This is a genomic window from Pseudomonas sp. GW821-FHT01C01 (assembly GCF_059422645.1).
The window spans coordinates 1-56,845 of record NZ_JBWKXF010000027.1 but is presented as its reverse complement, the minus strand read 5'-3'; the positions used below and the strand labels follow the sequence as shown (position 1 = coordinate 56,845).

Here is a 56,845-nt window from a genome sequence, read left to right as displayed (position 1 = left end):
CGTTCGATGAGTTGACCCTGGTCTGTGAACGGATCAAACCCCAGGCGCTGGTGCTGTTTTCCAATCAAGTACCGACGGCCGCATTGCCCCGGCGTTTAAATCGCCTGGCCTTAAGCCTCAATTGTCAGTTGTTGCTGGCCGGTGATGCTTCTGATCTGGCACAGGAGAGCCTGGCCGGGTCATCGATCGGATGCCTGGGCAATGAAGGGGATGTCATGAGCCAGCGTCTGAAGCAGTTCCTGGCGGGCAGTCTGGATACTTGAGGTTCAGAGATGCAGTGCGGGATGCGTCAACCGATGCTGTTGCAGGATGAATTGGCGCAGGCGTTCGGTTTCGTCCATATCGCTCTGGCTCAGTTGATAGGCGTAGAAGCCCTGTTCGTTTTCTTTCTCGAAAGTGCCGCGCAAGGCAATCCGCTCATAGCCTGAAGGGCTGAACCACAAGGCGAAATGCTTCGGCGGCTTGGTCTTGTTGCGTACCTCCAGCAAGACCCCCTTGCACGAAACTTCGTGTACCCACAGGGTGCCGGGTTGACCCTTGGCGTTCTCCAGCGCCACCGGCTCGTCCAGAACCAGGCGCCAAGGCCGGACCATCGGCCCGTCTTCATAGATGCTGGGCACGCCGAGACGCAAATGCAGCGCATGGAACTCGTCTTCCACCAGGTGCAGCGGGAAGGTCAATTGCTGGTTTTCGAAACTGGCTTGAATGGTGACCTGCTCATGGGCCGCCAGGCGGGTGAGCAGGTCGCGGATTTGCGACCCGCCGTTGACGAGCAGGCTCGACGTTGCATCCCGCACATTGAGCTGCGGGTTGTGTTGCATGGTCTGGATGAAATCCAGCTCATCCTGGGTCAGGAGTGCGTCACGTTGCATGGCCAGCTCGAAAGATATAGTTACAAAGTCATTGGTGATTGTAGTTAATGACCATTAATTCAGGATTTGGTTTATGCCGTTCGTCGCCTTGAGCGCAGCAAGCTCGGACTGGAGTTCAGCCAACTGCACCTCAAGCTGTGCCACGCGTTGTTGCGTCTTGACCTGCACGGTGACGTCTTTCTGCACACCGACAAAATAAGTTTGCCCGTCCGCCGGATTTTTCACCGTTGAAAGGGACAGTTCGTTCCAGAACGGTGTGCCGTCCTTGCGGTAGTTTCGCAATATTTCCCGGCAGGATCCTTCACTGTTCAAGGCATCGCGAATCAACGGCAGGGCTTCCTGGTCGCGGTCCCCTGACTGCAGGAAGCGGCAATCCTGATAGAGTATTTCTTCGCTGGTGTAACCCGTCAGGCGTTCGAACGCGGGGTTGACGTAGATGAGGATTTTGTCTTGATCGCCTTCCTTTTCGGCAATCACGATGCCGTCGTTCGAGGCATTGATCACCATTTGCAGCAGTTGCGCATTAATCATCGGAGTATCCTTTCCTGATTGATTGTCGATTGCATTCTAAAAGAACAATCACGACCGTGCTGTTAATATCCGGGACTTTTACTCGGATTCAGGATCAGATTGATGAAAGTCGCCATCATTTCCGGCTCGGTGTACGGCACGGCCGAAGAAGTTGCCCGCCACGCCGCCAGCCTGTTGAAAGCCGCCGGTTTCGAAACCTGGCACAACCCGCGCGCGACCCTCGCCGATGTCCAGGCGTTTGGCCCCGAAGCCTTTCTGGCAGTGACCTCGACCACCGGCATGGGCGAGTTGCCGGACAACCTGCAACCGCTGTATTCGACCATTCGTGACCAATTGCCAGCGGCCTGGCGCGGTTTGCCGGGTGCGGTGATCGGATTGGGCGATGCGAGTTATGGCGATACTTTTTGTGGCGGCGGCGAGCAGATGCGCGAATTGTTTGGTGAACTGGGCATTCGCGAAGTCCTGCCAATGCTGCGCCTGGATGCCAGCGAAACCGTGACCCCCGAGACGGATGCCGAGCCTTGGCTGGCGGACCTGATCAACGCGCTGCGCGCCTGACCGTTACCCCGCCATCCATGCCAGCCAGGGTTCTGACAGTGCGGTAAAACCTGCCTGTCAGACCCTTGCTGGCGCCGGTCATTTGACATGGATCCAGGGTGGCAGGGCGACTGACTCGGTGGGCCATCAAGCTGGCTGCCAATGCAACTACACGAACCTCAAGGGGTGACTAGACTCGGTAAACATTGGAAACACTCCATCATAAAAACACCGAGGCTCCTTGCCGTGACTGTCGCTCCCGTCCAATCGCCACACAGTGTCAAAGACCAGGTCAGTGCTGCCGAGTGGCAGACTCGCGTCGACCTGGCGGCCTGTTATCGCCTGGTCGCTCAACAGGGTTGGGATGACCTGATCTTCACCCATATCTCTGCCAAGGTGCCCGGCACCGAAGATTTCCTGATCAACCCGTTCGGGTTGATGTTTCACGAAATGACCGCGTCGAGCCTGGTCAAGGTGGATCAGGCCGGCAACAAGCTGATGGACAGCCCTTACGAGATCAATCCGGCGGGTTACACCATCCACAGCGCCGTGCATGAAGTCCGTCACGATGTCGTCTGCGTGCTCCACACCCACACGGCCTCGGGGGTTGCGGTGTCGGCGCAGAAGCAGGGTGTTTTGCCGATCAGCCAACAGTCGTTGTTCGTGCTTTCCAGCCTGGCCTACCACGCCTATGAAGGCGTGGCGCTCAACCATGAAGAGAAAGTGCGGCTGCAAGCCGACCTCGGTGAAAACAACTTCCTGATGCTGCATAACCACGGTCTGCTGACTTGCGGCAGCACCATTGCCGATACGTTCCTGATGATGTTTACCTTTCAGCGTGCCTGCGACATTCAGGTCATGGCGCAGAACGGTGCCGCTGAACTGATCGCCATCGAACCGCAGATTCTGGCCGGCGCCAAAGCCATGATCGCGGGTGTTACCAGAAGTGCTCAAGGAATGGGCGGAGCGCTGGCCTGGCCGGCGCTGCTGCGTAAACTCGATAAACTGGACCCGGGTTATAAACTCTAATGGTACTCGCCGAGATTCCCCTGTGTGTCTGGCGCAAACGCAGCCAGACGTTCGAATTCCATGGCCAGAGCATCCGTTACTGGACAGCGGGGCAGGGTGAGCCGCTGTTGCTCATTCACGGCTTTCCGTCCGCCAGTTGGGACTGGCATTACCTGTGGCAGCCATTGACCCAGCGTTTTCGCGTGATCGCTTGCGACATGCTGGGCTTCGGCGATTCGGCCAAACCGGCGAATCATGAGTACAGCCTGCTGGAGCAAGCGGATCTGCAACAGGCATTGCTTGAACACCTGAATGTCGAGCAGCCGGTGCACCTGTTTGCCCACGATTACGGCGACAGCGTGGCACAGGAGCTGCTGGCCCGGCATTACGAATCGCGGGTTGCGCTGGCCAGTTGTGTGTTTCTCAACGGCGGGTTGTTTCCGGAAACCCACCGCCCGGTACTGATGCAAAAACTCTTGCTCAGCCCTTTGGGCTGGATGATTGGCCGCGCCTTCAGTCGTGATGGCCTGGTGAGAAGCTTTCGGCAGATTTTCGGTCCGCAAACCCGTCCCAGTGAAAGCCAGATGGATGATTTCTGGAGCTTGATCGAAAGCCATCGCGGGCCACGGATCATGCACAAATTGATCACATATATCCCGGAGCGACGAGTCTGGCGCAATCGCTGGGTGAGCGCGATGCAACGCGGTGAAGTGCCGCTGCGGGTGATCGATGGCGGGGTCGATCCGATCTCCGGCGTGCACATGGTCGAGCGTTACCGGGAGCTGATCCCGGAGGCGGACACGGTTGTGTTGCCTGACATCGGCCACTACCCGCAGATCGAGGCTCCCTGCGAGGTGCTCAAGCACTACCTGGCGTTTCGCGATCAGTTGCTTTCCCCGCCGCGCAAAGTCGCCTGCTCCTGAACCCTGTAGGAGCGAGCTTGCTCGCGATGGTCGTTAATGATACCGCGTGTTTACTGACTAAACGCAGCGCTCTTGAGTCCATCGCGAGCAAGCTCGCTCCTACAGAACCCTTAACTGAACCGTGTTCCCCCCCGCCACAGGGTTCGTGTCCATTTCTCTATCAATCATCCCCCTGCCTTATCGCGCACCATTCAGCCTCCCCCGTGTTCATTGTGACCCGCTGCGCCGTGCCTGAAACTCGGACTCATTGTCCCTTGGTCTGCTGGAGTCCCCCCATGAATGAGTCTGTGCGCTTCGAAGATAAAGTCGTGATCATCACCGGTGCCGGTGGCGGCCTGGGACGGGCGCATGCACTGCTGTTCGCCAAACAGGGCGCCAAGGTGCTGGTCAACGATCTGGGCGGCTCGACCCAGGGCGAAGGCGCCAACGCCTCGGCCGCCGACCGCGTGGTTGCGGAAATTCGCGAGGCCGGCGGTATCGCCGAGGCCAACCACGACTCGGTCACTGACGGTGACAAACTGGTCCAGCACGCCCTGGACGTCTTCGGTCGCGTCGATGTGGTGGTCAACAACGCCGGGATCCTGCGTGACAAGACCTTCCACAAAATGGATGACGCCGACTGGGACCTGGTTTACCGCGTCCATGTCGAAGGAGCCTACAAAGTCACCCGCGCTGCCTGGCCACATATGCGCGAACAGAACTACGGCCGGGTGATTTTCACTGCGTCGACCTCGGGCATCTATGGCAACTTCGGCCAGTCCAACTACGGCATGGCCAAGCTCGGCCTCTATGGCCTGACCCGCACCCTGGCCATCGAAGGTCGCAAGAACAACATCCTCGTCAACGCCATTGCCCCCACCGGCGGCACGCGCATGACCGAAGGCCTGATCCCGCCGCAAGTCTTCGAACAGCTCAAACCGGAACTGGTCAGCCCGCTGGTGGTGTACCTGGCCAGCGAGAACTGTCAGGAAACCTCCGGCCTGTTCGAGGTCGGCGGCGGTTGGATGGGCAAGGTCCGCTGGGAGCGTAGCCTCGGTGCCGGGTTCGATCCACGGGCGGGTTTCTCCCCGGAAGACGTGGCCGCCCACTGGCAGCAGATATGCGACTTCGAAGGCGCCGCGCATCCGAAGGACAACATCGAGGCGCTGAAGGAAATGATGGGCAATTTGCACAAGTATTCGCTTTGATTTCACTGGCAAGGTCACAGTACTTGACCTTGCCAACCCTGGAGCTTCAACTCGAAGAGGAATTACTCAATGGTCATCAAGGAAAGTACTTGGCGACCAGTGCAGCCAGGTTTGCCGCTGTTTGCACATCCATTACCCCGTCAAAATTGTCCGGGCGAAAGTGCATTTGAAATGCCCGGACAAGTTGTTTGAAGCCGTCTTCCGTTGAGGCTCCCGCAACGTCGTACCCGTAGGATTTGAATAGTCTTAACAATTCGCTCCGTGCAGGAATACCGCAGGTGCCGTATTGCCGCAGATAGTCGTCTCGGGTGGTCTCATCGAACCAGGCACCGATACCTTTCAAGTAAAGCGTGTGCCAGGGAAACATCGGCCCCGGATCGCTTTTACGGCCAATCGAGATATCGGAGTGGCCTAATACCTGAGTCGGGCTGATGTCCGGGTAGCGCTTCAGGATGTTCAGTGCCAGTTCTACAGTGGCATCAACCTGCTCGGTATGATACGGCGGGAAGGTAAACACTCCTTCGCTGAACGTCGCAAGGTTGACGATTTCAACGCCGATCGACATATCGTTCAGATTGCTGCGATTACCCCACTGACTGGTTCCAGCGTGCCATGCACGATGGGTTTCATCCACCAGGTTAAAAACCTCCTGCCTGATATAGCCTGCTTTCAAGTAACTGGGGTCAGTGATGTCCGGCACCAGATAATGTGCGCTGACATTCGGACCGGTGAGTGTAGTGATGGAACTCGCGAAGTTACCGGCCGTGTAGTGGAAAATCAGAAACCGTACTCGACTGTTGAAGCTTCGGCTTGAGCGATACGGGTTGTAATTGATGGGCTGCATGATGGCACTCTCAATGAATAAATATGAAGTCGGCCGTAGGTGGAAAGTAATTGGCTGACTGGTTGTTAATTTATTTCCCTGAGTGCGTGTGGTGTTTACCTATGCATGTAGTCGCCTTCTGAAATTGATGTAGGTGCGCAGTCACGGACTATCGACAGGTAGCATTTGCTCATCAAAAACCACCGCCCATAAAAAAGGCCGCTGCAAACGCAGCGGCCAAATAAGACGTTGGATCCAGGAGCTACAAATCAACGTCGGTGTACCCGGGGCGACGAACTGAAATGTTCAATTCATCTGAAGTCTGTCAGCAATGGCGCGGGCCATTTCTGAGGGGCTTTCAGGCTTTTGCGTGAAAGCCAGACAAGAATAAGCCCCTGGTGTCGTAGGAAAAATACCAATTCCGGACATGCACTGTTGCAGTCCGGACAACAGTCAGGATTCGTCTGCTTGTCGTCTGGATGATGCCCCGGTGCCAGTCATCCTTTAGAGGTACACCACGAATACCTCCTTGGTGCGCTTATCGACCCCGATGCCGGGCAGTAGGGTGAGGTCTTCTGTCACTCACCGGGGAAGACGCATGACAAAAACAACAATGCGCGCCATCTTCAAACCGCAGGCGCTGGCGGCTGCGGTCGCCTTGGGGTGCTGTGCCCAGGCGCAGGCCATTTCGTTCAACATCGGGGAAATCGAGGGGACGTTCGATTCCTCGTTGTCGGTCGGCGCGAGCTGGGGCATGCGTGATGCGGATAACGCCCTGGTGGGCATCGTCAATGGCGGTTCCGGCCAGTCTTCGACCGGTGACGACGGGCGACTGAACTTCAAGAAGGGCGAAACCTTTTCGAAGATCTTCAAGGGGATTCATGACCTCGAGCTGAAGTACGGCGACACCGGTGTGTTCGTACGTGGCAAGTACTGGTACGACTTCGAGTTGAAGGATGAAGACCGCGAGTTCAAGCCCATCAGCGATCACAACCGCAAAGAGGGCGCCAAGTCTTCAGGCGGGCAAATCCTCGACGCCTTTGTTTATCACAACTATTCCATCGCCGATCTGCCCGGTACGGTCCGTGCGGGCAAGCAGGTGGTCAGTTGGGGGGAGAGCACCTTCATCGGCAACTCGATCAACAGCATCAACCCGGTGGACGTGTCCGCGTTCCGTCGTCCTGGCGCCGAGATCAAGGAAGGCCTGATTCCGGTCAACATGCTGTTTGCCTCCCAGGGCCTGACAGACAAGCTGACCGTGGAAGGCTTCTATCAACTGGAATGGGACCAGACGGTCGTCGATAACTGCGGCACTTTCTTTGGTGTCGATGTGGTAGCGGACGGCTGCAACAAGGGTTACACCGTCGCCAGTCCGGCCATTGCACCGTTGCAGCCGATTGCTGCTGCATTTGGCCAGGGCTTCGAAGTCAGCAAGGAGGGCGTGATCGTTCCCCGTGGCGGTGACCGCGATGCCCGGGATTCCGGGCAGTGGGGTACGGCGTTGCGCTGGCTGGGGGACGACACCGAGTACGGCCTGTATTTCTTGAATTACCACAGCCGCACGCCGAACGTCGGGACCACCACCGCCGGCCTCAGTACACTGGCGAGCATTCCAGGGATTGTCGCCACCGCCAACCGCATCGCCCCCGGCAGCGGGTCAGGCCTCGCCCAAAGTGTAATGCTCGGTCGCGGCCAGTATTACCTCGAATACCCGGAGGACATCCGCCTCTACGGTGCAAGCTTCTCCACCACGTTATCCACCGGCACCGCGTGGACCGGCGAAATCAGCTACCGCCCCAACGCGCCGGTGCAGGTCAACACCAACGACCTGACCCTGGCCATGCTCAACCCGATCGCCGGAGGCGCGGCATCGCCGATTGCGACATCGCCTGGGGCCGACAACAAAGGCTACCGCCGCAAGGAAGTGACGCAGGTGCAGAGCACCCTGACGCACTTCATCGATCAGGTCGCGGGTGCGGATCGCCTGACCCTGGTGGGCGAGGCGGCAGTGGTCCGGGTCGGCGGTCTGGAGTCGCGTACCAAACTGCGCTACGGCCGTGACTCGGTGTATGGCCAGTATGGTTTCGGCGGTGATACCGATGGCTTCGTGACCTCGACTTCATGGGGTTATCGCGCCAGGGCCATCCTCGACTACAACAACCTGATCGCCGGGATCAATTTCAGACCCAACCTCTCGTGGTCCCACGATGTCTCCGGCTTTGGCCCCAACGGCCTGTTCAACGAAGGCGCCAAGGCCGTCAGCCTCGGTGTCGATGCGGACTATCGCAACACCTACACCGCGAGCCTCAGTTACACCGACTTTTTCGGTGGGGACTTCAACGTCCTCACCGACCGTGACTTCGTGGCGTTGAGTTTTGGTGTGAACTTCTGATCTGGCTGAAAAGGATGATTTCAATGCGCAAGATGATTCTGCAATTGGGCGCGCTGACCCTCGGGTTGCTGGCCGCCAACGTGATGGCGGCGGTGTCGCCGGAAGAAGCTGGCAAACTCGGCACCAGCCTTACTCCGCTCGGTGCGGAAAAGGCCGGCAATGCCGATGGCTCGATTCCGGCCTGGACCGGTGGCATCCCGAAAAACGCAGGGGCGGTGGACAGCAAAGGTTTCCTCGCCGACCCGTTCGCCAAGGAAAAGCCGCTGTTCGTAATCACCGCTGCGACCGTCGACCAGTACAAGGACAAGCTTTCCGACGGCCAGATCGCGATGTTCAAGCGCTATCCGCAGACTTACAAAATTCCGGTCTACCCGAGCCACCGCACCGTGGCTTTGCCCGCGGAAATCTATGAGTCGGCCAAACGCAGCGCACTGAACGTAACACCGATCAACGACGGTAACGGTCTGGCCAACTTCACCGGCAATCGTTACTACGCGTTCCCGATTCCAAAGAATGGCGTGGAAGTGATCTGGAACCATGTCACTCGTTACCACGGCGGCAATCTGCGCCGCACCATCACCCAGGCAACCCCGCAGTCCAATGGCGATTTCACCGTGATCCGCTTCAAGGACGAAGTCGCCGTGCCGTCGTTGCTCGGTGATCTGAAACCGGGCAGTGACGACAACGTCCTCAACTACTTCAAGCAGGAAGTGACTGCGCCGGCGCGGCTGGCGGGCAACGTGTTGCTGGTTCACGAGACGCTCGACCAGGTCAAGGAACCGCGCAAGGCCTGGATCTATAACGCTGGCCAGCGCCGGGTACGGCGTGCGCCACAGGTGGCTTATGACGGCGTAGGTACCTCGTCCGACGGCCTGCGCACCACCGACAACTTCGACATGTTTTCCGGCGCACCGGATCGCTACGACTGGAAACTGGTCGGCAAGAAGGAGATGTACATTCCCTACAACAGCTACAAGCTCGATTCACCCGAGCTCAAGTACACCGATGTGATCAAGGCCGGGCACATCAATCAGGACCTGACTCGCTATGAGTTGCACCGGGTCTGGGAAGTCGTCGCCACGGTCAAGCCGAACGAGCGGCACGTGTACGCCAAGCGCCACATGTACATCGATGAAGACAGCTGGCAAGTGGCGCTGGCCGACCACTACGACGGGCGTGGCCAGCTCTGGCGCGTCGCCGAGGGGCATGCCCAGTTCTACTACGATCACCAGGTGCCGGCCTACACCGTCGAAGCGCTGTATGACCTGATTGCCGGTCGTTATATCGCTCTGGGGATGAAGAACGAAGAGAAGCGCAGCTTCGAATTCAACATCGATGCAAAAGCGGGGGACTACACGCCGGCAGCCTTGCGTAGCACGGGGGTGCGGTAGGTTTCCTACAGGCTCCTACACAAAAGGGTGACTTTGCGGTCACCTTTTTTATAGCGGTCGATCAGCGTGTTGAATACTTCTTCAACAAGCGCTCGGGAGGGGTCTAGGGTGGCGCCAGAATTATAAAAAAGGCGCACCACTATGACTGCAATGACGCACTGTCTGGACCGGCCTGGCTTCCTGCCCCGACTGTCGTCCCATCATCTGTCCCGCGAGCGGCTGATAGAGCCCCTGCTGGTCTCGACTGCACGGGTGAGGTTGCTTTGCGCACCGGCCGGTAGTGGCAAGAGCGCGTTGCTCACCGAATGCCTGCTGCGGGCACCGGAGCAGTATCGGGTCTGTTGGCTACCGCTGGCGGGGAAGTCGTTGAGTGCGGCCGACTTTCTGTTGCGCCTGGCGCAAGCGCTGGGTCTGCCCTCGGCGGATGAACCCGGGTTGCTGGCACACCTGGCCCGATTACAGACGCCGACCTGGCTGTTTCTCGATGATTATTGCCGCGTACCCAACCCGGAACTCGATCGGATGCTCGATCGCCTGTTGGCCGTTGCCTGTCCCGCACTGACCTGGTGGCTGGGCTCCCGGCGACGACCACCTTGCAACTGGCCACGGCTGCTGCTGGATGATGATTTGTACGAGTGCGAAGGTCGGGCACTGGCGTTCACCGAGGCTGAAGTCGTGCAGTTGCTCGCTCATGTCGAGCCGACCCTGGCTGCACAAACCGCCACAAGGGTGGTTGAGCGCAGCGGTGGCTGGTGCGCTGGCGTGCGGATCGCGTTACTCAATGGTTGTCCGTGGTCGGGTGAGCAGGGGCGTTCGGCGACGCTGCTCGATTATCTGCAACACGAGTTGTTCAACACCTTGCCGCCGGAGTTGGTTGAGGTCTGGCAGGTGTTGGTTCATCTGCCACGCTTCAACGCCAGCTTGTGCGAGCATCTTTTCGGAACGGGTGAGGGTGCGCAGTGGTTGCACGCGTTGCAGGAAATGGGTTGCTTCATTGAACCTTGGGAGGAATCCGTTGAATGGTTGCGGATCTTCGAGCCACTGGCCCGGGCGATGCGTGAAGAACCGATCTCGGCCGGACGATCCTGGCATCGCCGCGCCTGCCAATGGTTCAGCGCCAAAGAGGACTGGCAGGGTGCGTTCGAGCAGGCGTTGCTGGCACAAGAGCACGAGGTCGCGGTCAGCCTGTTGCAGCACTTCAGCTTTGAGCATTTGTTCAAGCGTCAGAATGTCAGCCTGTTGCTCAAGCTGCATGAGCGCCTGGGTGAGCAATTGACCCTGGGGACACCGCAACGGGTGGGGTTGATTACCGCCGCCCTGCTATTTGCCGGGCGCTTCGAGCAGGCGGCCGCGTGCATTGGGCAGTTGGCGCGGTTCACCCCGCAGCCGACGGCATTCTTGCAACGGCAACTGCTGGCGCGCTGGCAGGCGCAACAAGGTTGGTTACTGCATTTGCAGGGGCGCATGCCGGCCGCACGGGCACATTTTATCGAGGCGCTGGACGAACTGGCGGCCGAGGCGTGGCCTGCGCGATTGTTGTGCCTGTCCGGGTTGACCCAGCAGGCATTGCTCAATGCCGACCTCGACGCCGCCCAGGCCTTCAATCGTGAGGCGCTGTGCCTGGCGCGGGCTCAAGGCTCGTTGTTGTTTGAGGGTTTGCTGGAACTCGATCATGCGCAGTTGCTGGAGCAGCGTGGTGCACCCCGGCGAGCCGGGCAGTTGTTGGCCGACATTAATGAAATGCTCAGTCGGCAGGCGGATCGACCGACGCCGCTGCTGGGGCGAATCGCTTTGCGGCGTGGGCGGTTGGCCCTGTGCATGGGGCAAGACGAACTGGCCGGCGAGTGTTTCCAGGCTGGCCTTGATGATTGCCTGCACAGTCAGGACAAACACGTGTTGTACGGCTTTCTCGGGCAGGCGCAGATGGCGGCCAATCAACGCGACTATGCCCTTGCGTTTGATCGTCTGCGCGAGGCCGAGCGGTTGATGCAGCAGCGACAGATTCCCGACACGGTTTATCGCGGCGTGCTGCTGCAAATCAGCAGTCATTTCTGGTTGCAACAAGGGCGCCCGGAGTTGGCGCGGGAGGCGCTGACCCGGGTCTTGCGGCATTACCGTGGGCCCCATGCGCGCCAGGCCCCTCCGGCCACGCTGCAATTGATTTCCCGAATCGAATACCAACTGGTGCTCGCGCAAACTCATCTGCATCAAGCGCAGGACCCGCTGGATCAACTCAAGGAATTGCTCGAAGACGCGCAACGGCATGCGATGCTGGCGTTGGAAGCGGAGTTGCAATTGGTGATCTGCGAAGTGGCCGACCTGATTGGCGAGCCAGCGTTGGCCAGGACAGCACTCGAGGCGGGCCTGGCGCTGGTGAATCGCTGTAACGGGCAGCAGGCATTGCGCGAGTTATGTTTGCGCCAGCCGGATTTGCTCGGCCGTGTGCGCGAAGAAGTACCGCAGGCCATACTGGCGACTGATGCAGGCTTGTTGAGTTCACGAGAACTTGAAGTGCTCGGTCTTATTGCACAAGGCAACTCCAATCAACAAATCGCCGAGCAACTGTTCATTTCATTGCATACGGTTAAAACTCATGCTCGACGAATTCACAGCAAGTTGGGTGTAGAACGACGTACACAAGCAGTAGCCAAGGCCAAGGCAATAGGAATTGTTGGCTGATTAAATATCCTGAATCTTTGCTTAACGATTGCATACATGTGCGTTGTGTTGTTTGGTAGGCTTTCTGCTGTAGATTTGCGCTCAGTGAGTAGCGCAAATCAGATGCAAGTAACTAACGGGTCGGCAGGACGCTCGATCCAAATAACATGACAGGAAGTTTTTATGAATAAAAGTTTATATTCTTATAGCGATCCACGAATTCTTGCCTTGAAGAAAACTCGCCCGGGTTTTGCAGTAGAGGTGCTATTGACCGAGCAGCTTCAAAAATTCAGTGTCAGCCCTTTCAATACCTACCTGAATACGCTGGTCGACGTATTGCATGACGATGTGGAGTTCTCAAGGACATTGTTCGATGAGACTCTTGAGTGGGTTGAAAAAGAACAACTGCCCAATTACGTACAAGGCATCAATGGCGTTTTCAAACGGCAGTTTTCATTCGCATCGAAAGATCGGGTTGCGGGGCTGGACTTGTTGAGTTTTGAAGATCTTGTCGTGCAGATCGTCAGGGTGTTAACCAGCGCACCTTCGGTCAATCTTTCCAAACGCTCGGTAAAATCATTGAGCTTTGAAGAGGTTCATAGGGTGGTAAAGTATGGAATGCCCGAAGTTGATATTAATGCGGTGTATGTAACCAGTTTCATTGAAGACTCCGGTGAGCGCAAAGTTCTGCACTCCCGAAGTCTGGCCGAAGATCTACACTACTACCTGCAGCACAATGAAATTCCGTTTTACCATGGCGAGCATATCGGCGTTTTCTCGGTCGCCTACAGTACAAAAGATGAACATGTGCATACACAGGTAACAACTCAAGATATCAGCAGGCTAGTGATCGATATTGCTCCTGACTTCCTGGTTTGATTGGGGGCGATTTTCATATCCCATCCGCCAACTGATGGCCCGGGTCGCGGCAAGCAATCGCTGCGCCGCCGGGCCATTTTCGTCGGCATGGAACAGCGACGTCGGCCCCACCACCGTCAGCACTGCCGCAATCTTGCCCATCGCGTTGAACACCGGTGCCGACAAGGCATCCACACCCGGCATCAACAATCCATGCACATGATGCAGGCCCCGTTGGCGGATCTGTTCGCACATCGTCGTGTACGCCTGCTGGTCGGCCAAGGCGTGGGCGGTGCTGTTCTGCAATTCCTGATCGCGCAGGTCCACGGTTTCACGCGCAGGCAGGTAAGCGCCGAAGACCAGTCCGGTGGAGGAGCTGAGCAGCGGCAACACCGAGCCCAGTTGTGTCACCACCGTCACCGCACGCACCGCCGGTTCGATATGCACCACGGTCGCGCCCTGATTGCCCCACACCGCCAGAAAACAGGTTTCGTTCAAGTCGTCGCGCAATTCAGCCAGGGGCAGGGCGGCGACTTTCAGCACGTCCATACTGTTGAGTGCCGCCAACCCTACGCGCAAGGCTTCGCGACCAAGGCCGTAATGGTTGGTGGCGGCGTTCTGTTCGGCGAATCCACTGGCGATCAAGGCCTGCAAATAGCGGTGAACCTTGCTCGCCGGCATCTGCACGTGTTCGGCCAGGCGCGACAGCGAAGTCGAGGGCGACAACTCGGCCAACGCCTTGAGGATGTCGGTGCCAACCTCGGCCGAGCGGACTTTCTGTTTACCGTTGTTGTCGCTGGTTTTTTCCATGGTGGCTGGGATCCCGGGACGAATGGGCGTCTTTATAGCTTGACGGTCAATACCAATCAAATTACGTTATGCGTAATTGAATTACGATAAAAATAACCCAGGCATGCCACGAACTCTGCAACAGAGCGACCGGCCATTGCCGACTCCCTGTTCAGGAGGCTCCATGAACTCCGATTCAACGACGCCAGCGCTGGCTTACCTGTCAGGCTTCGGTAACGAATTCAGCAGCGAAGCGTTGCCCGGCGCATTGCCCGTCGGCCAGAACTCCCCGCAAAAAGCCCCGTACGGCCTTTACACCGAACTGTTCTCCGGTACGGCATTCACCATGCCGCGCAGCGAGGCGCGTCGCACCTGGATGTACCGCATTCAGCCATCGGCCAATCATCCGGCGTTCGTCAAACTTGATCGGCAACTGGCTGGTGGTCCATTGGGTGACGTGACTCCCAATCGCCTGCGCTGGAACCCGCTGGAGATTCCCGCCGAGCCGACCGACTTCATCGACGGTCTGGTGAGCATGGCCGCCAACTCGGGCGCAGAAAAACCGGCCGGGATCAGCATCTACAACTACCGCGCCAACCGCTCCATGGAGCGTGTGTTCTTCAATGCTGACGGCGAGATGTTGCTGGTGCCTGAACTGGGGCGCCTGCGCATTGCCACCGAGCTCGGCGTGCTTGAGCTGCAACCGCTGGAAATTGCCGTACTGCCACGCGGCCTTAAATTCCGCATCGAACTGCTCGATCCGCAAGCCCGCGGTTATGTCGCCGAAAACCATGGTGCGCCGCTGCGTCTGCCGGACCTGGGGCCGATTGGTAGCAATGGCCTGGCCAACCCACGGGACTTTCTGACCCCGGTGGCCGCCTACGAAAACCTGCAGCAACCCACCACGCTGGTGCAGAAGTTCCTCGGCCAGTTGTGGGCGTGCGAACTCAATCATTCGCCGCTCAACGTGGTCGCCTGGCACGGTAATAACGTGCCGTACAAATATGACCTGCGGCGTTTCAACACCATCGGCACCGTCAGTTTCGACCACCCTGATCCGTCGATCTTCACGGTGTTGACCTCGCCAACCAGCGTCCACGGCCTGGCCAACCTCGACTTCGTGATCTTCCCGCCGCGCTGGATGGTGGCCGAGAAAACCTTCCGTCCACCGTGGTTCCACCGCAACCTGATGAACGAGTTCATGGGCTTGATCCAGGGCGAATACGACGCCAAGGCTGAAGGCTTTGTGCCCGGCGGTGCATCGTTGCACAGCTGCATGAGCGCCCACGGTCCGGACGGTGAAACTTGCACAAAAGCGATCAACGCTGACCTCAAGCCGGCGAAAATCGACAACACCATGGCATTCATGTTCGAAACCAGCCAGGTGTTGCGCCCAAGCCGTTTCGCCCTCGATTGCCCGCAACTGCAAAACACTTACGATGCCTGCTGGGCTACGCTGCCAGCTACTTTTGACCCGACCCGGAGATAACCCATGACGCAGACTTCCATCACTCGCAGCTGGGTTGAATCCGCCAACGACCATGCTGATTTTCCGCTGCAAAACCTGCCGCTGGGCGTGTTCAGCCTCAACGGCTCGGCACCGCGCAGTGGCGTGGCCATTGGCGAGCATATCTTTGATCTGCAAGCGGCCCTGGAGGCCGGGTTGTTCGATGGCGCCGCGAAGGCTGCTGTCGAGGCCACCCGTGGCGGCCAGTTGAATGCTTTCTTCGAACTGGGGCGCGAGGCCCGTGTGGCCCTGCGTGAACGCTTGCTGGAGCTGTTCACCGAAGGCAGCACCCTGCACGGCAAGATCGAAGCCCAAGGGGCGAAACTGCTGCCACTGGCGGCGGATTGCGAGATGCACCTGCCGGCGAAAATCAACGATTACACCGACTTCTACGTCGGCATCGAGCACGCGCAGAACGTCGGCAAACTGTTCCGTCCCGACAACCCGTTGCTGCCGAACTACAAGTACGTGCCAATCGGCTACCACGGTCGTGCGTCGACCATTCGCCCGTCCGGTACCGATGTACGCCGTCCCAAAGGCCAGACATTGCCGGCCGGTCAGAGCGAACCGACGTTCGGCCCTTGCGCGCGCCTGGACTACGAACTGGAGCTGGGCATCTGGATCGGCCAGGGCAATGACATGGGCGACTCGATTGCCATTGGCGATGCGGCCGATCACATCGCCGGTTTCTGCCTGCTCAACGATTGGTCGGCACGGGACATCCAGGCTTGGGAATACCAGCCGCTGGGGCCGTTCCTGTCGAAAAGCTTCATCACCAGCATCTCGCCGTGGATCGTGACCGCCGAAGCGCTGGAGCCATTCCGTCGCGCCCAGCCTGCGCGTCCGCAAGGCGATCCGCAGCCGCTGCCGTATCTGCTCGACAAGCGTGATCAGGCCGCTGGCGCGTTCGACATCGAACTGGAAGTGTTGCTGCTCACCGAGGCCATGCGTGAACAGAACCTGCCAGCCCATCGCCTGACGTTGAGCAACACCCAGCACATGTACTGGACCGTGGCGCAAATGGTCGCGCACCACAGCGTCAATGGTTGCCAATTGCAGGCCGGTGATTTGTTTGGCTCGGGCACGTTGTCGGGCCCTGAGAACGGTCAGTTCGGCAGCCTGCTGGAAATTACCGAGGGTGGTAAAAAACCGATCGAACTGGCATCGGGCGAGGTGCGTAAATTCCTTGAGGACGGTGACGAAATCATCCTGCGCGGCCGCTGCCGCCGCGACGGTTTCGCTTCCATCGGTTTCGGTGAGTGCCGCGGCAAAGTGCTGCCGGCGCGTTAACAGGAGCGGGGCATGGAACTCTATACCTACTACCGATCGACTTCGTCGTACCGGGTGCGTATCGCATTGGCGCTCAAGGGCCTGGATTATCAATCCTTGCCGGTCAACCTGATCGCGCCGCAGGGCGGCGAGCATCGGCAGCCGCCTTATCTGGGCGTCAACCCGCAAGGCCGGGTGCCGGCCTTGCGCACCGATGAAGGCGAATTGCTGATCCAGTCTCCCGCCATCATCGAATACCTGGAAGAACGTTATCCACAGGTGCCACTGCTGTCCAGGGACCTCGCCACCCGCGCCCATGAACGTGGTGTGGCGGCAGTGATCGGCTGCGATGTGCATCCGTTGCACAACGTTAGTGTGCTCAATCGGCTACGTCAGTTGGGCCACGACGAACCGCAGGTGGTGGAGTGGATCGGCCACTGGGTCGGCCAGGGGTTGGCCACGGTGGAGCGGTTGATCGGTGATGACGGTTACTGTTTCGGTCCCGAGCCGGGGTTGGCGGACGTCTATCTGATCCCGCAGTTGTACGCGGCCGAGCGCTTCAATGTTTCCCTTGAGGCTTATCCGCGCATCCGGCGAGTGGCTGCATTGGCGGCGATGCACCCGGCGTTCATCAAGGCGCATCCGGCGAACCAGCCAGACACGCCATAACCCAATGTGGGAGCGGGCTTGCTCGCGAAAGCGGTGTATCAGCCACATTATTGTTGGCTGACACGCCCTCTTCGCGAGCAAGCCCGCTCCCACAAGGTTTATTGTGATCAGTGAACGATGGAATTCGGCGGCAAATGCCCCAGTCGTTCCGTCAGGCGAATCCGCTGGATCGGATCGTCGCTGAGCAGCAGCGCATGCTCAAGGTCAAAACGCTCGGCATTCGGGCAGTCCAGCCGTTGATACAGGCTGGCCCGGGCCAGGTAGTCGGCGGCAGTGGCATTGCCCAGTTCCAGGACGCGCTCGGCGTCGATCAAGGCATTGATGAAATCGTCGTGGGACAGGTACAACTGGCGCAGGTTGCGCGACAGCCGTTGCAGCATCTGCACCGGCTCGGCGGTCTCCAGGTGCTCGGCACTGAGCTTAATGTTCGGGCCGTACTGGCGGTGCAGTAATTCCCGGCAATCGTTCGGATAAAGGCGACGGCCGCCGCAGGGGTCGAGCAAATGATCGGCGCCCGGCACCCGCAGCAGGAAATGTCCGGGGAAGTTGACCCCGACCATGGGAATCTCCAGGCCCCGGGCCAACTCCAGTGCAATCAGCCCCAGCGTCAAGGGTTGCCCTCGTCGGAGTTCCAGAACTTTGTCAAGCAGTGCCACTTGCGGGCGCAATGGCGTGAAATCGTCCTGGGCAAAACCAAGGTCGTTCATACGCCGCAGCAACGGCTGGGCCAGTTCACTGACCGGCAGCATCGGCAAGCCACCACTGACTCGTTGTTGCAATTCCTGGAAATCGGCCAGCAGTGCCTGCGGGTTCAGCTCGCTGTCGTGCTCAGCCGCAATCCACAGTGCCGCCTCGAACAGCGCGGGCGGTGAACGTTGCAGGCAGGCGAAAAACGATTGGCGCGGGGTCATCAAAATCTCCGGGCAATGCCTCGTTTTAGCCCCCTCTCCGGCATTCGTCCAGTGCCGCACCAGGGCGAATACAGGTTATTTCCGAAAGCCAGCATCGTGGCCGTGCTTATTCCTGTGCGCTTCTGCAATTTTTGGGCGCAAGCCTATACTGGCGACTACAAGAAGTGATTCGGGAGCCTTACGATGTTCGCTCTCATGCAAAGCACTCGCCTTGAATCGCTGCATCTGAGCGTTGACTCGGTCACCGGGTTGAAGGCGGTCATTGCCATTCATAACAGCCGGCTGGGGCCTGCCCTGGGTGGTTGTCGTTACCTTGCCTACCCCAGCGACGAGTCCGCGGTCGAGGACGCTGTGCGCCTGGCCCAGGGCATGAGCTACAAAGCTGCGCTGGCCGGCCTGGCCCAAGGCGGCGGCGTGGCGGTGATCATTCGCCCCGTTCACGTGGCCAATCGCGCCGCGCTGTTCGAAGCCTTCGGGCGCTGTATCAATCAGCTCGACGGGCGCTACATCACGGCCATCGACAGTGGCACCTCAGTGGCGGACATGGATTGCATCGCCCAACAGACTCAACACGTCACCAGCACCACCTCGGCGGGCGACCCCGCGCCGCACGCGGCGATGGGCGTATTCACCGGCATTCGCGCCACGGCGATGGCGCGACTGGGCAGCGATAACCTCGAAGGCCTGCGCGTCGCCATTCAAGGCCTGGGCAACGTCGGCTATGCCCTGGCAGAACAGTTGCACGCCGCCGGGGCCGAATTGCTGGTCAGCGATATCGATCACGGCAAGGTGCAACTGGCGATGGAGCAACTCGGGGCTCACCCCATCGCCAACGACGCACTGCTCAGCACGCCTTGCGATATTCTTGCGCCGTGCGGTTTGGGCGGGGTGCTGAGCAGCCACAGCGTGACGCAATTGCGCTGCTCGGCGGTGGCCGGTTCGGCGAACAATCAGTTGACGCATCTGGATGTCGCCGACCAACTGGAGCGGCGGGGCATCCTGTACGCACCGGATTACGTGATCAACGCCGGTGGGCTGATTTACGTGTCGCTCAAGCACCGCGGCGAAGAGCTGTCGACCATCACCGCACACCTGTCGAAAATCAGCTCGCGCCTGACCGAAGTGTTCGCCCACGCCCAGGCGGAAAAACGCTCCCCCGCACGGGTTGCCGACGAGTTGGCGGAGAAAGTGTTGTACCGGTGAATCAGGCTTGTTTTCCACCGGCATGAAAAAGGCCCTGAGTCCTTCGACTCAGGGCCTATTCAATTTGGGCTTTGCTTACTTGGCGGCTTTGGGGGCCTTGGCAGGCTTGGCCGGGGTAATCGGCTCAGCGGCTTCAACCACCTCAGCCACTACAACCGGTTCCACGACTTCAACAGGTGCCGCAAGCAGTTCGGACAGGGCGTCCGGCTGGCTCTTGAACGCCTTGGCGAACACATCGCGATTCTTCGCCATGTAGATCCCGGCTTCTTCCACTTGCTGCTCGGTCAGGGACGGAACGGCTTTCTGCAACACTTCAGCCAGCAATTCGGCCAGTTCGAGCATTTTGTCATGACGGTCAGCTTCGGCTTTATCCATGAACAAGCGCTCCAGATCTCGGCTGCTGCGGTATACCACTTCGACGGCCATTCACCACCTCACATGCCTTCACATTGGTTGTCGGTTTCGACTACTGTATCTATATACAGCGAAAAGGATAAGCGAAACCCTGTCTTTTGGGTAGTGGCTTTTTAATGTAGTCCGGATTCGACATTTGTCAGGGCAGGTGCTGCGCTGGTGCGACCAAACGCCACGGCGCACAATCCAGAGCGGCTCGCCATCATGGGCTGGCCTTTTTTCTGCATGCAGAAAAACCGTCACGTCCAACCCGCATCATCCGGTCGAACCGACCTAAGGAAGCATCATCGTGAAAATCAACTGGGCCGAAAAACTGCGGCAGAGCGTGCATGAACTGGCCGAGTCCCTGGGCAATCTGTTCGTCGAAACCTTTCACTACCTGGCGCTGTTCGCCATTGGTGCGGTGACCGCGTGGGCGGCGGTGATGGAATTTCTCGGGATGATCGAAGCGGGGCACATCAAGATCGATGACATCTTGCTGCTGTTCATCTACCTGGAGCTGGGGGCGATGGTCGGGATTTACTTCAAGACCAACCACATGCCCGTGCGCTTCCTGATCTACGTGGCGATCACCGCGCTGACGCGGTTGCTGATCTCCAACGTTTCGCACCACAACCCGCCGGACCTGGGGATCATTTACCTGTGCGGCGGGATCCTGCTGCTGGCGTTTGCGATTCTGGTGGTGCGTTACGCTTCGTCGCAATTTCCCTCGGTGAAGATCGAGAACCCGCAACGCAAGATCGGTGCGGGCTCCAGTGAACATCCAGAGGTCGAGAAGGGCGAAATCTAGAGCCCGAGCGTGGGGCGCAGCCGCCCTTTGACGGCGGGTGGCGGCAAGGTCCGACCGCCGCCGGTGGTCATGGCTTCGAGAATGGTCACGGCGCTGTGGCCTTGTTCGATGGCAATGCCGAATTGAATGCTTTGAACCAGGCGCTTGAGACGTTGTGGGTCATTGCGTTGTTCGGCGCTGATCATGCGTTTGGCCACCACGCGGCCATTGTCCGAAAGGGTCAGCATAATGCTGCCGTCCAGGCCCTGAATGCTCAGGTTGATCTGATACTCCGCTGCGAAGGCATCGGTAATGAGCTGGAAAGGGTTGTCCATGATGCGTCACCGCTTGATTGAACCTGCAGTTGTTGACCGGCCGTGATCGGGTTGGTTCGCAATGCCTGACCACCGGCCATTTCGCCATCATTGTTCCAACACAGGATGTAGCAAGGGGCATGCCGACAAAATTGTCGGACAAAAAAACACGTTCTGTAGGAGCGAGCCTGCTCGCGATGGTCGTGAACGATAACGCGTCAAACCAGATGGTTTGCGGCGCCTGAGGGTTTTTCGCGAGCAAGCTCGCTCCTACAGGGGCCGCGTTTTCTGCACGTTTGAGGGCAATAAACCTCGACGTGCCTCCAAAACGGTCAACATTCCACCCAGTTCACCGCCAGTCCGCCCCGTGACGTCTCTTTGTACTTGTCGTGCATGTCGGCCCCGGTGTCACGCATGGTGCGGATCACCCGGTCCAGGGAAATGAAGTGTTTGCCGTCGCCGCGCAGGGCCATTTGTGTGGCGTTGATGGCTTTCACGGCGGCGATAGCGTTGCGCTCGATACACGGCACTTGCACCAGTCCGCCAACCGGGTCGCAGGTGAGGCCGAGGTTGTGTTCCAGGCCGATTTCGGCGGCGTTTTCCAGCTGTTCCGGGGTGGCGCCTAGCACCTCTGCCAAGCCCGCGGCGGCCATGGCGCAGGCGGAGCCGACTTCGCCCTGGCAGCCGACTTCGGCCCCGGAGATCGAAGCGTTTTTCTTGCACAGGATGCCGACGGCAGCTGCGCCCAGGAAGAACGCGAGCACATCGTCGTCAGTCGCGTCGGCATTGAATTTCATGTAGTAGTGCAGCACCGCCGGAATGATCCCCGCCGCGCCGTTGGTCGGTGCCGTGACCATGCGCCCGCCGGCGGCGTTTTCTTCGTTGACCGCCAGCGCGTACAGGTTGACCCACTCCATCGCTGACAGCGTGGAGGTGATGACATTCGGCTTGCCGATTTCCTGCAGACTGCGATGCAGTTTCGCCGCTCGACGCGGAACATTCAGGCCGCCGGGGAGAATGCCTTCGTGGCGTAAACCCTGCTCGACGCACTCGCGCATTACCGACCAGATATGCAACAGGCCTTGGCGGATCTGCGCGTCGCTGCGCCATGCCCGCTCGTTGGCCATCATCAGTTCGCTCACCCGCAGCCCGTGCTCGTTGCAGAGCTTGAGCAGTTCGGCGGCACTGGAAAAGTCGTAAGGCAGCACCACATCGCCGGTCGGCGCGATCCCGGATTCGGCTTCGGCCGCTTCGATGATGAAGCCACCGCCCACCGAGTAATAGGTTTGCTCGAACAGTTCGCCGGATTCGCCGAAGGCTGTCAGGGACATGGCATTGGGGTGGTAGGGCAGGCTCTCGTCGAGCAACAGGAGATCGCGTTGCCAGTCGAAGGCAATTTCCGCAACGCCTGCCAGACACAATCTGCCAGTTTCGCGCAGGGTGTGAATGCGGTTGTCGATGGTGCCGGGATCGATGCTGTCGGGCCATTCGCCCATCAGGCCCATGACGCAGGCGCGGTCCGTTGCGTGGCCGACGCCGGTGGCCGAGAGTGAACCGTAAAGGCGAATCTCCACTCGTCGCACGTCAGCCAGCAAACCCTGTTCGACCAGTTGCCGGGCAAAGGTCGCGGTGGCGCGCATCGGACCGACGGTATGGGAGCTGGACGGACCGATGCCGACTTTGAAGAGATCGAAAACACTGATAGCCATGCTAAAGCCTGCACAAGGAATGGAAGAGGAGTCGCCGCCATTTTTGTAGGACAAGCGCAATGTCGGTGATACTGCCCGCCAAGGTCCTACGTGACCAACGAAAATTCCTAAGACATCCTTTAGCAGGACTAAACGATGAGCCGTCAATTACACGCCCAGACGTATGTCTGGCTGAACGTGTTTGCCTGTGCCGCGCGGCACCTGTCGTTCACCCGATGTGCCGAAGAACTGCACATCACGCCGGGGGCGGTCAGCCAGCAGATCCGCCAGCTGGAAGAACGCCTGGGTTTTCGCCTGTTTCACCGCCGTGCCCGCGGCGTGGAGCTGAGCGCCGAAGGCCAGCGCCTGGCCATTACCGTCAACGAGGCCTTTGGCAGCATCGACGCGGAATTGCGGCGACTGGACGCGGGCATGATCAGCGGAATTCTGCGGGTGCGTTCGATTCCGTCGTTCCTGAGCAAATGGCTGACGCCGCGCCTGCCGCGTTTGCAGCAGCGTTTTCCGGACATTCAGTTGCGCCTGGTGGCCGAGGACAGCAGCGTACCGTTGCATGAAGGCGACTTCGACCTGGCGATCGACCTGAACGACGGCAGCTATCCGGGTCTGTTATCCACAGCCTTGCTTGATGAACAGATTTTTCCGGTGTGCGCGCCGAGCCTGTTGCGTGGTCGTCCGCCGCTGCATGGTCCGGCAGACCTGATGCACTTTCCCTTGCTGCACGACATCACCGCCTGGCGTGGCAGCTACGAGTACGCGGAATGGGAGTTTTACCTCAATGCCATCGGCTTCGAGGGGGCGGATGTGCGACGCGGGCATACCTTCAATCGCAACCACCTGACCATCGAAGCGGCCATCGCCGGGATGGGCGTGGCGATTGCCCGACGAACGCTGCTCAACGATGAACTGGAACGCGGGGCGTTGATCGTGCCGTTTGGCCTGGCGGTGCCTAACCACAAACGCTACATGTTGCTCTATGCACCGGGTGCATTGAGCCATCCCGGCGTGCGTGCGGTGCATGACTGGCTGGTGGAAGAAGCGGGGATCTTTCGCAGTCTGCATCCGCTGGGGGAGCGGCAGATGTGAGGAATTTGGACGGGTAAACAGGGCGACCCAACTCCCGACCTTAACAGCGCTTTTGCTCGTTGTCCGGCTTTTTTTGCGTATGAATATTTATCTTTTTTCAGGGGTTGAATTGTTCAGCGTACAGACCGATTGTGTAAGTAAGAGGTCACGGTGACGACGCCCAAGGGCTCACTGACCGGCCTCTCGCGAGCTAGCTGAAATAAGGGATGAACTATGCAAATCCAAGTCAATAGCGATAACCATATTCAAGGCAGTAAACGACTGGAGGAGTGGGTACGTACGACCATTGAGAGCACGCTCGAACGCTACGAAGAGGACCTGACACGCGTCGAGGTTCACCTGCGGGACGAGAACGGCGACAAGCCGGGTCCCCATGACATGCGCTGCCAACTGGAGGCGCGGCCAAAAGGCCATCAACCGGTTTCCGTCACCCATAAAGCCTCCACCATGGAGCAGGCGATCGACGGAGCGGCCACCAAACTTGAACATGCGCTGGAGCATATGTTCGGCAAGTTACGCGGCAAACGAGCTAATGTGGTGCCCATCGAGAGTGGCGCCCATGCCGACCAGCTGCTGGAAGAAGAGTTTCTGGAAAACGAACAGGCGGCGCTTAACGGCTGACACCTGATCCACTTTTTACCTTCCCATGAAAACGGGCCTGCATTGCGGGCCCGTTTTCGTTTGGGTGGCTTTTGGATTCCATGGCCATTGGCATGGCCGTGGGGACAGCCAGGTTTGCGGTGCAGCCAATGGGCGTAATAGAGGGCTGCACCCGATCCTTTTGCATATGAGAATATTTATCATTAATATTGCGGCCTTGCCGGCCCCCTGACGCTGTCGTGGCCTCACCGGTTTTCAGATCGAAACATGAACCATGATCACTCTCCCACCCGACCCCCGCGATATCGAGCGCGATCAACAACGCGGCGACCGTGCGCATTTTCTCCAGGTCTTTCTTTCCCAGCGCTCGCAAATGGAGGCGTTGGTGAATCGTCGCGTCGGTTGCCGGGCGACGGCGGCTGACCTGGTACAGGATTTGTTCCTGCGTTTCTGGCGGCGGCCGCTGGTGCAGGTCGAGGAACTCAGCACTTACCTGCTGCGCTGCGCTGGCAACATCGCCATCGACCATTTACGCAGTGAAGGCACGCGAGTCCGGGCCAGTGAAGGCTTGATGGTCGAGCCGCCGGACAGCCACGGCAGCGGACCGCAGGCGGCACTGGAGGCGGGCAACGATTTGCGTCATGTCGAAGCGGCGTTGCGCGCCTTGCCGGAGCGTACGCGGCAGATCTTTTTGCTCAATCGCATTCATGGCCGTAAGTACGCCGAGATCGCCAAGGCCATGGGTTTGTCCCAAAGTGCCGTGGAAAAACATATGATGCGCGCCCTCGAAGCTTGCAAGGCCAGCCTTCGGGAACCCGAAACGCGTATGCCAGGGAAAGCACCGTGAACCACTTTGACCGCGTCATTCCGACGCCCGCGCAGGAGCAGGCCGCGCTGGCCTGGCTGAGCCTGTTGCATGACCAGCCAAGCAGCGGTGACCAGGCTACGTTCAGCCAATGGTTGCAGGCCGACCCCGCCCATGCCGAGGCGTATGCCCAGGCGCAAGTGCTGTGGGAGTTGAGCGAAGTGCCCGCGCGCACCCTCGCCCATGAAGACGCCTTTGTCTTGCAGGGGTACCTCAAGGCGATGCATCGCTCGCGGCGCAGCACCGTCGGGCGCTGGTCCGGTGCCTTGGCCATGGCCGCTTGCCTGCTATTGATGATCAGTCTCGGCACAGGTTGGCAGCCGATGCGCTGGATCGATGACCTGGGGGCCGATTATGTCTCGGCGCCAGGGGAAATTCGCACCGTGACCCTGGCCGATCAATCGCAAGTCACCCTGGACGCCGACAGTGCTATCGCGGTGGATTTCAGCCGCGGCGAGCGCCATGTGCAGTTGCGCCGCGGCGCCGGCTTTTTCAGCGTCACCCACACCGGCGAGCCGTTTGTGGTGGACGCCGGGAAAGGGCAGGCGCGGGTCCTGGGCACGCAGTTCGAAGTCCGTTTGCAGCCCCGTGGCGCGCAGGTCACGGTGTTGTCGGGGCGGGTTGGCGTGTCGGCGGAAAAGAACGCCGAACAGCAAATTCTCACCGCCGGCCAGCAAGTGGCCTACGGCGAAGGCTCGGCGCAAAAGCTTCACGAGGTGGACAGCGAAGCGCAGTTGGCATGGCGTCAGGGCTGGCTCAATTACTACAAGGCGACGTTGGCCGATGTGGTGCAGGATTTGGGGCGCTATTACCCCGGACGGATCGTGTTGCTCAACGATGAACTGGCGGCACGCCGGGTCAGTGGCAGCTTCCCGAGCAAGAACCCGCAGGCGGTGTTGAGTTCGTTGCAGGGGGTGTTGGGGTTTGAGCAGCATCAGGTTTTGGGGCATCTGATTATTCTGCGTTGAGGCTAATGGCCCCATCGCTGGCAAGCCAGCTCCTACATTTGAAATGCGTTCCCCTGTAGGAGCTGGCTTGCCAGCGATAGAGGTTCATCAAGCACCATAATCTTCAAAAAATATTTTCAAAATATGATGAGGTAAACCCGATTGCCATTCGTGTAGTGACTGAAACTGCGAGTCATTCGCATCCGTTGCGGTTCTACACAGGTCATGAGTCATGAAGTCCAGGGCAAAATCGGGTTCGGTCAAACAATGGTTGGGTGTGTCTGCGTTGAGTTATTCGGCATTGGCGTTGTTGCCGCTGAGTGTGGCGCTGGCCGCTGAGGCCGGCAACAGCCAGCAACATGCGCAGTTCAGTTTTTCCCTGGCCGCCAAACCGCTGCCCCAGGCCCTGAGTGATTTCAGCCGGGTGACCGGCATCAGCGTCGTCTACACCGATGAAGCGCCATACGGCCTCAATGCGCCGGCAATCAATGGTCAGATGAGCGCCGAACAGGCCATGCAACGTCTGCTCAGCGGTTCGGGTTTGACCTTCCGTCGCACCGACGGCCACACCATGGCCCTGGAGCCGAAGCCCACCGAAGGCGCATTGAACCTGGGCGCGACCACGATCTCATCGGTGATGGACGATTCCATGAGCTACCAGCCGCCACCGACCTCTTCGGTGATGCGCTCCTCGGCCCCGATTCAGGAAATCCCGCAGACCATCAACGTGGTCCCGGCCCAGGTCATCCGCGACCAGGCTCCGCGCAATCTCGATGACGCTCTGGCCAATGTCAGCGGCATCACCCAGGCCAACACCTTGGGCAGTACTCAGGATTCGGTGATGGTCCGTGGCTTTGGCGACAACCGTAACGGCTCGATCATGCGGGACGGCATGCCGATCGTGCAGGGCCGTGGCCTCAACGCCAGTGTCGACCGGGTTGAAGTGCTCAAGGGCCCGGCCTCGTTGCTCTACGGCATTCAGGATCCGGGTGGCGTGGTCAACATGGTCAGCAAGAAGCCCGAGCTTGAGCAGTACAACGCCTTGACCTTGCGCGGCTCGACCTATGGCGACGGCAAGAATGGCAGCGGCGGCGGTCTCGACAGCACCGGCGCCCTCGGCGATTCCGGGCTGGCCTACCGCATGGTGCTGGACCACGAAGACGAAGATTACTGGCGCAACTTCGGTGTGCATCGCGAGAGTCTGGTCGCACCGTCGCTGGCCTGGTTCGGCGAAAGCACTCAATTGCTGTTCGCCTATGAGCACCGCGAATTCCTTACGCCGTTCGACCGTGGCACGTTGATCGATCCACGGACCAACCATCCGCTGGACATCTCGCGCAATGAGCGTCTCGACGAGCCGTTCAACAACATGGAAGGGCGTTCGGATCTCTATCACTTCGAAGCCGACCACGAACTCAACGACAATTGGAAGGCCCATTTCGGCTACAGCTGGAACCGTGAAACCTACGACGCCAGCCAGGTGCGCGTGACTGCCATCGACACCCAAAAGGGCACCTTGACCCGCAGCATGGACGGCACCCGGAATGCGATCAGCACTGACCGCTTCACCACCGCCAGCCTCGAAGGCAACGTGAATGTGCTCGGCATGCAGCATGACCTGCTGTTCGGCATCGACGACGAATACCGCAAGATCTTCCGCGAAGACCTGATCCGCCAGAAAAGTCGCACCCAGTTCAGCTACGTGAACCCGATCTATGGTCAGGAAGTGCCGGGCACCACCGTCAGTGCGCCCGACAGCGCGCAGACCGATGAGCTGCGCAGCGATTCGGTGTTCCTGCAGGACTCCATCCACCTCAACGAGCAGTGGATTCTGGTGGCCGGCGCGCGCTTCCAGGCGTACGACCAGTACGCCGGCAAAGGCGTGCCTTTCCACGCCAACACCGACAGCAACGGGCAGAAATGGGTGCCGCGCGCGGGCCTTGTGTATAAGTACACCGATGCCTTGTCGTTCTACGGCAGCTACACCGAGTCGTTCAAACCCAACTCGACCATCGCGCCGTTGAGCGGCAGCAGTACCGTGCTCGACGGCGGCATCGCACCGGAAGAGGCCAAGTCCTGGGAACTGGGTGCCAAGCTTGATCTGCCGGGCCGCGTCACCGGCAACATCGCGCTGTTCGACATCAAGAAACGCAACGTACTGGTAGCCAACGCCGAAGGCCCGACGACGATTTACAGTGCCGCCGGCGAAGTGCGTTCCCGTGGCCTGGAAGTGGACTTGAGCGGTCAGCTCACCGATCGCTGGAGCATGATCGGCAGCTACGCCTACACCGATGCCGAGGTCACCGAAGACCCGGATTACAAAGGCAATCAACTGCAAAACGTCGCCAGGAACAGCGGCTCGTTGTCGGCGGTCTATGACTTCGGCACCGTCATTGGCGGTGACCAGCTGCGGGTCGGCGCCGGGGCGCGTTATGTGGGGGAGCGCGCGGGTAACGCGGTGAACGATTTCGACCTGCCGGGCTACACCGTGGCCGATGCGTTCGCCACCTACGACACCAAGGTCGAAGGGCAGAGGGTAAAGTTCCAGCTCAACGTGAAGAACCTGTTCGACCGCACTTACTACACCTCGGCGGCGAGTCGCTTCTTTGTGTCGATGGGCGATTCGCGGCAGATTTCGCTGTCCAGCACGCTGGAGTTCTGACGATAGACCGCGTCATAGATCTTCGTGGGCAAGCCCGCTCCCACAGGGGAATAGGGCGATTACAAAACAGGTGAGCACCACCAAACCTTGTGGGAGTGGGCTTGCCCGCGAAGGCGGTCATACAGGCCACGAAAAAGCTCGGGATTAGCGCAAAAACGCCTGCCGATATTCACCGGGCGTTCCACCCAACGCCTGGCGAAAGCGGTTGGTGAAGTGGCTGGCACTGGAAAAGCCGCAGGCCAGTGCAATCTCGCCCAGAGGCTGCGAGGTCGTGCGCAGCAACTGCCGTGCCCGGTTCAGGCGCCGCGCCAGTACGTATTGGTGGGGCGGCAAGCCAAAGCTTTCGCGGAACATCCGTGCGAAGTGGTATTCCGACAACGCACACAACGCCGCCAGTTGACCCAGGCTGATGGCGTCGTCCAGATGGCTGTCGATGAACTCCACCAGATGCCGGCGCTGATGTGCGGCCAATCCGCCTTTAAGGCGCAAGCCCTGACGCGCGTTGACCTGGCTGAGCAGGGCATGGCTGAGCAATTCGTGGGCCAGGCTGCTGGTGAGCAGGCGCTCGCCCGGCTCGTCCCAATTCAAAGTGATCAACTGCCGAAAGCGCAGCGCCTGCTGCGGATCATCGAGAAAGGTCTGCTCACGCAGCTGCATTTCCCGTGGTTCGCGATCAAGCAGGGTGACGCAGCCGAGGGCAAATTGTTCGGGGCTGAAATACAGGTGCGCCAGGCGAATGTCGCCGTTGATCACCCAGCCTGACTGGTGATCGGCCGGCAGGATGCACAGTTTGTCCGGCCCACCCATGTTGCCTGGCTGGTCGCGGCGAAAAGTGCCGGTGCCGCCGGCGAGGTAGCAAGACAGCGTGTGGTGGCTGGGCGCTTCGTAATCCCGGGCATCGTGGTGATTGCTCCACAAGGCTGCAGACAAGCCGTCACCCAGCTCGGCGCTGTGCTCGAGGCGAGCATTCGGCGAGCGGTTGAGGGCTTGAAAGACTTGTAGGGTATCCAGTGCCGCCATGATCGTTGCTCTCTAACACCTGCATCCAACGCCCTGCATCCTACTCCGTAGACGTTCACCTGCCAGCCCGTTGCCGGAGAAAAGCGCAAGTTTATGCAAGTGCGCCAAGGCATGGCGCAGGACACTGGGCACCTATCGAGGAGCCTTTGCCATGAACCTGTCTTTGTACTTGCTGACCGTGCTGATCTGGGGCACCACCTGGATTGCCTTGAAATGGCAACTTGGCGTGGTGGCCATTCCCGTATCGATCGTCTATCGCTTCGGCCTCGCCGCACTGGTGCTGTTCGTGATCCTGCTGCTCAGCCGACGCCTGCAAGTGATGAACCGCCGCGGGCACCTGATCTGCCTGGCGCAGGGCTTGTGCCTGTTCTGCGTCAACTTCATGTGTTTCCTCACGGCGAGCCAGTGGATCCCCAGCGGTCTGGTGGCCGTGGTGTTTTCCACCGCCACGTTGTGGAACGCCCTCAATGCGCGGGTGTTCTTCGGTCAGAAAATCGCCCGCAATGTGCTGATGGGCGGTGCGCTGGGCCTGCTTGGGCTGGGGCTGCTGTTCTGGCCGGAACTGTCCGGGCATACCACCAGCCCGGAAACCTTGCTCGGTCTCGGTCTGGCCTTGTGTGGCACCTTGTGTTTCTCGGCGGGCAACATGTTGTCGAGCCTGCAACAGAAGGCCGGCCTCAAGCCGCTGACCACCAATGCCTGGGGCATGGCGTACGGTGCGGCGATGCTCTCGGTGTGGTGCCTGGTCAAAGGCATTCCCTTCGAGATGGAAATGAGCACGCGCTACATCGGGTCGCTGTTGTACCTGGTGATTCCGGGATCGGTGATCGGTTTCACCGCCTACCTGACCCTGGTCGGACGCATGGGGCCTGAGCGGGCTGCGTATTGCACGGTGCTGTTCCCGGTGGTGGCGCTCAACGTGTCAGCGTTCGCCGAAGGCTATCAATGGACGGTGCCGGCATTGTTGGGGCTGGTGTTGGTGATGTCGGGGAACGTACTGGTGTTTCGCAAGCCAAAAGCACCCCAAGTACTGGGCAGCGGCAAGCTCGCCTGAGGTAGTGGCCTTGAGTGCCGAGGGGTTCAGCGCTCGACTTTCATCGCGATGAATATCAATAGCGGAAAGATGAAGCCAACAATCTGCCGGCCCCAGTCCTTGTAGTTCCAGGTTTGCGATTCATCCATGTTGAACCATTCGACTCCAATCACTTGAAAGCCGACGTAATAGAGGGAGAGGGCGATCAGCAGTCCTATCAGTGCAGGTTTCTTGGCTTCGTGAAACTCTCCGAGGCCGGCGTTGATGTTTTTATAAAGGTAATAGGTTCCAAGTGCGCAAAATATGGTGTAGACCACTTCAAGTGTAATGATCAGCCAGTAGATGCGGTGATGCAGCATGGCGGAAGTAATTGCCCTGTAGCTGTATTTTTGCCTATCACTGGTGGTGTCCATGCTCAGGATGTGGGCGAGGAATTCATAGTTGGTCGAATAGTCCGTGAAGTTGCTGTACAGCATTAGCAATCCAAAGAAACTGATAAATAACATCAGTGTGGCTTTGCTGAATCGAATGACTTGACTTGTTGTGAGTTGGTTCAAGTTAGTGATCTCCGTTATTGTTCCCGTTGTGCCTGGGTAAGTAAGGAGAGTCTATCGCGTGGTTTTATTATTTGGTTGTTGACTGAATTGCAGGGTGTGTATTCAGTGACTTGCTTAACAGGTTGTGAGTGATGTTGTTTTTATTCTTTGTATAAACGGGCAGGCGCCTGTAACGCCTGCCCGTTTTTTCAACCCTTCCAGACTTGCGGGTTGACCAGGTCCTGCGGTCGTTCGCCCAACAGGGCACTGCGCAAGTTGGCCAGGGCGCGGTTGGCCATTGCATCGCGGGTTTCATGGGTCGCCGAACCGATGTGCGGCAAGGTCACGGCGTTTTTCAGTTGGAACAGTGGCGAATCGGCCAACGGCTCTTTTTCGTACACGTCCAGCCCGGCACCGCGAATGCGGTTGTTTTGCAGCGCTTCAATCAGCGCCGGCTCATCTACCACCGGGCCACGGGAGATGTTTACCAGGATGGCGCCCGGCTTCATCAGCGCCAGTTCGCGATGGCTGATCAGGTGTTTGGTCTTCTCACTGAGCGGCACCACCAGGCAGACAAAATCAGCCTCGGCCAGCAGTTGATCAAGGCTGCGGAACTGCGCACCGAGCTCCTGTTCCAGCTCAGTCTTGCGACTGTTGCCGCTGTAGATGATTGGCATGTTGAACCCCAGGCGGCCACGGCGGGCGATGGCGGCACCGATGTTGCCCATACCGACGATACCCAGCGTCTTGCCATGCACATCACAACCGAACAACGGCGCACCGACGCTGGCTTGCCACTGCCCGGCCTTGGTCCAGGCATCCAGTTCGGCGACGCGGCGCGCGCTGCTCATCAACAGGGCAAATGCCAGGTCGGCGGTGCTTTCGGTGAGCACATCCGGCGTGTTGGTCAGCATGATGCCGCGCTCGTTGAAATACGCCACGTCATAGTTGTCGTAGCCCACCGAGACGCTGGACACCACCTCCAGCCTGGCGGCGTTTTCCAGTTGTGCGCGGCCGAGTTTACGGCCGACGCCGATCAGACCGTGGGCATGGGGCAGGGCTTCATTGAACTGGGCATTGATGTCGCCGTTTTTCGGGTTCGGCACGATGACGTCGAAGTCTTGTTGCAGGCGTTCAACCATTTCCGGGGTGACGCGGCTGAAAGCCAGGACAGTCTTTTTCATGGGAGGCAGGCTCGTCGGGCGGTGAAGAATGCTTGGCAAGCTACAAGTTTCAAACGGCAGGCTGCAAGTTTAAAAGTCGCCCCCCATCGTTTTTAACTTGAAGCTTGCCGCTTGAAGCTTGTAGCTGCCGTTCCGCTATACTGCGGCCTTTCGCGGCTCACTCACTGGGCCCGACAATTTGCGCACCACCCGGAGCTTTCATGACTTCCCCGAAACAACCGCCGGTAGCCGACGCCTTGAGCGACGTACAGGCAGAGCTGCCCGACAGCGTCGACTCCAGCGCCGACAGCGAAACCAAAGCCGAGATTCCGGCATTCAAGTTCCCGTTCAAACCGGGCGAACTGGCGTCGGCCAAGGGCTCCAACCAGCCGTGGTACAAGAACGGCGCCAAGAACGGCCACACCAAAACCCCAGGCATGGCGCCACCGGGGACTCGTCGGTCGATGGGTAAGCGCTGAGTTTTATCTCTGTGGTACCTGATCTACCGTCTTCGCGAGCAAGCCCGCTCCCACAGGAGGAATGCATTCCAAATGTGGGAGCGGGCTTGCTCGCGAAGGGGCTGGCACAAACGCTGAAATCCCGGATCAATCCGCCCGCAACGAAATAAACGTGTAATTCGCCGACGCATCCGCCGCCACTTGTGCACCGGCGGCCAGCACTTGCCTGGCAATGTCAGCGCCTGACACATGAAATTGCCATTCGCTGGCCCATTCAGGCAACGTTTGCCCAGCCAGTTCGTCGACGATCGCAGCAAACTCCGCCATATCCGGCAGATAAGCGGTAAACCCGTCGCCCTTCAGGGCCGTCGTGCGCATGCCCAGCAACGCGCAAATCGCATCCTTCATCTGAATATCATCGCGATCCGCCTGACGGGAGCGCTGAATCAGTTGCGCCAGCTGCTGATCGACCAGGTGACCGCCGATAATCAGGTCCGGCCCTGTTTCCCATGACTCTGGCGGACATTTCTTGGCCGCGGTGTTCAGGGGAATGTGCGGATTGATTTCCATCGGATAGATGCGGCACACCAGCGGCCGGCGTTCGTAAATGCGGCAGAGGTTGTTTTCGTCAAGATTCCGACAGGGGCCGACATTGTAGGCGGCGAACGTGATCGCCACGTACGCATCGGATTCGCCGCTGCGCACCGCTGCCGAACGGCGTTCGGCGTGTTCCCTTTGTTGCACCGGCAGACCCAGGCCGTTGCCCGGAAACGCTTCCACCAGCACGATCACCTGACCGCCGTCGGCTGCCCACATCCGGGCTTCGCGCAGGGTCAGGGGCACATGGTGATCGTTACAGCATTTGCCGCAGCCTACACAGGAAAACGTCGTATTCATTGAGCGTTTGTTCGTATCACGGGGTATGGAGCGGCGACAGAATGCCGCCGTAAAGGCCGCTTTCGAAGTAAGTTATGCGCCACTCAGTTTGTCTTGCCGGCCGGGCGGATGGAGTCCCATTCGGTGACGTACGCGGTTTTGCTCTTTTTGTTATAGAGGCACAGCTCGGTGCCTTGCGCGCCTTTCATGTGTTTTTGCGGGTACTGGCCCTGCAGCAGTAATGCGGTGTAGCCGACCCGGTCATCGAACTGCGCGGCGTTGCCGACCGGTTTGCTGTCCTTCAGGCCGCTGGCCTTGGTGCAACTGGCAAGTACGGCTTTGTCGTAGGCAGCCCAGGCGTCGGGGCTGGAGGCGTGGGCCTGAGAGGTGAGGGCGGTGAGGCTGAGGAGGATTAGGGTTGCGGGTTTCATGGGGCAGGCATCCTTGGATGTGCAATGGCCAAGGCTAGAGTATGCCTGAAGGATTTGGGGCGGTTGTGCCGGCCCTTTCGCGGGCAAGCCCGCTCCTACGGGGATCGCTGGTCAACATGAAATTGTGGTTCTGCGCGGCACCTGTAGGAGCTGGCTTGCCAGCGAAGGCGGCATGTCAAAGCGGAACCGGCTCCCGGCGAACGGCACGCATCCCGACACTTTCATACAACCGCCGCGCCCGATGGTTATCTTCCAGCACCTTCAAATCCACAAAACCTTCACGCCGTTGCTTGAACACCTTGAAGGCCTGCAACAACAGGGCACGCCCCAATCCTCGGCCCTGAAACCGCGGATGCACCACCAGGTTCTTGATGTAGGCGCTGGTCCAGCACTGGCACACGCCAACGATGCCTTCGGCATCCCGGGCGATGAAGCACAGCGCCGGGTCATATTCCGGGTCGCTTTCGAACTGCCGCTGCCACATGTCCAGCGCTGCTACGCGACCGCCACCTTCGAGGTAACCGAGCTCCATCAACCGGTGCACGGCTGCGCCGATTTCGGAACGGTATTCGCTCAGTTGCAGGCCGGCTGGCCAATCGGGTGGCGGCACGACTACAGAGAGGTCGCGCCGCATCAGCCAGCAAAAGTCCTCGGCCAAGACTCAGTAACCTTGCTCGGCGACAGCCTTTGCCGCCGTGATCAGGCACTGGGTCAATTCCGGTGAGGAGAATTTTGTCAGCACCGCATTGGCTCCGGCCAGACGCGCTTTCTCTGCGTTCATCGCACTGTCCAGCGACGTGTGCAGCAGTACATAAAGATGCGCGAAATCCGGGGTTTCCCGCAGGGTGCGGGTGAATGCGTAGCCGTCCATCTCCGACATCTCGATATCCGAGACGATCAGGTTGATCTGCTGCGCAGTGCCTTGCAGATCCAGCAGGCAGTCGATGGCTTCTTTGGCGCTGCGCGCGGTGTGGCATTGCAGGCCGAGGTTGCGCAGGGTGTGTACCGATTGCTGCAAGGCGACCTGGCTGTCATCGACCACCAGAATGCGCGCGTTGCCGAGCAATTCGGCGTCTTCCATGCTCAGTTCGGTCGGCGCCATTTCGATTTGTGCCGGGGCGATGCCGTGGATGACTTTTTCGATGTCCAGTACCTGCACCAGGGTGCCATCGACCGACGTCACGCCGGTGATGTAGGCGCGCAAACCACCGGAGCCGAAGGGCGGCGGGCGGATGTCGGTGGTCAGGCAATGGACGATCTTGCTCACCGCCTGCACGTGCAGGCCCTGCTTGGAACGGCTGACATCGGTGACGATCAGGCAGCCGCCGTTCGGATCTTCCAGCGGACGCTCGCCAATGGCACGACTGAGGTCGATCACCGACAGCGACGCCCCGCGCAGGGTCGCGATGCCTTTGACGTGAGGGTGTGACTCCGGCAGCCTGGTCAGCGGCGGGCAGGGAATGATTTCACTGACCTTGAGCAGGTTGATCGCCATCAGCTTGCCGCTGCGCAAGGTAAACAGCAGAAGCGAAAGTGAGTCTGCGCGGGCTTTGGTGGAGGACATATGAACCTTCTCTGGAAAAGGTGGCGGGCAATCTCGGGATCGCCGATAACTTCGATGCCGGGTTATCGACTTGTCGAGGGCAGGCTTTAGGAGGAATGCCCATCTCGGACCAAACGGTGGACCTTTGTGGCGAGGGAGCTTGCTCCCGCTGGAGTGCGAAGCGCTCCCCAGCATTCCTTCAACCATATCTCGGCTGCAGGTTGTACGACTGCTTCGCAGCCGAGCGGGAGCAAGCTCCCTCGCCACAGAAAACCCTTTTGCCAAATGTGCTGATTATTTCATCCCCAACCGCTTGGCCATCCGCCCCAGATTCGCCCGATCCAAGCCTAGCTCACGCGCCGCACTTGCCCAGTTGTTGTTATGCCGTTCCAGGCAGGCGCCGATCAGTTGGCGTTGATAACGCTCCGTGGCCTCGCGCAAATCTCCCGTCACCACTTCTGTCGCGACGACTGCGGGTTGCTCCACGACGGATTCAGCGCTGGCGTTGGGCAGATCCAGATCAGCCGCGCTCAGGCTGAGAATCTTCGGCCGTTCCTTGCAGTTGCCCAGGGCCTTCAAGGCGCTGCGGCCGATCAAGTGTTCAAGCTCGCGTACATTGCCGGGCCAGTCGTAGGCTAATAGCGCGGCCTGAGCGTCGCTATTGAGGCGCAGGCTGTTGAGGCCCATGCGCGAGCGGTTCTGCTCCAGGAAGTAACCGCTGAGCAGCAACACATCACGTCCGCGATCGCGCAAGGCCGGGACCAATAAAGGATAAACACTGAGGCGGTGGTAGAAATCGGCGCGGTAGCGGCCACTGCGCACTTCTTCGGCGAGGTCGCGGTTGGTCGCCGCGATCAGGCGCACGTCGACCTGATGCTCCTTGTCCGAACCCAGTCGCTGCAATTGACCGCTCTGCAAAACCCGCAGCAACTTGGCCTGCACCGTCAACGACAACTCGCCGACCTCATCGAGGAACAGCGTGCCGCCATTGGCCAGTTCGAACTTGCCGCGGCGGTCGTTCATCGCCCCGGTGAAGGCGCCGCGAACATGACCGAATAACTCGCTTTCCACCAATGTGTCGGGCAATGCGGCGCAGTTGAGGCTGATGATCGGTTTGTCGGCGCGGGGCGAAGCAGCGTGGATGGCTTGGGCCACCAACTCCTTGCCGACCCCGGTTTCGCCGGTGATCAACACGGTCAGGTCACTGCCGCCCACCAGATTGATTTCTTCCACCAGCCTTTTATGGGTCTTGCTTTGGCCAATCAGCTCGCGGTGCTGCTGGCCGCTGGCCTGACGGTACACTTCGGCGCGCTGATGTTCGTCCTCGACGCGATTGTTCAACCGCTCGATGCGCTCGGCGGCGTTGACGGTGGCGGCGGCGAGGCTGGCGAAGGCTTGCAGGGCATCCAGTTCGATCGGTTCGAAGCGCTCCGGATCGAGGGCGTCGAGGGTCAGCAGCCCCCATGGACGCTCGTCGATGAACAACGGGCAACCCATGCAGTCGTGGACTTCCAGATGATCATCCAGGCCATCGACCAGGCCGTCATATGGGTCGGGCAAGTCGCAATCGGCAGCGAAACGGGTCGGGCCGGGGCTGCTGAGCAGCGCTTCGAAACGCGGGTGCTCGCTGACCTTGAAGCGTCGGCCGAGGGTGTCGGTGCTCAAGCCGTTGACGGCCAGCGGCACCAGCCATTCGCCATCGAGGCGCAGCAGGGCGGCGGCGTCACACGGGAGCAGGGCGCGCATGGCTTCCAGCAGGCGTCGATAACGCTCGCCTTCGGGCAGTTCGCGGGACAGGTCGGAGACCAGGGGCAGCAAAGCGGTGAGCAGGGGTTTTGCAGTCATAGTGACTCCATGTAGTCGTTATGACTATAAATCAGGCAGTGTCTAAATGACTATATTCTTGTTAAATTATTGATTTGTAACGATTAAATAATTGGCATGGAAACTGATAAGCATAGGGCAACCCGTTAGCAATCCAAGAAGACCAGGAGTCACCTTATGCTGAGTGTTCAAGACCGTGCCATCGTTAAATCCACCGTGCCGCTGCTCGAAAGCGGTGGTGAAGCGCTGATCACGCACTTCTACCGCATGATGCTCTCCGAATACCCGGAAGTCCGCCCGCTGTTCAACCAGGCCCACCAAGCCAGCGGTGACCAGCCGCGTGCCCTGGCCAACGGCGTATTGATGTACGCGCGCCATATCGACCAACTCGACCAGTTGGGCGACCTGGTGGCCAAAATCATCAACAAGCACGTGGCCCTGCAGATCCTTCCGGAACATTACCCGATTGTCGGCACCTGCCTGCTGCGGGCCATCGCCGAAGTGTTGGGCGAAGAGATCGCCACGCCTGAAGTGATCGCCGCCTGGGGCGCGGCCTACGGGCAGCTGGCTGACATCCTGATCGGTGCCGAAGCCAGCGTCTACGACCAAAAAGAACAGGCCCACGGCGGCTGGCGCGGGGCGCGGGAATTCATTCTGGTGGATAAGGTCGAGGAGAGCGCCGAGATCACTTCGTTCTACTTCGAACCCGCCGACAAAGGCCCGATCCTGGCGGCAGAACCTGGCCAGTACATCGGCATGAAACTGATCCTCGACGGTGAAGAGATTCGCCGTAACTACTCGCTGTCGGCGCTGGCGAACAAAGGCCAGTACCGCATCAGCGTCAAGCGTGAAGCCGGTGGCCGCGCTTCCAACTACCTGCATGACCAGATGCATGTCGGAGCCAGCATCCAGTTGTTCCCGCCATCGGGCGAGTTCATCCTGACCGCCAGCGACAAACCGCTGGTGCTGATCAGCGGCGGTGTTGGCATCACGCCAACCCTGGCGATGCTCGAAGCGGCACTGGAAACCCGGCGGCCGGTGCATTTCATCCACTGCGCGCGCAACGGCAGCGTTCACGCGTTCCGCGACTGGATCGATGGCCTTGCCGAGCGTCATCCGCAGCTCAAGCGCTTTTATTGCTACTCCGAGGACGACGGCGTGAGCCCGGCGGCGCACAAGTTCGGTTTGTTGAGCCAACAGCAGTTGCATGCATGGCTGCCGGAGCAGCGTGACCTGGATGTTTACTTCCTGGGGCCGAAAGGTTTCATGGCGTCCATCAAGCGTCACCTCAAGGCACTGGGCGTGCCGGAGAAGCAAAGCCGCTACGAGTTCTTCGGGCCGGCAGCGGCGCTGGAGTAAGCGGTTGCGGCGACTCGGGGGACCGAGTCGTCTGCTTCGCGAGCAAGCCCGCTCCCACATTTGATCTGTGAGCGACACGGACCAATGTGGGAGCGGGCTTGCCCGCGAATGCCGCACTGCGGTCCTGAATTGAAAAAAACGCTCGAAAGTTAATCCCTTCTTAACCGCCTTATCGTCTATTCCCCCGAATCCCCCTGACATGCTCCAGACTCTCAAAGGTCCGGACCAGCGTGTAGACTGGCGGGCAATCGAAATTTTCAAGGGAAACGCGATGAGCGAGGAAACCATGCGGTTGGGGCGTGAACGGCGCTATCTGGTGTTGCTGGGCATCATTTGCCTGGCGCTGATCGGCGGCGCGCTGTACATGCAAGTTGTTCTGGGCGAGGCACCTTGCCCGCTGTGCATCCTGCAACGTTACGCGTTGCTGCTGATCGCGATCTTTGCCTTCATTGGCGCCGCCATGCGCACCCGTCGCAGCATCACGGTGTTTGAAACCCTGGTGGTGATCTGCGCACTGGCAGGCGTCGGCGTTGCCGGGCATCACGTCTATACGCAGTTCTATCCGGCAGTCAGCTGCGGCATCGATGTGTTGCAACCGATTGTCGATGGTCTGCCACTGGCGAAGATTTTCCCGTTGGGCTTCCAGGTCGATGGTTTCTGCTCCACGCCGTATCCGCCGATCCTCGGTCTGTCGCTGGCGCAGTGGGCGCTGGTTGCCTTCGTGCTGATCGTGGTGCTGGTGCCGTTGCTGACTTCGCGTAACCGCAAAGCGCTGCGCTGAGATCCTCTGTCGACACGCATTGTCGGACAAAAAAATGCCCCGGTCCTCGATGAGAGGTCCGGGGCATTTTTGTCTTGAAGAGCGCATTTCGGAGGCCGGGTAAATAGTCCGTGATGTGCGGCAGCCAAGGGTGCGACACATGTGCGACATGTTGTCACAGAGCGCGTGTCGCAGGGCATTCGCCGGAGACGGATTGGCGCGTGGATGCGTAACGAAATTGGTCAATATTCAGCGTGGCCGATATTCGCCGGATCGAGCTGAAGCAGGCAGTTTTAACAGGCCCTGGCGAATTGCCAGAACCCTTGTCATATCGGGGTTTGGGCGAAGTCGATAGCGACGTGCAAGCCTTCGATACTGTCTGAACTGCGGGTGGAAGACCTACTTATTGTGGTGTTTTTGTTGAGAATCAATTTCGATAAGATGCGCCACTTTTGCGGAATTGGTTAATGATTGTTGCCGCATCGGATAAAAATTATTTCGGGATGAGACATGGTTTATGAAACGTTACATAACTACAATCGCCCGCACTGAATACCCGGCACTGCTCAATCCTTAACCAGGAGCCAGGCAGAAAGGGGGTCGAGAGGTCCAGTGGCTTCATGCGACGCCCTGGTGTCGGAGCCTCCAACTACCCGCACCAAATGGAATTGGTCTGTAACAAGGCCTTTGACCACGAATTCGAATAAGAACTCAACGCAGGCCCAGGATTTGTCGAAACGCGTCTGACGCACGACGGGCATGCCCTTATTCAATCCAAGAAAAATGCCAACCCTTGGCAGGGTGAAGTGTTGGCGATCAAAACCCAACTGCATTGCGCAAGCTGCTTTAGAGGTCGTGAGATGAGTAAAAACAGGTACCCCAGACTACTAGGCTTATTGCCGCTGATCGGCACGTTGTTGCTGTCAGGCTGCAACATGACCTTGCTCAATCCCAAGGGCCAGGTTGGTCTGGACGAGCGAAACCTGATCATCACCGCAACGCTGCTGATGCTGTTGGTCGTGGTTCCGGTCATCATCATGACCTTCCTGTTCGCCTGGAAATACCGCGCGTCCAACACCAACGCCACCTACACCCCGAAATGGAACCACTCCACCAAGATCGAGATCGCGGTGTGGGCTGTTCCAGTACTGATCATCATTGCCCTGGGTTATGTCACCTACAAGTCGACCCACGCCCTTGACCCGTACAAGCCGCTGGAATCGGACGTGAAGCCTGTGACCATCGAAGTGGTCGCGCTGGACTGGAAGTGGCTGTTCATCTACCCGGAACAAGGCATCGCCACGGTCAACAAGATCGTGTTCCCGGCGCACACCCCGGTCAACTTCAAGATCACTTCCGACGCCGTGATGAACTCGTTCTTCATCCCTGCTCTGGGTGGCCAGATCTACGCGATGGCGGGCATGCAGACCAAGCTGCACCTGATCGCCAACGAAAACGCTGAAATGGACGGTATTTCCGCCAACTACAGCGGCGCTGGTTTCACCGGTATGAAATTCAAAGCGATCGCAACTACTCAGGAAGATTTCGACGCCTGGGTAAGTGAAGTCAAAAAGGCACCTAAACAGCTTGAACAAGCTGAATACGCAGCCCTTTCCAAGCCAAGCCAGAACAACCCAGTCGAGCTCTACTCCTCGGTGACGCCGAACCTGTTCCAGACCATCGTCGACAAGTACGAAGGCATGAAACCGGGTCCTAAGGTGCACCACGAGAAGAAAGAGAAAGAAGTGGCCGCTACGGACATGAACTCGCATTCAGCTGCCGGGGCAGAGGAGTAAACGATGTTTGGTAAATTAAGTTGGGAAGCGATCCCGTTCCACGAGCCGATTGTCATGGTGACCATCTCCATGATCGCGCTCGGTGGTCTGGCGTTGTTCGCTGCAATCACCTACTTCAAGAAGTGGACCTACCTGTGGACCGAGTGGCTGACGTCGGTCGACCACAAGAAAATCGGCGTGATGTACATCGTCGTCGCCATGGTCATGCTGCTGCGCGGCTTTGCCGACGCCATCATGATGCGTACCCAGTTGGCCATGGCCACCGAGGGTTCGCCTGGCTACCTGCCACCTGAACACTATGACCAGATCTTCACCGCCCACGGTGTGATCATGATCATCTTCATGGCGATGCCATTCTTCACCGGCCTGATGAACCTTGCAGTGCCGCTGCAGATCGGCGCGCGTGACGTTGCCTACCCGTTCCTGAACTCCCTGAGCTTCTGGCTGCTGGTTTCCGGCGTAGTGTTGATCAACCTGTCCCTGGGCGTCGGCGAATTCGCCAAGACCGGCTGGGTTGCCTATCCGCCGCTGTCGGGCCTGCAATACAGCCCTGGCGTGGGGATGGATTACTACATCTGGGCGCTACAGCTATCCGGGCTAGGTACGACACTGACGGGGGTCAACTTCCTGGCCACCGTGCTGAAAATGCGTACCCCTGGCATGAAGCTGATGGACATGCCGATCTTCACCTGGACTTGCACCTGGGCCAACGTCCTGATCGTGGCTTCGTTCCCGATCCTGACCGCTACCCTGGCACTGCTGACGCTTGACCGTTACATGGATTTCCACATTTTCACCAATGAACTTGGTGGCAATCCGATGATGTACGTCAACCTGTTCTGGGCTTGGGGTCACCCCGAGGTTTACATCCTGATTCTGCCGGCGTTCGGTATCTTCTCCGAGGTCATCTCGACGTTCACCGGCAAGAAACTGTTCGGCCACCACTCGATGGTCTACGCATCGGGCGCGATCTCGATCCTGGGCTTCATGGTTTGGCTGCACCACTTCTTCACCATGGGTTCGGGTGCCAGCGTCAACGCCTTCTTCGGTCTGGCGACGATGCTGATTTCCATCCCGACGGGTGTGAAGCTATTCAACTGGCTGTTCACTATCTACCAGGGCCGTCTGCGCTTCACCAGCCAGGTTCTGTGGACCCTGGGCTTCATGGTGACCTTCGCCATTGGCGGCATGACCGGCGTATTGCTGGCCATCCCGGGTGCCGACTTCGTTCTGCACAACAGCCTGTTCGTGATCGCGCACTTCCATAACGTGATCATCGGCGGTGCGGTATTCGGTTACATCGCCGGTTTCGGTTTCTACTTCCCTAAAGCGTTCGGCTTCAAGCTGCACGAAGGTTGGGGCAAGGCAGCATTCTGGTTCTGGATCTCCGGCTTCTTCGTCGCGTTCATGCCGCTCTACGCTCTGGGCTTCATGGGCATGACCCGTCGTCTGAACGCAACTACCAACCCTGAGTGGGTGCCGTACCTGTACGTCGCCATGTTCGGCGCGGTGATGATCGCTGTCGGTATCGCTTGCCAGCTGATCCAGCTCTACGTCAGCGTGCGTGACCGCAACAAGCCGGAAAACATGTGCGAACACGGCGACCCGTGGAATGCACACACCCTGGAATGGTCGACCTCGTCGCCACCACCGTTCTACAACTTCGCTGTTCTGCCAAAAGCCGACGTGGTCGATCCGTTCACCGAAGCCAAGGAAAACGGCACCGCATACAAGGCTCCGGCCAAGTACGAACCGATCCACATGCCAAACAACACCGCGACCGGTGTGGTCATGGGCGCACTGTTGACCGTGTTCGGTTTCGCGATGATCTGGCACATCTGGTGGCTGGCAATCGCTGGTCTGGCCGGCACCGTGATCTACTTCGTGATCCACGCGGCCCGTGATGATCAAGGCTACTACGTGCCGGTCGACGTGATCGAGCGCATCGAAGCCGAGCAGCACAAGCGTCTGGTAGCGGCCGGGAAAGTCCCAGCCACCGCCACCCGTGTTGAAACCTCGTTGGAACAGGCTTAAACCATGTCGAACTTAGTGACCAATGCTGGACACACCCATGTCGATGGACATGGGCATGATGACCATCACCACGACTCGGGCGAGATGACCGTATTCGGTTTCTGGCTCTACCTGATGACCGACTGCATTCTGTTTGCGTCGATCTTCGCAGCGTACGCGGTACTGGTTAACAACGTAGCGGGTGGCCCGTCGGGCCACGACATCTTCGAGCTGCCATACGTGCTGGGCGAAACCGCTCTGCTGTTGTTCAGTTCGATCACCTACGGCTTCGCCATGCTGGCGTTCTTCCGTGGCAACAAGAAGCAGGTCCTGGGCTGGCTGGCCCTGACCTTCCTGTTCGGTGCCGGCTTCATCGGCATGGAGATCAACGAGTTCCACATGTTGATCTCCGAAGGCTACGGCCCTAGCCGCAGCGGCTTCCTGTCCGGGTTCTTCACCCTGGTCGGCACCCACGGTCTGCACGTGACCAGCGGTCTGATCTGGATGGCGATCATGATGTATCAGGTGCAGAAAAACGGCCTGACGGCGACCAACAAAACCCGTCTGAGCTGCCTGAGCCTGTTCTGGCACTTCCTGGACGTGGTGTGGATCTGCGTATTCACCGTTGTTTATCTGATGGGGACTATGTAAATGGCTAACGCAGCTCATTCCCACAATGGCCACGACGACGCCGGTCACGGCAGCGTCAAGTCCTACGTTATTGGCTTCGTCCTGTCGGTGATCCTGACCCTGATTCCGTTCGGTCTGGTGATGTACCCGTCGCTGCCGAAGTCGATCACTCTGTTGATCGTCCTGGCGTTCGCGGTCATCCAGGTGCTGGTGCACCTGGTGTACTTCCTCCACCTGGACCGTTCGGCCGCGCAGCGTAACAACGTGATTGCGTTTGTCTTTGCCGCGATCGTGATTGTCCTGCTGGTTGGCTTGTCGCTGTGGATCATGTTCAGCATCCACACGTTCATGATGGCGAAGTGAGGTAGATCCGCATGTCCCTTAAGCACTTTATCCAAATCACCAAACCGGGGATCATTTTCGGTAACGTGCTTTCTGTGGCAGGCGGATTTTTCCTGGCCTCCAAAGGGCATGTCGATCTGGCCATCTTCTTGGCCGCCATGATCGGCACGTCCCTGGTGGTTGCCTCCGGTTGCGTGTTCAACAACTGCATCGACCGCGACATCGACCTGAAGATGGAACGCACCAAGAACCGGGTGCTGGTCCAGGGCTTGATCTCCCTGAAACTGGCCCTGGCTTATGCGACCGTCCTGGGTGTCGCCGGCGTTGCGCTGTTGTACAAGGTGGCCAACCCGTTGGCCGCGCTGTTCGCAGTCATCGGCTTCGTGATCTACGTCGGCTTCTACAGCCTGTACCTCAAGCGCAAGTCGGTTCACGGCACGCTGGTGGGCAGTCTGTCGGGCGCCATGCCGCCGGTGATTGGCTATGTCGCAGTGAGCAACACTTTCGACATGGCCGCACTGACCCTGCTGGTGATGTTCAGCCTGTGGCAGATGCCGCATTCCTACGCCATCGCGATCTTCCGCTTCAACGATTACCTGGCTGCATCGATTCCGGTGCTGCCAGTGAAGCGCGGGATCCAGGTGGCCAAGAAGCACATCCTGATCTACATCCTGGCCTTCCTCGTGGCGACCTTGATGCTGACCTTCAGCGGTTACGCCGGCATGAGCTACCTCGCCGTCGCCGCGGCCATGGGCATGTACTGGCTGTACATGGCCTGGACCGGCTACAAGGCAGTGGATGACACGGTCTGGGCACGCAAGCTGTTCGTGTTCTCGATCTTCACCATTACCGCGTTGAGCGTGATGATGTCCCTGGACTTCAAAGTGCCGAGCGAGTTGCTGCTGACGTACGCGCCTTAAGCGTCGGATGCTGAATTGAAAAGCCCCGCCTTCGAGAGAAGAGCGGGGCTTTTTGTTGGTGTTTTCAAATGAATCGAGTTGCCACCAGTTTTATGTACGACGCTGACCTCCTGTGGGAGCGGGCTTGCTCGCGAAGGCGGTGTGTCGTCAGGCAATATTGATGCTGGATTTGACGGCCTCTTCGCGAGCAAGCCCGCTCCCACAGGATTGAGGGCAGTCAATTACTTAAGTGGTTTGTCGAGCAAGCGGAAAAACCGCTCCCGCACCTGCAGGCTGTCGCTGTGCGCCACGTTGAAGCGCAGGAACTGACTGGCATTCGGGGCTTTGCTCAGCAAGGTGCCCGGCGCCAATACCATATTGTTCTCCAGCCCTTGGCGAGCCAGGTTCTCGGCATGCAACCCTTCCGGCAACCGCGCCCAGATAAACACGCCTTCGCCGGGCAACGAGGAAAGCGAACACCCGGCTTCCGCCAACCAACTGGCCACGCGGCTGTTGGATTCATACAAGCGGTCCACCGTGCGCCGCGCATGTTTGGCATAGCTGCCGTCGCTGAGCATGGTGCAGGTGATCTGCTCTGCCAGTTCCGAGGTCACGCCTCCGCAGGCCATTTTCAGCGCGACCATGCGTGCCGCCAATTGCGGTGACAGCACGGTGTAGCTGACGCGGCTGTTGGCGGTCAGGGTCTTGGAGAAGCCGGAGACGTAACTCACGTTGTCCAGCCCGCTCGCCGCCAGGCGCGGGGTGCGGCGTTGCTGGATGTCGCAGTACAAATCGTCTTCGACAATGTGGAAGCCATGGCGGTGGCTCAATTCCAGCAAGCGGTAAACCTGGGCCGGGGTGAACGAGTGGCCGGTGGGGTTATGCAGCGTGCTGTTGGTCATGTACAGCACGGGTTTGTGGGCGATCAGCAGTTGCTCGAACGCGTCGAGGTCCATGCCGTCGCAATCCCGGGCGATGGTGATGACCCTGGCCCCGTGCAACGCCAGGTTGGCGTGCATGTTGAAGTAACAGGGGTCGTCGAGCAGCACGGTGTCGCCGGGTTTGACCAGCAGGCGCATCAGCAGGTCAATGGCCTGCATGGTGTTGGCGGTGGTGATGATCTGGTCCACCGGCGCTTCGATGCCGAAGGTCGCCAGCTTGACCCGCAAAGCCTGGCGCAATGGCAAGTAACCGCCTGCCACACCGTACTCGCCCATGCGCAACGACGTCGCTCGCAGGGTGCCGCGCACGGCTTTCTGCAATTCTTCGGCGGGCAGCCATGAGGTCGGCAGAAACCCGCAACCGGGACGCAACGCGCCGTTGTCCAGCAACAGGGCGCGGCGCACCACGCTGAGGGTGTCCTGGGGTTGCAGGTCCGGGCCGACGCCGCTTTGCAGTGCAGCGCTGGAGCGATGCACGTAATGCCCGGAGCCTTGGCGCGACACCACCAGACCTTTGGCCCGCAAGCGGTCCAGGGCATCGACCACGGTGGATTTGCCCACGTTCATCAAGTCGGAGAGTTCACGAATCGGCGGCAGTTTGGCGCCGTGGGGCAGGCCGCCCGTGCTGATGGCCTGGGTCAGTTGATCGACGATCTGCTGCACCAGCGGCACGCCGGGCTGGAATTCAATAGCGGCAATGACTGCACGTTGAACCTGCATTTTACTGGTCTCTCCGGCAGTAAAGTTCGTTGGATTCTATACGAACTTGCTCTGATCAGGACAAGCCTCTCTCTCTACCATGCCCTTACAGACTTTTCTGAATGTCGGCCTTTGTTGGCGGGCGTTCATCCGGTTCTTGAGGTGCTGCATGAGTGTCGAAACAACGGTCGCGGTGGCCAAACCGGTCATTAACCTGCGGTTATTCACGATCCGGATCATCACTGCTGTATCGCTGTTCGCGGTGCTGGGCAAGGCCAACGTCTGGCTCGACACTGCCACCAACAGCATTCTGGCCCTCGGATATCGCGCCTTGTTGCTGCTGTTGCCTCTGACTTTACTGGTGCTTGGCCGTCGCTCCCTGAGCGTCACGCTGCTGTGTGCCGGGCTCGGCCTGGTATTGCTGGCACTGACCAGCAATCAAGGCATGGTGATGTTTGCTGCCGCACTGTTTGCCTATGGCATTGCCATTGCCGGTTACCTGATCAAGAGCGAAGCGGCCCAGACCAAAGAGGGCGCGGCCTATAACCGCGTCGCGATGAACATGGGCAGTTTGGTGGCCGGTTTGATCCTGCTGTCGCCACTGCTCACCCCGACCATGTTTTTCCTCGGCGCGGCAGCCTTCGTGTTGTTGTGCCTGCCGATCGCCCTCGGTGCGACCTTCACCAGCGAACCGGTGGTAGCCCGCCCGGCCAGTCAGGTCGGCAGCAACTGGGGCAACAAACTGCCGTGGGTGATCGCCGGGATCATCATGGGCATCAAGCTGTTCGGGGTGTTCTCGATCCTGCCGCAAGCGATTCTGCTCAAGACCGGCGAGCTGCCAGCCTGGTACGGCTTGATGCTGATCCTCAACAGCGCCGTGGTGGTGTTTGCCCAGGTGCCGGTGATGAAACTGATCGAGCGCACCGGGCGCTTCAAGGTCGTGGCGGTGATCGGGATCATCGTCGGCGGTTTTGCCGTGTTGTCTTCGCCAGCGGCGTTCCACGTCGAAACCCTCGCCGGTGCACTGATCTGGGTGGCGTTGCTGTCCATCGCCGAATGCGCGTTCAGCTATCTCGATTACTTCTCGGTCAAGCAGAACAACATGTTCGTCAAAGAAGTGTCCTTGGGCGTCGGGGCCGGGATGACAGTGTTGATCATGCGGATTGTGCCTGCGCCATACAACGCGCTGGTGCTGGCCGTTATCGGGGCCGGAGGGATCCTGGCCTGGTACTGGCTCAACCGTAAATCCAATGCGTCGTTGCATGACTGAGTCATCGCAGTTGCGATTTTCACTTTGCAAGTCGGGGGGCATCATGAATACGACTTCATGCGTAGTAGTGGTCGGTTACAACGGCAATCGGGTTCACGACATCCAGAAACTGCGCGAGCTGTGCAAGTCGCTCTACAACGCCAGGCTCATCCTGCTGGTCGAGAAAATTCAGCCCCATGACGACCAGGTGGCCGATCACGTTTGCAGCACTTCGCTGGCCGAAAAAGATGTGGCGGCGTCCCTTGAACTGGTGGCGGGGTGCCTGAATGCCGACAGCTGGAAGCTGATCGGTGTACTGCCGTTCTCCGATCGCGGCGTGCTGCTCGGTGCAGCGCTGGCCAGTCACTTCGGCCTGCCGGGCATTACCCCCGACGAGGCGCGGGCGGGGCTGGACAAGCAGATCTTTCGCCGGCTCGAAGCGGCGGCCAGCAGCTCACCCGAAGAGTATCGCCCGGTGTTTTCCGCGCGAGTCGAAAGCCTGCCGGAACTGCGCCAGCGGGTCGTCGAACTGGGCGGCAAGGCCTTCATCAAACCGGCCTGTGAAGGCGCCAGCCGAGGCTGTCGTGTCATCCATCACCCTTCGGAATGCGATGACGCCTGGCTCGCCCTGAAACCTTATCGCGAAGGCGGCATCGTCCTTGAGGCGCTGGTTCAGAACGCCCGCGAATACAGCTGGGACTGCGTGGCCGGCAGCACCTGGGTCACTGAAAAAACCACCACCGAAGGCGCCTACCGCGCAGAGATCCAGCAAGTCGTCCCCGCTCCGCTTCCGGCCGAGGTTCAAGCACGTTTGATGGCAGCCGGTCGGCATATGTCCGGCCTGGTGTCCCGGGACAATGGTGCCTGGCACAACGAAGTGTTCCTGCGCAGCGACAACCTGACCTCCGCCGTGGAAACCAACATGCGTCCCGGCGGCATGCACATCTGGGACCTGGCCAAACGAGCCTTCGTCAATTTCGATCCGTGGGAACGCTGGGTGCGCTGGGCGGTGGAGGGCACGACCGAACAGCATGAGCCAGTGGCTCGCGGCTACTGCGGCATTCGCCTGCTCAGGGCACCGGCCGGCGGCATCCTGCGTGCAACGCCTGACATCGAGGCCCTGGCCCGCGCACTGCGTATCGACCTGGTGGAAGGGCAGTACGCCAAACGTATCGGCGACTCGGTCAGCGCGTTGGTCAAAGACAATTTCTCATTCATCGGCCACATCGTGTTGTTCAACGAACACTACGGGCAACTGAGCAACGACCTGTTGCGCCTGGCCGAGGCGATTGAGTCCCGTATTGACGTCACTTGCCTGGCACCGGCCACCCGCGCCGTGTGTTGAACCCGCAAGGACCAGATTTTTTGCATTACTGATTAAGAGGGTTCGATCAATGATCCAGCACATGACCTGCGATGAACGCTTCATCGCCCTGGCCAAAGAGTTTGGCTATGACATTTACGGCGAAAACACCGCAGGCGGGCATTACGCGCCGCTGATCCGTCATCACGATGAGCTGTACATCAGCGGTCTGGTACCGCGCATGAACGGCAAGATCCATTACCCCGGCCGGGTCGGGCTGGACCTCAACATGGCCGATGCGCAAGCGGCGGCCAGCATCAGCGCGATGCGCGGCCTGGCGCTGATCGTTGATGCCATTGGTTCGCTGGACAAGATCAAGTCATTGATCCGGGTAACGGTCTATGTGAAGTCCACGGCGGACTTTGTCGATTTGAGCGAAGTGGCCAACGGCGCCTCGGATGTGTTCAGCCATGTGCTGGGCGATGCCGGTAAACATACACGCACCACGATAGGCGTGTATCAGTTACCCAAGAACGCCGCGATAGAAGTAGACATGATCGCCGCCTTGCGCCCATCGGTTTTATAAATTATTCCCCCGGCTTTACAGCGCTGAATCGTTAACTTAAGGTTCAGCGCTAAAGTATGGGGAATAAAAAGAAAGGACGTGCGAATGGATAACTTTCAAGGTGCGTTTTTTTCATATAAGGATTTTCGTCAGAGCCTGCATCATCGACCGCCAAGTCCCAAAGTGTGGAAAGGCACCGAACTAGCGGGTTTGCGTCAAACCCTTGAAGCCAGCGACGTTGATATTGTCGCGTTGGCTCACGACAAGAGCATTGAGGGCTGTGAAGTGACACCTGGGATGGCGATCGCCATGCAATGGCTGAACCCCGGCGTGACGCTCAATGGCCATGCCCATTCCTGGTGGCATCTGTTTGTCATCCAGTGCGGCAGCGGCGTGCTGACCCTCGGCGATGCCGATGAGGTCAACGTCAGCAGCGGCGATGTGCTGCTGGTGCCGGCCTGGACCCGGCATGGTTTCGTCAACACCAGCAAACACGAGCCTTTGGCGATGCTGAACATGAGCAACATGCCACAAATGGCACTGCTTTCGAACTTCGCCGACAGCCATGGCCTGATCACCACCCAGCCCTAATTTCCCTGCCAGCGCTTTTCGTAGGAGCCGACTTGCCGGCGATAGCGACCTTGAGATCGCCATCGCCGGCAAGCCGGCTCCTACGTTTTTTGTATCCGTTGAAACCCGCTCCCGAGCCCGCCGTTCTTGCACCCGCCAGACGCTTTTTCCCTGCGTGTTTGCCCGCGTAAACAAACTTTCTGTATCGATTGAAACGGGCAAATTCTGTATCTATTCAGCCTTCATTCAACTAACTACGATCACTTCAAATGCACGTTAATCCCTGCAGTTGGTGAATGGAGTGTTCTATGGAAAACAGGAAGCTAAAACTGTACATCGGCGCTGATTATGTCAGCGCTTTTGCAATGTCGGCTTTTGTCGCGCTCAAGGAAAAGCAACTTTCATTTGAACTGGTTACGGTTGATCTGAAAGCTCGCGACAACTATCTGGCGAGTTATCGTGATCTTTCGCTGACATGCAAAGTTCCAACGTTGGTTCACGAAGGTTTTGCCTTGTCGGAATCGTCGGCGATTGCCGAATACCTCGATGAACTCTCCCCGGGGCATAAAAAACTTTATCCGCAGGACTTCCAGCAGCGCGCCCGTGCCCGTCAATTGCAGGCCTGGTTGCGCAGTGACTTGCTGGTGGTGCGCAAGGAGCGCCCGTTTGACCTGGTCTACTTCGGTAAAAAAGATGCGCCCCTGAGCGCCGATGCCCAAGCCGCCGTCGAGCGCTTGTTCTTCGTTGCCGAGCATTTACTGGAGGAGGGCGCCGAGCATCTGTTCGGTGACTGGAGCATTGCCGACACCGACCTGGCAATCATGCTCAACCGACTGGTTGCCAACGGCGATCCGGTGCCGGCCCGGCTTGCGGCGTATGTGCGTCGCCAGTGGGACCGCGACAGCGTCCGGGCGTGGATGGACATAGAGCGCAAAGCGCCGGCCATCGCGTAACAACTCTCAGGGCAATCACCAGGAGCGCGGCCATGCAAGGACTGTCGGAGCACGAACGCTACAAACCCTATAACTCACGCACCATTCGCGACACACCTTACTGGCACAAGCTATCGCCGGCGTTGCAGGAGGCCATGACCGTCGTGGCCCGGGTCATGCCGTTTCGTACCAACGAATACGTGTTGGGCACGCTGATCGATTGGAACAACATTCCGGACGATCCGATTTTCCGCATGACCTTTCCCCACAAAGACATGTTGCTGACGGAGGAGTATGCCTCGCTCAAACACTTGATCGAACAGGATGACAGTGCGGCGATCAAGCGTCGGATCGAGGCGATCTGGCTGCGCATGAATCCTCATCCGGCCGGGCAGTTGACGCACAACGTTGCCACCCTCAACGGAAAAGTCCTGTCGGGCATCCAGCACAAGTACCGCGAAACCGTGCTGTTTTTCCCCGGCGCCGGTCAGACCTGTCACGCCTACTGCACCTTCTGTTTCCGCTGGGCGCAGTTTATTGGTGAGGAAGAGCTCAAGTTCAACGCCCGTGAATCCCAGGAACTGGTGAGTTACCTGAGGGTGCACAGCGAAGTGACCGACGTGCTGATTACCGGCGGCGACCCGATGATCATGAACACCCGCTCGCTGGCCGGTTACATCGAGCCGCTGCTGGATTTGCCACACCTGAAGAGCATCCGCATCGGCACCAAGTCCGTGGCGTACTGGCCGCAGCGTTTTGTCAGCGACAAGGATGCGCCCGAGCTGCTGGAACTGTTCCGGCGCATCGTCGCGGCGGGAAAAAATCTGTCGATCATGGGCCATTACAACCACCCGGTGGAGATCCGCCAGGCCATCGCCCGTCAGGCCATCGAGCGCATCCGCTCGACGGGTGCGACGCTGCGCATGCAGGCGCCGGTGATCCGTCACATCAACGAAAATCCCGCCGATTGGGCCGCGCTGTGGACCGAAGGCGTGCGGCTCGGGGCCGTGCCTTATTACATGTTCGTCGAGCGTGACACCGGCCCCAGTCACTACTTCGCGATGCCGCTGGCCCGGGCCTTCGAGATCTTCCAGGCCGCGTACCGCACGGTGTCCGGGCTGGCGCGCACAGTGCGCGGGCCGTCCATGAGCACCTTCTACGGCAAGGTCTTGATCAACGGCATCGAGACCGTCGCCGGGGAAAAGGTTTTCGTCTTGCAGTTCCTCCAGGCGCGCAATCCGTTATGGGTGTTGCGCACGTTCTATGCGCGCTTTGATCCGCAGGTGACCTGGTTCGACGACTTGCAGCCGGCATTCGGCGAGCGTTTGTTCTTCTTTCAGGCCGAGCTCGCCGCCGAGTTGGAATTGATACCTGTGTTGCTGGAAACGGCGTAGGAAAAATCATCAGAAATGGGGAGATATGGAAATGAGCAGTATCCCGTTTGATCAACGCGAGGGCGTTATCTGGCTCGACGGCGAGTTCGTCGAGTGGTCCCGGGCGCAGTTGCATGTGTTGACCCATGGCCTGCATTACGCGAGCACGGTGTATGAAGGTGAGCGGGTCTACAACGGCAAGATTTTCAAGCTGCGCGAGCACAGCGAGCGGTTGTATCGCTCGGCGCAAATGATGGACTTTGCCATCCCCTATGAGCTGACTGAACTGGAAGCGGCCAGCCATGAACTGCTGCAGCGCAATGGGGTCGTTGACGGTTATCTGCGACCGGTGGCCTGGCGCGGCAGTGAAATGATTTCCACCTCGGCGCGTTTCAATCGTGTGCATGTGGCCATCGCTTGCTGGCAGTGGCCGAGCTATTTCGACCCGGCGGCGCGCATGGCCGGCATCCGCTTGAAAACCGCGAGCTGGCGCCGCCCGCCACCGAGCAGCAGCCCGTTCGAAGCCAAGGCATCCGGGCATTACCAGATCGCCACGCTGAGCAAGCACGATGCCGAGAACACGGGTTACCACGATGCGCTGATGCTCGACTGGCGCGGCCATGTCGCCGAGGCCACCAGCGCCAACGTGTTCTTTGTCAAAGGCCGGACTCTGCACACGCCGCTGCCGGATTGTTTTCTCAACGGCATTACCCGGCAAACCGTCATAGAGCTGGCCAAGGCGCTGGACTACCAGGTCGTCGAGCGCACGATTTTGCCTTCGGAGCTTGGCGACTTCGACGAGTGTTTTCTCACCGGCACCGCCGCCGAAATCACCCCGGTGCAGAGCATCGATGAGCAGCGCTACCGACCGGGCGATGCCTGCCGCGACTTCATTGCCGCCTACACCTCAACCGTAAACGCCTGATCACCCGCCAGGAATCTCACCATGTCAGATCAAGGGATTGTTGCGTCTCAACCTTACATTTCGCTCGGCCATCGTCATGAAGAGCTGTCGACATTGGGCTGGACGGTGCTGACCCCGGACGAATTTGCCGATGATGTCGTAGGCACCTTGCATGAGTTCGGTCCGATCATTCCGCAGTTCAACGGCCAGATGGCCTTTGCCATTACCCGCAAGCCAGGTTACGAAGACTTGCCGTATTCCCAGAGCATGAACGGCATCGGCCCCCACACTGAAGCGCCAGTGTACGGGCCACCGCCGCGCTACCTGGCGTTGCATTGCCATAAACAGGCGACGTGCGGCGGCGGGCACACCGGCCTGGTAGACGGCTATGAATTTCTGCGCTTCCTTGAACGCAGCGAACCGCAGCTGCGCGCATGGCTCGATGACACGCCGGTAGAGTTTGTCGCCACCGCCAAACCGGGCGAACCGGGACAACGGCGGGTCAAGGAGTACATCCTGACGCCTACGGAGGACGGGGATATTTTCCGCTTCAGCTACAACCAGTTTCACTACGGCGATGTGAATCCGTCCAAGGAAGCCCTGCAGCAATCCCGGGTCGCTAACAGCACCTCGCCACTGGCCAGGTTTGCCGTGCTCGGCGAAGCGTATTTCGTCGAGCACAACATTCCGGTGCTGATTCCCGACGGATGCCTGCTGATTTGGGATAACTGGCGAATGATCCACGCCCGCAGTCGTTACACTGACCCGGCGCGCCACCTGACCCGCTATTGGCTGGCCTGATTTTTCCGTCGCCCTTCATTCTTTTGGCGTACCCCCTGACGGGTACGCGTCTTACAGGTATCGCGTCATGCAAACAGCAATCGAGATCGCCCAGGTCGATCATCAACTGATCGTGCGGCTCAACCAGGCCTGGACCCGGCGCGCCAGCGTTTGTTCGCCGGACAAGGCCCAGGTCAATGAAGCGTTCGATCCGGCGCGCCCGGATTACCCGGAGTGCATGGTGCCGTTTTTCCATCACCCGACATTCCAGGCCTTGAGCGACGAGCTCAAAAGCAGCGTGGTGACCTGGGGCTGGATCGGCTACAACCTGCGCACCGTCACCGCTGAAGAGCACATTGTCAATCCGGCCCTCAGCGTCATTGCCAATCAGTACCTGGGCAAGGACGACTGGCATTTTCGCGAGGCCATGCAACAGACCCTGATCGACGAGCATTTCCACACGCTGATGCACCTGCGCGCCATCGAGCGGACCAGACTGGAGCGGGCACTGGATCAGGATCTGGATCTGCCGCCGTCCGTCACTTACCTGCGCCTGAAGGCCTTGCACGCAGAACTGCCCGAGCAATGGCAGCGGGATCTGGCGGCGATCACTTTTGCGGTGGTGGCCGAGATCAGCGTCAATGCTTATCTGGACTTGCTGGCAGACGACCAGACCATCCAGCCGCAGAACCGCCGGGTGGCCGAGTTGCACAACCGCGACGAATACGCTCACAGCAAGGTGCTGGCTGAAGTGGCGAAGGTCATGTACGCGAACATGCAGCCGATCCAGCGGGAGTTTTTCGCACGCAACCTGTCGGTGGCGCTGAGTGCTTTTATCGCCCAGGACTACTCGATGTGGGAAGCGATTCTGACGCAACTCGGGGTCGAGGATGCGGCGCTGATCATTGCCGACACCCGCGAAAGCAACAAGAACGCGACCATCATGCGCGACTACAGTGGCCTGCATAAGTTGGCACAGGACCTGGGCATCAGCGAGCAGATCGATTTCGACTTCCGTCCGACCCTCAAAACCACGGCGGCAGCCTGAACCTGGAGGTGTCTATGTCCGTTCCCGTGTACGAAGTGTTCGCTATCCGTGTCGGAGCCAATGCCCAGCGCACCGCCAGGGAGAATTTTCTCTACGACGCCTGTTGCGGTGATCCGAATGCGCCGATGCCACTGGATTACTACTTCTGGGTCATCCGCAACGAGCAGCAGGTGATCGTGGTCGACACCTGTTTCCAACCGGCCACGGCGCAGCGGCGCAATCGCCAGATGTATCGCCTGCCGGAGGAATCCCTGCGGCAACTGGACATCGATCCGGCACAGGTCGAACACCTGATCCTGACCCATTTGCATTGGGATCATGCCGGCAACCTCGGGCTGTTTCCGAAGGCGACCGTGCATTTGCAGGAAGCGGAACTGCGTTTTTGCACCGGGCCGAAAATGTCCCATCGCACGGTGAACAAAACCTACGAAGTCGAGGACGTGATGTCGGCGCTGCCGCCGCTGTTCGAAGGGCGGATGCGTTTGCACAGCGGCACGGTCGAGGTGTTGCCAGGTGTGACCCTGCACCCCGTGGGCGGACACACACCGGGCAGCCAGGTGGTGCGGGTGAACACCGGGCGCGGCTGGATTGTGCTGGCCTCGGATGCCGCGCACCTGTGGGTCAACATTCGTGAGCGCAGTCCGTTCCCGATTCTCGATGACCTGGCGCAAACCCTCGAAGCCTTCACCGAGATCGACCGCCTAGCTGATGGCGAAGACCACGTCATCCCCGGTCACGACCCGCTGATCGCCGAGTGTTTCCCGCACTGGAATGACGACCCACATATCATTTGCCTGCATCAAAACCCGATCTGACGATCACCCCAAAACCTGTGGGAGCGGGCTTGAACTGGTCAAGTAATCCCGGACACCGATTACGGTGTTTATGCCGCTTTTTGCTCCATGGC

The 56,845-nt window shown here is 59.2% G+C and carries 54 protein-coding genes and 1 pseudogene (1 of these 55 cut by a window edge); 38 read left to right on the top strand and 17 right to left on the bottom strand.

From position 1 onward, the window contains the following. Nucleotides 1–263: the end of a MerR family transcriptional regulator gene (locus tag AC07XF_RS17450; RefSeq protein WP_495027420.1), read on the top strand. 697 nt of this gene lie to the left of the window's left edge; 263 of the gene's 960 nt are visible here — the last part of the coding sequence; its start codon lies beyond the left edge, outside the window; the stop codon is at nt 261–263. A 3-nt stretch (nt 264–266) separates the two neighbouring features. Here AC07XF_RS17450 and AC07XF_RS17445 read toward each other — a convergent pair whose 3' ends face one another. Both AC07XF_RS17445 and AC07XF_RS17440 read right to left on the bottom strand, forming a co-directional pair. After that, nucleotides 267–872, bottom strand: a complete 606-nt coding sequence (locus AC07XF_RS17445) for a hypothetical protein (protein ID WP_495027419.1) — start codon at nt 870–872, stop codon at nt 267–269. Nucleotides 873–926: 54 nt separating this feature from the next. Then, nucleotides 927–1,403, bottom strand: a complete 477-nt coding sequence (locus tag AC07XF_RS17440; RefSeq protein WP_495027418.1) for a PAS domain-containing protein — start codon at nt 1,401–1,403, stop codon at nt 927–929. Nucleotides 1,404–1,505: 102 nt separating this feature from the next. Here AC07XF_RS17440 and AC07XF_RS17435 point away from each other — a divergent pair, with 102 nt between their 5' ends. From AC07XF_RS17435 to AC07XF_RS17420, 4 genes are all read left to right on the top strand, one after another. Further along, a complete protein-coding gene (locus AC07XF_RS17435) occupies nt 1,506–1,961 on the top strand; it encodes a flavodoxin (protein ID WP_495027417.1) in 456 nt (151 codons plus the stop codon). 225 nt (nt 1,962–2,186) lie between these two features. Next, nucleotides 2,187–2,969: a class II aldolase/adducin family protein gene (locus AC07XF_RS17430; protein WP_495027416.1), complete on the top strand. Its 783-nt coding sequence runs from the start codon at nt 2,187–2,189 to the stop codon at nt 2,967–2,969. Continuing rightward, nucleotides 2,969–3,871 (top strand): alpha/beta fold hydrolase, encoded by a 903-nt coding sequence (locus AC07XF_RS17425; protein WP_495027415.1) that lies wholly within the window; start codon nt 2,969–2,971, stop codon nt 3,869–3,871. Before AC07XF_RS17430 ends, AC07XF_RS17425 begins: the two co-directional genes overlap by 1 nt. A gap of 275 nt (nt 3,872–4,146) precedes the next feature. Further along, nucleotides 4,147–5,058, top strand: a complete 912-nt coding sequence (locus AC07XF_RS17420; protein ID WP_495027414.1) for an SDR family oxidoreductase — start codon at nt 4,147–4,149, stop codon at nt 5,056–5,058. 76 nt (nt 5,059–5,134) lie between these two features. Here the strand turns inward: AC07XF_RS17420 and AC07XF_RS17415 are convergent, their stop codons facing one another. Beyond that, nucleotides 5,135–5,902 (bottom strand): N-acetylmuramoyl-L-alanine amidase, encoded by a 768-nt coding sequence (locus tag AC07XF_RS17415; RefSeq protein ID WP_495027413.1) that lies wholly within the window; start codon nt 5,900–5,902, stop codon nt 5,135–5,137. 577 nt (nt 5,903–6,479) lie between these two features. On the opposite strand from AC07XF_RS17415, the gene AC07XF_RS17410 reads away from it, so the two are divergent. The 4 genes from AC07XF_RS17410 (at nt 6,480) to AC07XF_RS17395 (ending at nt 13,201) form a co-directional block, all read left to right on the top strand. Continuing rightward, on the top strand, nt 6,480–8,273 hold the full coding sequence (locus AC07XF_RS17410; protein WP_495027412.1) for a DUF1302 domain-containing protein: 1,794 nt from the start codon (nt 6,480–6,482) through the stop codon (nt 8,271–8,273). Between the two features lie 23 nt (nt 8,274–8,296). Beyond that, nucleotides 8,297–9,664, top strand: coding sequence for a DUF1329 domain-containing protein (locus AC07XF_RS17405; RefSeq protein WP_495027411.1), 1,368 nt, complete (start codon nt 8,297–8,299; stop codon nt 9,662–9,664). 141 nt (nt 9,665–9,805) lie between these two features. Next, nucleotides 9,806–12,343, top strand: coding sequence for a LuxR C-terminal-related transcriptional regulator (locus AC07XF_RS17400; RefSeq protein WP_495027410.1), 2,538 nt, complete (start codon nt 9,806–9,808; stop codon nt 12,341–12,343). A gap of 162 nt (nt 12,344–12,505) precedes the next feature. After that, nucleotides 12,506–13,201 (top strand): hypothetical protein, encoded by a 696-nt coding sequence (locus tag AC07XF_RS17395; protein ID WP_495027409.1) that lies wholly within the window; start codon nt 12,506–12,508, stop codon nt 13,199–13,201. Here the strand turns inward: AC07XF_RS17395 and AC07XF_RS17390 are convergent. Then, nucleotides 13,166–13,990, bottom strand: coding sequence for an IclR family transcriptional regulator (locus AC07XF_RS17390; RefSeq protein ID WP_495027408.1), 825 nt, complete (start codon nt 13,988–13,990; stop codon nt 13,166–13,168). The genes AC07XF_RS17395 and AC07XF_RS17390 overlap by 36 nt on opposite strands. 163 nt (nt 13,991–14,153) lie before the next feature. On the opposite strand from AC07XF_RS17390, the gene hmgA reads away from it, so the two are divergent. The 3 genes from hmgA to maiA are packed head-to-tail and all read left to right on the top strand — an operon-like array spanning nt 14,154 to nt 17,414. Then, nucleotides 14,154–15,458: a homogentisate 1,2-dioxygenase gene (gene hmgA / locus AC07XF_RS17385; RefSeq protein WP_495027407.1), complete on the top strand. Its 1,305-nt coding sequence runs from the start codon at nt 14,154–14,156 to the stop codon at nt 15,456–15,458. Nucleotides 15,459–15,461: 3 nt separating this feature from the next. Beyond that, on the top strand, nt 15,462–16,766 hold the full coding sequence (gene fahA, locus AC07XF_RS17380; protein ID WP_495027406.1) for a fumarylacetoacetase: 1,305 nt from the start codon (nt 15,462–15,464) through the stop codon (nt 16,764–16,766). Nucleotides 16,767–16,778: 12 nt separating this feature from the next. Next, complete coding sequence (gene maiA, locus AC07XF_RS17375; protein WP_495027405.1) at nt 16,779–17,414, top strand: maleylacetoacetate isomerase; 636 nt, start codon at nt 16,779–16,781, stop codon at nt 17,412–17,414. 107 nt (nt 17,415–17,521) lie between these two features. Here maiA and AC07XF_RS17370 read toward each other — a convergent pair whose 3' ends face one another. Then, nucleotides 17,522–18,325, bottom strand: a complete 804-nt coding sequence (locus AC07XF_RS17370; protein WP_495027404.1) for a SirB1 family protein — start codon at nt 18,323–18,325, stop codon at nt 17,522–17,524. Between the two features lie 183 nt (nt 18,326–18,508). Between AC07XF_RS17370 and AC07XF_RS17365 the strand changes: the two genes are divergently transcribed. After that, nucleotides 18,509–19,528, top strand: coding sequence for a Glu/Leu/Phe/Val dehydrogenase family protein (locus AC07XF_RS17365; protein WP_007986784.1), 1,020 nt, complete (start codon nt 18,509–18,511; stop codon nt 19,526–19,528). Nucleotides 19,529–19,714: 186 nt separating this feature from the next. Here the strand turns inward: AC07XF_RS17365 and AC07XF_RS17360 are convergent. Further along, nucleotides 19,715–19,954 (bottom strand): annotated as a pseudogene (locus tag AC07XF_RS17360) (YebG family protein); the annotation flags it as partial. Between the two features lie 277 nt (nt 19,955–20,231). Between AC07XF_RS17360 and AC07XF_RS17355 the strand changes: the two are divergent. Beyond that, on the top strand, nt 20,232–20,732 hold the full coding sequence (locus tag AC07XF_RS17355; RefSeq protein WP_495027403.1) for a phosphate-starvation-inducible protein PsiE: 501 nt from the start codon (nt 20,232–20,234) through the stop codon (nt 20,730–20,732). Here the strand turns inward: AC07XF_RS17355 and AC07XF_RS17350 are convergent. Together AC07XF_RS17350 and AC07XF_RS17345 are read right to left on the bottom strand one after the other, a co-directional pair. After that, nucleotides 20,729–21,046: a DUF3509 domain-containing protein gene (locus tag AC07XF_RS17350; RefSeq protein ID WP_495027402.1), complete on the bottom strand. Its 318-nt coding sequence runs from the start codon at nt 21,044–21,046 to the stop codon at nt 20,729–20,731. The two genes, AC07XF_RS17355 and AC07XF_RS17350, sit on opposite strands and share 4 nt — an antisense overlap. A 311-nt stretch (nt 21,047–21,357) precedes the next feature. Then, on the bottom strand, nt 21,358–22,734 hold the full coding sequence (locus AC07XF_RS17345; RefSeq protein ID WP_495027401.1) for an L-serine ammonia-lyase: 1,377 nt from the start codon (nt 22,732–22,734) through the stop codon (nt 21,358–21,360). Nucleotides 22,735–22,869: 135 nt separating this feature from the next. On the opposite strand from AC07XF_RS17345, the gene AC07XF_RS17340 reads away from it, so the two are divergent. From AC07XF_RS17340 to AC07XF_RS17320, 5 genes are all read left to right on the top strand, one after another. Then, complete coding sequence (locus AC07XF_RS17340; RefSeq protein ID WP_108229093.1) at nt 22,870–23,817, top strand: LysR substrate-binding domain-containing protein; 948 nt, start codon at nt 22,870–22,872, stop codon at nt 23,815–23,817. Nucleotides 23,818–24,030: 213 nt separating this feature from the next. Next, nucleotides 24,031–24,438: an HPF/RaiA family ribosome-associated protein gene (locus AC07XF_RS17335; protein ID WP_007970346.1), complete on the top strand. Its 408-nt coding sequence runs from the start codon at nt 24,031–24,033 to the stop codon at nt 24,436–24,438. 253 nt (nt 24,439–24,691) lie between these two features. Continuing rightward, nucleotides 24,692–25,264, top strand: coding sequence for an RNA polymerase sigma factor (locus tag AC07XF_RS17330; protein WP_495027400.1), 573 nt, complete (start codon nt 24,692–24,694; stop codon nt 25,262–25,264). Next, nucleotides 25,261–26,250 carry a FecR family protein gene (locus AC07XF_RS17325; protein WP_495027399.1) on the top strand — a complete coding sequence of 330 codons (990 nt, stop codon included), beginning with the start codon at nt 25,261–25,263 and terminating at the stop codon, nt 26,248–26,250. Before AC07XF_RS17330 ends, AC07XF_RS17325 begins: the two co-directional genes overlap by 4 nt. A 211-nt stretch (nt 26,251–26,461) precedes the next feature. After that, complete coding sequence (locus AC07XF_RS17320) at nt 26,462–28,891, top strand: TonB-dependent siderophore receptor (RefSeq protein WP_495027398.1); 2,430 nt, start codon at nt 26,462–26,464, stop codon at nt 28,889–28,891. Nucleotides 28,892–29,035: 144 nt separating this feature from the next. Here the strand turns inward: AC07XF_RS17320 and AC07XF_RS17315 are convergent, their stop codons facing one another. Continuing rightward, nucleotides 29,036–29,911, bottom strand: a complete 876-nt coding sequence (locus AC07XF_RS17315; protein WP_495027397.1) for a helix-turn-helix domain-containing protein — start codon at nt 29,909–29,911, stop codon at nt 29,036–29,038. A gap of 151 nt (nt 29,912–30,062) precedes the next feature. Between AC07XF_RS17315 and AC07XF_RS17310 the strand changes: the two genes are divergently transcribed. Continuing rightward, nucleotides 30,063–30,965 carry a DMT family transporter gene (locus AC07XF_RS17310; protein WP_495027396.1) on the top strand — a complete coding sequence of 301 codons (903 nt, stop codon included), beginning with the start codon at nt 30,063–30,065 and terminating at the stop codon, nt 30,963–30,965. Nucleotides 30,966–30,991: 26 nt separating this feature from the next. Here the strand turns inward: AC07XF_RS17310 and AC07XF_RS17305 are convergent, their stop codons facing one another. Together AC07XF_RS17305 and AC07XF_RS17300 are read right to left on the bottom strand one after the other, a co-directional pair. After that, nucleotides 30,992–31,501 (bottom strand): DUF2165 family protein, encoded by a 510-nt coding sequence (locus AC07XF_RS17305; protein WP_495027395.1) that lies wholly within the window; start codon nt 31,499–31,501, stop codon nt 30,992–30,994. Between the two features lie 188 nt (nt 31,502–31,689). Further along, nucleotides 31,690–32,664 carry a 2-hydroxyacid dehydrogenase gene (locus AC07XF_RS17300; RefSeq protein ID WP_495027394.1) on the bottom strand — a complete coding sequence of 325 codons (975 nt, stop codon included), beginning with the start codon at nt 32,662–32,664 and terminating at the stop codon, nt 31,690–31,692. Nucleotides 32,665–32,864: 200 nt separating this feature from the next. On the opposite strand from AC07XF_RS17300, the gene AC07XF_RS17295 reads away from it, so the two are divergent. Beyond that, complete coding sequence (locus AC07XF_RS17295) at nt 32,865–33,122, top strand: hypothetical protein (protein ID WP_429488399.1); 258 nt, start codon at nt 32,865–32,867, stop codon at nt 33,120–33,122. A gap of 126 nt (nt 33,123–33,248) precedes the next feature. On the opposite strand, the gene AC07XF_RS17290 is transcribed toward AC07XF_RS17295, so the two are convergent. The 5 genes from AC07XF_RS17290 to norR all read right to left on the bottom strand — a co-directional run bounded on the left by AC07XF_RS17290 (nt 33,249) and on the right by norR (nt 37,796). Then, nucleotides 33,249–33,998, bottom strand: a complete 750-nt coding sequence (locus tag AC07XF_RS17290) for a YkgJ family cysteine cluster protein (protein WP_495027393.1) — start codon at nt 33,996–33,998, stop codon at nt 33,249–33,251. A gap of 83 nt (nt 33,999–34,081) precedes the next feature. Further along, entirely contained in the window at nt 34,082–34,408 is a 327-nt protein-coding gene (locus AC07XF_RS17285) for a hypothetical protein (RefSeq protein WP_495027392.1), read from the bottom strand. A gap of 175 nt (nt 34,409–34,583) precedes the next feature. Then, nucleotides 34,584–35,042, bottom strand: coding sequence for a GNAT family N-acetyltransferase (locus tag AC07XF_RS17280; protein ID WP_495027391.1), 459 nt, complete (start codon nt 35,040–35,042; stop codon nt 34,584–34,586). 27 nt (nt 35,043–35,069) lie between these two features. After that, nucleotides 35,070–35,972, bottom strand: coding sequence for a chemotaxis protein CheV (locus AC07XF_RS17275; protein WP_007970363.1), 903 nt, complete (start codon nt 35,970–35,972; stop codon nt 35,070–35,072). A 273-nt stretch (nt 35,973–36,245) separates the two neighbouring features. Then, entirely contained in the window at nt 36,246–37,796 is a 1,551-nt protein-coding gene (gene norR / locus AC07XF_RS17270) for a nitric oxide reductase transcriptional regulator NorR (RefSeq protein WP_495027390.1), read from the bottom strand. 156 nt (nt 37,797–37,952) lie between these two features. Here norR and hmpA point away from each other — a divergent pair, with 156 nt between their 5' ends. From hmpA to cyoE, 7 genes are all read left to right on the top strand, one after another. After that, nucleotides 37,953–39,134 carry an NO-inducible flavohemoprotein gene (hmpA, locus tag AC07XF_RS17265; protein WP_495027389.1) on the top strand — a complete coding sequence of 394 codons (1,182 nt, stop codon included), beginning with the start codon at nt 37,953–37,955 and terminating at the stop codon, nt 39,132–39,134. Nucleotides 39,135–39,405: 271 nt separating this feature from the next. Next, nucleotides 39,406–39,915, top strand: coding sequence for a disulfide bond formation protein B (locus AC07XF_RS17260; RefSeq protein WP_495027388.1), 510 nt, complete (start codon nt 39,406–39,408; stop codon nt 39,913–39,915). 839 nt (nt 39,916–40,754) lie between these two features. Further along, on the top strand, nt 40,755–41,690 hold the full coding sequence (gene cyoA / locus AC07XF_RS17255; RefSeq protein ID WP_204929259.1) for a ubiquinol oxidase subunit II: 936 nt from the start codon (nt 40,755–40,757) through the stop codon (nt 41,688–41,690). A gap of 3 nt (nt 41,691–41,693) precedes the next feature. Continuing rightward, nucleotides 41,694–43,724: a cytochrome o ubiquinol oxidase subunit I gene (cyoB, locus tag AC07XF_RS17250; RefSeq protein WP_429488388.1), complete on the top strand. Its 2,031-nt coding sequence runs from the start codon at nt 41,694–41,696 to the stop codon at nt 43,722–43,724. 3 nt (nt 43,725–43,727) lie between these two features. Further along, complete coding sequence (locus AC07XF_RS17245; RefSeq protein WP_007986828.1) at nt 43,728–44,354, top strand: cytochrome o ubiquinol oxidase subunit III; 627 nt, start codon at nt 43,728–43,730, stop codon at nt 44,352–44,354. Beyond that, entirely contained in the window at nt 44,355–44,696 is a 342-nt protein-coding gene (cyoD, locus tag AC07XF_RS17240; RefSeq protein WP_495027387.1) for a cytochrome o ubiquinol oxidase subunit IV, read from the top strand. Nucleotides 44,697–44,707: 11 nt separating this feature from the next. Further along, complete coding sequence (gene cyoE / locus AC07XF_RS17235; RefSeq protein WP_223548944.1) at nt 44,708–45,595, top strand: heme o synthase; 888 nt, start codon at nt 44,708–44,710, stop codon at nt 45,593–45,595. Between the two features lie 221 nt (nt 45,596–45,816). Here the strand turns inward: cyoE and AC07XF_RS17230 are convergent, their stop codons facing one another. Further along, nucleotides 45,817–47,235, bottom strand: a complete 1,419-nt coding sequence (locus AC07XF_RS17230) for an aminotransferase-like domain-containing protein (protein ID WP_495027386.1) — start codon at nt 47,233–47,235, stop codon at nt 45,817–45,819. A 148-nt stretch (nt 47,236–47,383) separates the two neighbouring features. On the opposite strand from AC07XF_RS17230, the gene AC07XF_RS17225 reads away from it, so the two are divergent. The 10 genes from AC07XF_RS17225 (at nt 47,384) to AC07XF_RS17180 (ending at nt 56,753) form a co-directional block, all read left to right on the top strand. Continuing rightward, a complete protein-coding gene (locus AC07XF_RS17225; RefSeq protein ID WP_495027385.1) occupies nt 47,384–48,484 on the top strand; it encodes an MFS transporter in 1,101 nt (366 codons plus the stop codon). Between the two features lie 43 nt (nt 48,485–48,527). Beyond that, complete coding sequence (locus tag AC07XF_RS17220) at nt 48,528–49,808, top strand: ATP-grasp domain-containing protein (RefSeq protein ID WP_495027384.1); 1,281 nt, start codon at nt 48,528–48,530, stop codon at nt 49,806–49,808. 49 nt (nt 49,809–49,857) lie between these two features. Beyond that, complete coding sequence (locus tag AC07XF_RS17215) at nt 49,858–50,352, top strand: RidA family protein (RefSeq protein ID WP_007986839.1); 495 nt, start codon at nt 49,858–49,860, stop codon at nt 50,350–50,352. Between the two features lie 84 nt (nt 50,353–50,436). Further along, nucleotides 50,437–50,922, top strand: coding sequence for a cupin domain-containing protein (locus AC07XF_RS17210; protein ID WP_495027383.1), 486 nt, complete (start codon nt 50,437–50,439; stop codon nt 50,920–50,922). 287 nt (nt 50,923–51,209) lie between these two features. After that, entirely contained in the window at nt 51,210–51,854 is a 645-nt protein-coding gene (gene yfcF / locus AC07XF_RS17205) for a glutathione transferase (RefSeq protein ID WP_495027382.1), read from the top strand. Between the two features lie 32 nt (nt 51,855–51,886). Next, nucleotides 51,887–53,227, top strand: coding sequence for a KamA family radical SAM protein (locus AC07XF_RS17200; protein ID WP_495027381.1), 1,341 nt, complete (start codon nt 51,887–51,889; stop codon nt 53,225–53,227). 31 nt (nt 53,228–53,258) lie between these two features. Continuing rightward, nucleotides 53,259–54,131 carry a branched-chain amino acid aminotransferase gene (locus tag AC07XF_RS17195; RefSeq protein ID WP_495027380.1) on the top strand — a complete coding sequence of 291 codons (873 nt, stop codon included), beginning with the start codon at nt 53,259–53,261 and terminating at the stop codon, nt 54,129–54,131. Nucleotides 54,132–54,152: 21 nt separating this feature from the next. Then, complete coding sequence (locus AC07XF_RS17190; RefSeq protein WP_495027379.1) at nt 54,153–54,911, top strand: TauD/TfdA family dioxygenase; 759 nt, start codon at nt 54,153–54,155, stop codon at nt 54,909–54,911. Between the two features lie 67 nt (nt 54,912–54,978). Further along, nucleotides 54,979–55,938 (top strand): diiron oxygenase, encoded by a 960-nt coding sequence (locus tag AC07XF_RS17185; protein ID WP_495027378.1) that lies wholly within the window; start codon nt 54,979–54,981, stop codon nt 55,936–55,938. 14 nt (nt 55,939–55,952) lie between these two features. Beyond that, nucleotides 55,953–56,753: an N-acyl homoserine lactonase family protein gene (locus tag AC07XF_RS17180; protein WP_495027377.1), complete on the top strand. Its 801-nt coding sequence runs from the start codon at nt 55,953–55,955 to the stop codon at nt 56,751–56,753. Nucleotides 56,754–56,845: the final 92 nt, after the last annotated feature.

Bases quoted from the DNA above. Each gene is read 5' to 3' on its own strand.
- AC07XF_RS17330 (WP_495027400.1), top strand. From the start codon at position 24,692: ATGATCACTCTCCCACCCGACCCCCGCGATATCGAGCGCGATCAACAA.
- AC07XF_RS17400 (WP_495027410.1), top strand. From the start codon at position 9,806: ATGACTGCAATGACGCACTGTCTGGACCGGCCTGGCTTCCTGCCCCGA.
- maiA (WP_495027405.1), top strand. From the start codon at position 16,779: ATGGAACTCTATACCTACTACCGATCGACTTCGTCGTACCGGGTGCGT.
- AC07XF_RS17320 (WP_495027398.1), top strand. From the start codon at position 26,462: ATGAAGTCCAGGGCAAAATCGGGTTCGGTCAAACAATGGTTGGGTGTG.
- cyoA (WP_204929259.1), top strand. From the start codon at position 40,755: ATGAGTAAAAACAGGTACCCCAGACTACTAGGCTTATTGCCGCTGATC.
- AC07XF_RS17260 (WP_495027388.1), top strand. From the start codon at position 39,406: ATGAGCGAGGAAACCATGCGGTTGGGGCGTGAACGGCGCTATCTGGTG.
- AC07XF_RS17275 (WP_007970363.1), bottom strand. From the start codon at position 35,972: ATGTCCTCCACCAAAGCCCGCGCAGACTCACTTTCGCTTCTGCTGTTT.
- AC07XF_RS17310 (WP_495027396.1), top strand. From the start codon at position 30,063: ATGAACCTGTCTTTGTACTTGCTGACCGTGCTGATCTGGGGCACCACC.
- norR (WP_495027390.1), bottom strand. From the start codon at position 37,796: ATGACTGCAAAACCCCTGCTCACCGCTTTGCTGCCCCTGGTCTCCGAC.
- hmpA (WP_495027389.1), top strand. From the start codon at position 37,953: ATGCTGAGTGTTCAAGACCGTGCCATCGTTAAATCCACCGTGCCGCTG.
- AC07XF_RS17350 (WP_495027402.1), bottom strand. From the start codon at position 21,046: ATGGACAACCCTTTCCAGCTCATTACCGATGCCTTCGCAGCGGAGTAT.
- AC07XF_RS17195 (WP_495027380.1), top strand. From the start codon at position 53,259: ATGAGCAGTATCCCGTTTGATCAACGCGAGGGCGTTATCTGGCTCGAC.
- AC07XF_RS17200 (WP_495027381.1), top strand. From the start codon at position 51,887: ATGCAAGGACTGTCGGAGCACGAACGCTACAAACCCTATAACTCACGC.
- AC07XF_RS17185 (WP_495027378.1), top strand. From the start codon at position 54,979: ATGCAAACAGCAATCGAGATCGCCCAGGTCGATCATCAACTGATCGTG.
- AC07XF_RS17210 (WP_495027383.1), top strand. From the start codon at position 50,437: ATGGATAACTTTCAAGGTGCGTTTTTTTCATATAAGGATTTTCGTCAG.
- AC07XF_RS17420 (WP_495027414.1), top strand. From the start codon at position 4,147: ATGAATGAGTCTGTGCGCTTCGAAGATAAAGTCGTGATCATCACCGGT.
- AC07XF_RS17180 (WP_495027377.1), top strand. From the start codon at position 55,953: ATGTCCGTTCCCGTGTACGAAGTGTTCGCTATCCGTGTCGGAGCCAAT.
- AC07XF_RS17315 (WP_495027397.1), bottom strand. From the start codon at position 29,911: ATGGCGGCACTGGATACCCTACAAGTCTTTCAAGCCCTCAACCGCTCG.
- AC07XF_RS17230 (WP_495027386.1), bottom strand. From the start codon at position 47,235: ATGCAGGTTCAACGTGCAGTCATTGCCGCTATTGAATTCCAGCCCGGC.
- cyoE (WP_223548944.1), top strand. From the start codon at position 44,708: ATGTCCCTTAAGCACTTTATCCAAATCACCAAACCGGGGATCATTTTC.
- AC07XF_RS17390 (WP_495027408.1), bottom strand. From the start codon at position 13,990: ATGGAAAAAACCAGCGACAACAACGGTAAACAGAAAGTCCGCTCGGCC.
- AC07XF_RS17245 (WP_007986828.1), top strand. From the start codon at position 43,728: ATGTCGAACTTAGTGACCAATGCTGGACACACCCATGTCGATGGACAT.
- cyoD (WP_495027387.1), top strand. From the start codon at position 44,355: ATGGCTAACGCAGCTCATTCCCACAATGGCCACGACGACGCCGGTCAC.
- AC07XF_RS17285 (WP_495027392.1), bottom strand. From the start codon at position 34,408: ATGAAACCCGCAACCCTAATCCTCCTCAGCCTCACCGCCCTCACCTCT.
- cyoB (WP_429488388.1), top strand. From the start codon at position 41,694: ATGTTTGGTAAATTAAGTTGGGAAGCGATCCCGTTCCACGAGCCGATT.
- AC07XF_RS17290 (WP_495027393.1), bottom strand. From the start codon at position 33,998: ATGAATACGACGTTTTCCTGTGTAGGCTGCGGCAAATGCTGTAACGAT.
- AC07XF_RS17435 (WP_495027417.1), top strand. From the start codon at position 1,506: ATGAAAGTCGCCATCATTTCCGGCTCGGTGTACGGCACGGCCGAAGAA.
- AC07XF_RS17280 (WP_495027391.1), bottom strand. From the start codon at position 35,042: ATGCGGCGCGACCTCTCTGTAGTCGTGCCGCCACCCGATTGGCCAGCC.
- AC07XF_RS17425 (WP_495027415.1), top strand. From the start codon at position 2,969: ATGGTACTCGCCGAGATTCCCCTGTGTGTCTGGCGCAAACGCAGCCAG.
- AC07XF_RS17335 (WP_007970346.1), top strand. From the start codon at position 24,031: ATGCAAATCCAAGTCAATAGCGATAACCATATTCAAGGCAGTAAACGA.
- AC07XF_RS17220 (WP_495027384.1), top strand. From the start codon at position 48,528: ATGAATACGACTTCATGCGTAGTAGTGGTCGGTTACAACGGCAATCGG.
- AC07XF_RS17225 (WP_495027385.1), top strand. From the start codon at position 47,384: ATGAGTGTCGAAACAACGGTCGCGGTGGCCAAACCGGTCATTAACCTG.
- AC07XF_RS17300 (WP_495027394.1), bottom strand. From the start codon at position 32,664: ATGAAAAAGACTGTCCTGGCTTTCAGCCGCGTCACCCCGGAAATGGTT.
- AC07XF_RS17215 (WP_007986839.1), top strand. From the start codon at position 49,858: ATGATCCAGCACATGACCTGCGATGAACGCTTCATCGCCCTGGCCAAA.
- AC07XF_RS17190 (WP_495027379.1), top strand. From the start codon at position 54,153: ATGTCAGATCAAGGGATTGTTGCGTCTCAACCTTACATTTCGCTCGGC.
- AC07XF_RS17445 (WP_495027419.1), bottom strand. From the start codon at position 872: ATGCAACGTGACGCACTCCTGACCCAGGATGAGCTGGATTTCATCCAG.
- AC07XF_RS17345 (WP_495027401.1), bottom strand. From the start codon at position 22,734: ATGGCTATCAGTGTTTTCGATCTCTTCAAAGTCGGCATCGGTCCGTCC.
- AC07XF_RS17440 (WP_495027418.1), bottom strand. From the start codon at position 1,403: ATGATTAATGCGCAACTGCTGCAAATGGTGATCAATGCCTCGAACGAC.
- AC07XF_RS17395 (WP_495027409.1), top strand. From the start codon at position 12,506: ATGAATAAAAGTTTATATTCTTATAGCGATCCACGAATTCTTGCCTTG.
- AC07XF_RS17370 (WP_495027404.1), bottom strand. From the start codon at position 18,325: ATGACCCCGCGCCAATCGTTTTTCGCCTGCCTGCAACGTTCACCGCCC.
- AC07XF_RS17295 (WP_429488399.1), top strand. From the start codon at position 32,865: ATGACTTCCCCGAAACAACCGCCGGTAGCCGACGCCTTGAGCGACGTA.
- fahA (WP_495027406.1), top strand. From the start codon at position 15,462: ATGACGCAGACTTCCATCACTCGCAGCTGGGTTGAATCCGCCAACGAC.
- hmgA (WP_495027407.1), top strand. From the start codon at position 14,154: ATGAACTCCGATTCAACGACGCCAGCGCTGGCTTACCTGTCAGGCTTC.
- AC07XF_RS17410 (WP_495027412.1), top strand. From the start codon at position 6,480: ATGACAAAAACAACAATGCGCGCCATCTTCAAACCGCAGGCGCTGGCG.
- AC07XF_RS17405 (WP_495027411.1), top strand. From the start codon at position 8,297: ATGCGCAAGATGATTCTGCAATTGGGCGCGCTGACCCTCGGGTTGCTG.
- AC07XF_RS17365 (WP_007986784.1), top strand. From the start codon at position 18,509: ATGTTCGCTCTCATGCAAAGCACTCGCCTTGAATCGCTGCATCTGAGC.
- AC07XF_RS17415 (WP_495027413.1), bottom strand. From the start codon at position 5,902: ATGCAGCCCATCAATTACAACCCGTATCGCTCAAGCCGAAGCTTCAAC.
- AC07XF_RS17340 (WP_108229093.1), top strand. From the start codon at position 22,870: ATGAGCCGTCAATTACACGCCCAGACGTATGTCTGGCTGAACGTGTTT.
- yfcF (WP_495027382.1), top strand. From the start codon at position 51,210: ATGGAAAACAGGAAGCTAAAACTGTACATCGGCGCTGATTATGTCAGC.